Genomic DNA, 57,671 nt, shown 5'->3' with positions numbered 1-57,671 from the left:
CGGTCGGCGTGCTGGCGCAAGCCGCACGTGCGCACGATGCATTGCTCGTTCACTATTCGACCGACTACGTGTTTGACGGCACCTCCGGTGTTCCATATGTCGAAACCGCGCCGACCTCGCCTGTCAATGCATACGGTCGCACGAAGCTCGCCGGCGAGCAGGCGATCGAAGCGGTTGCCGGCGACTGGCTGACGTTGCGCACGACATGGGTTTACGGCGCACGCGGCCGCAATTTTCTGCGCACGATGCTGCGTCTGTCGCACGAGCGCGATACGCTGCGCGTCGTCGCCGATCAGATCGGCGCGCCGACGTCCGCGCGCATGATCGCGGACCTCACGGCGCACGTGGTCGCTCACGCTCAGCGCGAGCGCCGGGCCGGTCAGTTCGAATCCGGCCTCTTTCACATGACCGCAGCCGGCGCGACATCGTGGCACGGGTTTGCATCGGCGATCGTCGACGCCGCACGTGCGGCGCGCGCCGAAACGGTCAAGACGGAAACTGTCGAGCCCATTTCGTCCGACGCCTATCCGACGCCGGCGCGCCGCCCGGCTAATTCGATTCTCGACAACGGAAAATTCGATCGGCGGTTCATGCTCAAGCGACTCGATTGGCGTCAAGCGCTGGCGCTCGTGATCGACGATCTCGGGCTTGAGGATCGCTGACGCGCGGTTTCGCAACAGGATGATGGGTTTATGCAAATGCGCAATTGGCTGCTGAGCCCGCTGCGGCCGCATGCCAGACGAATCGGGCGCAAGCTCTACCAGGCCATCCCGCTCAGTTCGCGCAACAAGGCTCGGTTGACCGACGCCGTGTTCAGGCTGGCAGGATCGTTGTTCGAGGGCACGGTTTATTACGAGACGTGGAAGCGGCAAAATGCGCCGCTTCAACAAGTGCTTGGCCGAGCGCCGCTCGCCGAGGTGCAAGAAATCGACGCGGTGTTGGCGAGCCTTCGATTTGCCGAAATCGACGCACCGAAGGTTTCGATCGTCATTCCCGCCTACGGCAATCTTCCTTATACGCTGTCATGTCTGCGATCGATTGCGGAGCATCTGCCGGCCGTGCCGATCGAAGTGATCGTCGCGGAGGATGCGTCGGGTTGTCAGCAGATCCTGCGCTTGCGAAACGTGCCGGGGCTGCGCTTTGTCGAGAATCCGCAAAATCTCGGCTTCGTGCGCTCGTGCAATCGGGCAGCGACGTTCGCGCGCGGCGAGTACCTGTATTTCCTGAACAACGACACCGAGGTGACCTCCGGCTGGCTCGACTCGATGCTCGCATTGTTCGCCACCCGTGCGGATTGCGGCATGGTGGGCTCGAAGCTGGTCTATCCCGATGGCCGTCTTCAGGAGGCAGGCGGCATCATGTGGAAGGACGGTTCGGCGTGGAATTTCGGTCGGCTCGATGATCCGTCGAAGAGCGCGTACAACTACGTCAAGGAAATCGATTACGCGTCGGGCGCTTCGTTGCTGTTGCCCAAGCAATTGTTCGAGGCGCTCGGCGGGTTCGACGAACGTTACGCACCGGCCTACTGCGAGGATTCCGATCTTGCGTTCAAGGTGCGCGGCGCGGGCAAGAAAGTGTATTACCAGCCCGAATCGATGATCATCCACTACGAAGGCGTGTCGAACGGCACGGACACGAGCACGGGTATCAAGGCATATCAGGTCGAGAACCAGAAGAAATTCCGTGAGCGCTGGCACAACGTACTGAGTAGCGAACATTTCGACAACGGCACGCACGTCAGCGCAGCTCGGGACCGCACACGTCACCGCAAGACACTGCTGATCGTCGATCACTACGTTCCGCAGCCGGATCGGGATGCGGGCTCGAGATCGCTTGTCTGCTTCATTCGCGTGTTTCTCCAGATGGGATTTAACGTGAAATTCTGGCCGAGTAATATTTGGTATGACGAAACATACGTGAAGCCACTGCAGCAACTCGGCATCGAAGTGTTCTACGGTCCGCAGTTCATCGACGGGTTCGACGAGTGGATACGGCATACCGACCAGGCGATCGATTACGTGTTCCTGAACCGGCCGCACGTGTCGAAGGCATTCATCGCGCCGCTGCGCAAGTACGCACCGAAGGCAAAGCTGCTGTACTACGGACACGATCTCCATTTCGCCCGTGCGCTGAAGGAGTTCGAAGTCTCGGGCAACGCGCGCCTGCGCAAGGATGCCGAAGCAATGCGCGCGCTCGAAATGAAGATCTGGCGAAGTGTCGATGTCGTCTATTATCCGTCGGACGACGAAACCGCAGTGGTCAACGAAATGGCGCCAGACGTGAATGCGCGCACGTTGCCGCCTTACTTCTTCCCGCCGAGGGTGGCGTCCGCCGCAAGGCCGCATGCGCGCGAGCGCAACCGCATCATCTTCGTCGCGGGATTCGGGCATCCGCCCAACGTTGACGCGGCGAAGTGGTTCGTGAGCGACATCCTGCCCAGGATCGTTGAAGCGGTGCCGGACGCGGACCTGATGCTGATCGGCTCGAACCCGACGGACGAGGTGAAGGCGCTCGCCGCATCGAATGTCACCGTGACCGGTTATGTGACCGACGAGCGGCTCGCCGAGTTGTACGACGGCGCGCGCGTCGCGGTCGTGCCGCTGCGTTTCGGCGCGGGCGTCAAGAACAAGGTGGTGGAGGCGTTGAATTTCGGCGCGCCGCTCGTGACGACGCCGGTGGGGCTCCAAGGGCTGCCGGGGCTCGATGAGCTGGTGCCTGCGACAGACGATCCGGCCGCATTCGCGCAGCACGTGATCGATTTGATTCGCGACGACGCCCGCTGGCAGGCGCTTTCGGATGCGGGACGCGCGTATGTGGCGAGCCATTTTTCGAGCGCCGCGATGCGCGATGTGTTTGCGCTCGACCTACAAACGAACTAGCGATGACCCCGATGAGCATTGGTCAGAAGAAGGAAGCCGTGCGCGCTCGCGCGCCGCTGCGTCTCGGGCTGGCAGGCGGAGGGACGGATGTTTCTCCGTACTCCGACGATTTCGGCGGGCTGGTGCTGAACGCGACGATCGATCGATATGCATACGCGACGATCACGCCGTACCACGACGGCATGGTGGAACTCGTCGCCGCGGACAACTCCGTGGCGTGGAGTGGCCCGATGGCCGCGCCTTTGAAACTCGTCAAAGGGCTCGAGTTGCATGTTGGCGTCTACAACCGGGTAGTTCGCGATTACAACGGCGGCAAGCCGCTGGCCGTCCAGGTGACGACGCACTCGGAGGCGCCGCCCGGATCAGGGCTGGGCTCGTCGTCGACGATGGTCGTGGCGCTGCTGCATGCGTTCGTCGAATATCTGCAAATTCCGCTCGGCGAGTATGAGATAGCGCACCTCGCATACGACATCGAACGGGTTGACCTGGCGCTCGCCGGCGGCAAGCAGGACCAATATGCGGCGGCATTCGGCGGCTTCAACTTCATGGAGTTCTACAAGGATCGCGTCATCGTCAATCCGCTGCGTGTGAAGCAGTCGGTGCTCGCTGAACTGGAGTCGGCGCTCGTGCTGTTTTATACCGGAGTGTCGCGTGAATCCGCCAAGATCATCCAGGAGCAGACCGAAAGCATGAAGCGCGGCAATGCGGTCTCGGTGGACGCGATGCATCGCGTCAAGCAGGAAGCGGTTCGTATGAAGGAAGCGATTCTCAAGGGCGATTTCGACAGCTTTGCCGAATCGATGCGCCTGTCGTGGGAATCGAAAAAGAAGATGGCGACCAGCATCAGCAATGCGAACATCGATGCGATCTACGACGCCGCGATCGCGGCGGGCGCGAGAGCCGGCAAGGTGTCGGGCGCGGGCGGCGGCGGCTTCATGATGTTCATCGTCGATCCCACGAAGCGTCCGAACGTCATCCGCGCGCTCCAGCCATTCAACGGCCAGGCATTCACCTGCAATTTCACGAAACACGGGGCCTATTCGTGGAGAACATGATGAAGGATGCGATTCGTCGCGAAATCACCAAGGCCGTCGACATCTTCACGGCCATCCGCGCAGACGATGCGTTGCTCGACAAGGTGGCCGGCTTTGCCCGGACGATCGTGCGCGCATTTGAATCGGGCAACAAGGTGTTGATTGCCGGCAACGGCGGCAGCGCGGCGGACGCGCAGCATATCGCCGGCGAGTTCGTGAGCCGCTTCAATTTCGATCGCCCCGGATTGCCAGCTTTTGCGCTGACGACCGATACGTCCGTGATGACGGCGATCGGCAACGATTACGGCTATGAGAAGCTGTTTTCCCGTCAAGTTCAGGCGGTCGGCGTGAAGGGCGACGTGTTCTGGGGCATCTCGACATCGGGCAAATCGCCGAACGTCCTGCGTGCGATGGAGGAGGCGCGCAGCAAGGGGCTCTACGTCGCCGGATTCACTGGCGAGCATGGCAATGCGATGCACGAACTCGCCGACGTGTGTATCGAGGTGCCGTCATGCGAAACACCTAAGATCCAGGAAGCGCATATCCTGCTCGGACACGTCGTGTGCGGGCTCGTCGAATCCGCTGTGTTCGCCCGCTCATGACGCCCGCGATCGTCCTTGCAGGCGGGCTGGGAACGCGGCTGCGCAGCGTCGTGCCCGATCTTCCGAAGCCGATGGCCGATGTCGCCGGCAAGCCGTTCCTCTGGTGGATCCTGCGGCGTCTCGAACGGCAGGGGCTCACCGACGTCTATCTGGCCGTGGGCTACAAGCGCGAAGTCATCGAAAGCTATTTCGGCGAGACGTTCGGCGCGCTCAGGCTGCATTACGTCGTCGAAGATGTGTCGCTCGGCACCGGTGGCGCCATTGCGCAGGCGATGGCCCGCATCGGCGCCGAATCCGCCTATGTGCTGAACGGCGACACGATGGCGATCGTCGAACTGGCCGCGCTGTCGGCGGCCACGGCGGAGTCCGGCGTGGATCTCGCGATGGCGGTTGCCGAATTGCCGGACGTGTCGCGCTATGGCGCGGTGGATTTCGATGCGGCGTCGCATCGGGTGGTCGCGTTTCGCGAGAAAGGGCGGCAAGGTCACGGCTTCATCAACGCCGGCGTCTACCTGCTCAAGCGTGAGCCGTTCCTGCGGAGAGTGCCCGGCGAGCGCTTTTCGTTCGAGCAGGATTATCTTTACGCATGCCTGCCGGAACTGCACGTTGCCGCGGTGCCGAGCGTCAGCGAACTGATCGATATTGGTGTGCCGGAGGATTACGCACTTGCGCAGACGCGCGTGCCGGCAATGGCGGGCGACAATGCCGAGTAATGTGCGGCGGGCGTTGTTCCTGGATCGCGACGGCGTCATCAACGTCGACATCGGTTATCTTCACCGTCCCGAAGATTGCGTGTTCATCGACGGCATATTCGAACTCGTTCGCCGGGCGGGACATGCGGGCTACGATGTATTCATCATCACGAATCAGGCGGGCATCGCGCGCGGATTTTACTCGGAAGCGACGTTCGCCGCCTTCACTACATGGTTGCTGCAGCGATTCGCGGCCGAGCGCGCATCCATTACTCAGGTGTATCACTGTCCTCATCATCCGACGGCCGGGCTTGGCGAGTATCTGACGACATGCATGTGCCGAAAGCCCGCGCCGGGAATGTTGATTGCCGCCCAGCACGAGCATGCGATCGACATGGCGCGATCCGCGATGATCGGCGATTCCGTCACAGACATGGCTGCTGCTGCATCGGCAGGTGTCGGGACACGCTACCTGCTTGGTACCGCGGCGGCGAATGCGGACGAAGGATTCGTGCGAATCGCGAGCTTGTTCGATGCGATCGAGCGATTGGGAATTTGAGCGGGAAAGTCGGGCGGCAGGCCGCGTAGGGCTGCATTCATCCTTTTGCTGGACGTTTTCGACAGAGGCGGCAGCGACTTGCGAAAGCGTTTGCCGAAACCGCCTTCGAATTCACGACGGCAGGGTATCGGCCTGCGCAGGCGCTGCGGAGTCGACGGACAGCGAGATCTGCCGCATCGGCAAGCCGATCAGGCCGGTTGAAGACGACGCGGCTTCCGACTTGAACACGTAAGCGTCGTGTTGGTGCTGCAGCGTTTGATTGCCGGTCGCTCCGGCGTCTGCGACGATGACGTCGATCGCATAATCGCCCGGCGTGAGGATCGGCATTTCGAATGTGAATTCCGCTGCCAGGTGCCCGTGATTGATGAGATCGATCGGATGATGGTACGACGCCCAATACGTATGATCGCCGAACAGCATGCGCCCGAGCTTGTCCTTGACGACGAACGCAACGACCGCCTCCGACACGCGCCGGCGTACCGACGCTTCGATGCGAAGCGTCGCGATTTCTCCGCCGGCCGTCCAGAGCAGCCGGCTGCCGTCTTCCTTCGTCAGCTCGACGGAATGGACGATCGCGTTGTCAACGTGCGACGAATCCGCTGGTGTAGGGTCGAGCGTGAAGCCGCTTGCTGCCGTATCGTGGCACGGGAACTGGCTGCGTTGATCATACCGATCCTCTTGATGCGGGGCGGGTTGGACGGCAAGCGCGGCGGCGGGCGCAGCAATATTGCTTCTGCCTTGCTGTGCTTCGTAGAATGCCTCGAGATAGCGGTTGCTGACGGCTTTCGGATCGCCTTCGTCGATGATCTTGCCGTGATCGATCCAGATCGCCCGCGTGCAAAGGCTGCGGATTGCCGCGGAATCGTGGCTGACGAACAGAACGGTGCCGCTTTGCATAAACTTGCGCAGGAACCGCATGCACTTTTGCGTAAAGAATGCGTCGCCAACGGCCAGCGCTTCGTCGATCACCAGAATATCCGCGTCGACGTGCGCGATCACCGCGAACGCGAGGCGCACGAACATCCCGCTCGAATAGGTCTTGACGGGCTGATCGATGAATTCGCCGATATCGGCAAACGCCTCGATGGCCGTGAAGCGCTCGTCGATCTGCTCCTGCGTCAGGCCGTGCAATTGACCGTTCATGTAGACGTTCTCGCGCCCCGTGTACTCCGGATCGAAGCCGGACCCCAGCTCCAGCAGCGCGGCGATGCGCCCGGTCGTGTGGATCGTGCCCTCCGTCGGCGACAGCGTTCCGCAGATCATTTGCAGCAGCGTGCTCTTGCCCGAGCCGTTGCGGCCGATGATGCCGACCGTTTCACCGCGTTTGACCGAGAAATCGATGTGGCGGAGCGCCCAGAAGGTGCGGCCGGCGTTGTCTGCGCGGCGATGCAGCCACGATTTCAACGACGCAGTCGGGGCCAGGCGCGCGGCGAAATTGAACGCGAGCTGGCGCAGCCTATCCGACGGGCGATCGTAGGTCTTGAAGCCCTTGCTTAGCGATGCGACCTGAATAACGTGCTCAGATGACATCCGCAAACCCTTTTCGCGTCTTCTGGAACCATGCAAAGCCGATCCATGCGACGATCAAACTGACGGCGAGATACGAGCACCACATCGTCCAATCGATCGATTTCCCCCAGATCAGCACGTTGCGGCTTTGTTCGATCGGGAAGGTCAACGGATTCCAGTACACAAGCGCTTGAACGCTCGGTGGCAGCGATGACACCGGAAAGAAGATAGGCGAGAGAAACATCAGCGCCGTCACGAAAATGCCGATCGTCTGTCCGATATCGCGCAGATACACGCCGGTGGCCGACAGAATCCAGGAAATGCCGAGAATCAGCAAGCAGAGCGGTGCAAGAACGATGGGCAACATCAGCGCGGTCACGGGCACGCTGCCTTGTATCAGGAATTCGGCGATCAACAGGATTGTGATGCTGACGAATGCGTGAAAGAGCGCCGACAGCAGGCAGATGCACGGCAGAATCTCGAGCGGGAAGATGATCTTCTTCACGAAGTTCGTGTTGACGAGAACGATCGACGGCGCGCGATTCACGCATTCGGAAAATACATTGAACATGATCATGCCCGCAAACAGCACGACGGCGAATTCGCCGTGCGATCCCGGCGTCGACGCGTTGCCCCAGCGAGATTTGAATACGCCGCTGAACACGAAGGTGTAGACGCTCAACATCAAGAGCGGAGTCAGCATCGACCAGAGGATGCCGAGCGCGGACCCTTTGTAGCGGCCGACTGCGTCCCGCCGTGCGAGGTCGAGCATGAGCCGGCGATTCTTCACGAGCGATGTCAACAGGTACATCGGCGAGGCACTAAAACTTTGCATGGGTGTGCGAGCAAGTACAGCGTGGTACGGGAGATGAGTGGGATTGCGTGCCGGTCGGCCGAGCGCAGCAGCATTTTATCTCATAGAGGTAGGGGCTGTTCGCTGCCGCCCGGCGGTGCGCCGGGGCTGTTGGGTCAGATGTAACAGAATGTTTGCAGTCCTTGTTGAGCGTTGTTCTCGCAGTGCTTCACCATATTCGGTGGCCGTAGCAACCGACGGCGCCACGCGTCGATGCGATCCTGCATGAACGGCCGCGCGCGGTTCCGGCGGCTCGGATTGACGCGTCGCCCGGAGTCGCGCTGGTTCGCATCGCGCATCGACTCGAAACATGACGCGTTGAGAAATTCGACGTGTTCAGCAGTCCGATCAGTTCGGGTTTGTGCGTTGAAAGCAGGTCATCGGCGATGTGTTGCCGTATTCCCGCAGGCCAAACCGGCGGGCGAGTGTGCCGCAGCTTGCAGCGGAGCTGTGCGTCGACACGATGGGCGCCGTTACTTTCGGTAACCAGCGCAGGCGGCGCAGCGGGGGAGCCCAATGCCGCATGAAGTATACTCACCACCGATCCACTGACGGTTTGTTAGAATAATCTGTTACACCTGGCTCAGACGAACCGGGTTCTTTTGTGGTCGCGAGGCGATCGCGTCTTCCAGGAAGTGGCTTTGATGTCTAAGCAGATTGTCATTCGCGCGTCAAGGGTGGCAAAGGGATTCCGTTCGTACGATCTGCCGGCGAATCGGCTCAAGCAAGCCGCATTCGGTGCCGCGAGCCGCGTGCTGCCCGGCGCATCGCGTGAGTACGCGCGGGCCAAGGCGGCGTCGTATGGCAGCGTCTTTTGGGCGCTCAACGATGTCAGCTTCACGGTCGCCAAGGGCGAAACGGTCGGCATCATCGGGAGAAACGGCTCCGGGAAAAGCACGTTGCTGCAGATCGTTTGCCAGACCTTGAATCCGAGCCGCGGTTCGATCGAGACGGTGGGCAGAGTCGCGGCCCTGCTCGAGCTGGGTTCGGGATTCGATCTCGAATACACCGGGCGCGAGAACGTTTATTTGAACGCGCAGTTGCACGGGCTTACCCGCCGCCAAGTCGACGAGCGGCTCGACAAGATCATCGAGTTCGCGGACATCGGCGAGTTTATCGATCAGCCCGTCAAGACCTATTCGAGCGGGATGTTCGTGCGCCTCGCGTTCGCGGTGATCGCGCACGTCGACGCTGACATCCTGGTGGTGGACGAAGCGCTGGCCGTCGGCGATACGTTTTTTAATCAGAAGTGCTTGCGATACATGGATCAGTTCCGGAAAAGGGGAACTATCCTATTCGTCAGTCACGATACGTCGACCGTGAAGAAGTTGTGTTCGCGCGTGATCTGGATCGACAAGGGCGAGGTTCGCCTCGAGGGCGATCCCGATGAGGTCTGCGAAGCCTATCTGGATGCTTACTTCGATACCGCTTCCACGGTGCAGGACGATGGAGCGTGCTCGGCGCCCAAACGCGTGGCGCTTGCCGCGCCGGTCGACGCGGCGCGCGATACGCGCCTGTCGACGATCAATCGGACACCTTATCGTAACGACATCGAGATTCTGCGTTTCGAGCCGCACGCAGCCTCGTTCGGCAGCGGTGCGGCGCGCATCGTCGACGTCCGGTTCGTCGATCGCGAAAATCGGCCGCTTTCATGGGCCGTGGGCGGGGAAGACGTCACGCTTCGCGTGTCCGCATTCGTCAATGAAGACGTGCGCTCGCCCATCATCGGATTTTTCTTCAACGATCACCTCGGGCAGTCGCTTTTCGGCGAGAACACCTATCTGACGTATCGGGACAAGCGCGCGTCGTGCGGCGCGGGCGACACGCTCGTCGCGAGTTTCTCGTTTGCAATGCCGGTATTGCCGGTCGGCGAGTATTCGGTCAACGTCGCTATTGCCGACGGGACGCAGCAGGACCACGTTCAGTTGCACTGGATTCACGACGCGTTGCCGATACGTGTGCATTCGTCGAGCGTCGCGAATTATCTTCTCGCCGTGCCGATGCTGCGCGTCGGCGTGTCGGCCGTAGCGGCCAACGCATAAGCGGCACGATTCATATGTCAAACAATTATTCGAAACATCTGGAGGACACGTTGTCCCCATCCGGCAAGGAGCAAGGAAACATGTCCGAGCACAACGACGATTTGGCTTGGGACGGCGAACGATACATCCCTGGTATGTCGGCGCAGATCGAAGTTGAGCACATGCATCGATATCTGGTCGCGCGCAAGCTCGCTGCCGGCCGGCGCGTGTTGGACATCGCCTGCGGCGAGGGCTATGGCTCGTTTGCGCTGTCGCAAACGGCGGCCTCCGTGGTCGGCGTCGATATCAGCGAGGAGACCGTTCGCCATGCGGCGGCCACTTATGGTCACCGCGCCGGCAACCTCGAGTTCATCGTCGGATCGGCTGCCGACATTCCGCTTGGCGATGCGAGCGTCGATCTCGTCGTGAGCTTCGAGACCATCGAGCACCACGATCAGCACGAGGCGATGATCCGTGAGATCAAGCGCGTGTTGCGCCCGGGTGGACTCCTGATCATTTCGAGTCCCAACAAGCACGAATACTCGGATGTGACGGGCTATGCGAACCCGTGGCATGTGAAGGAGCTCTATCTCGACGAATTCGAATCGCTGTTGCGCACGCGGTTTTCGCAGGTGGCGCTTTATGGTCAGCGGGTCGTGACGGGATCGATGCTCGCCGGACTGGAGCCGCAGGAAACCGCGGTGCGAACGCTGACGCATGAAGGCCCGGACAAGGATTCGGAGCATGTCGGCGTTGCCCGCCCGCTGTACTTCATCGCGCTTGCAGCCGATGTCGCGCTGCCGATGCTCGACGCCACGATGTACGAGGCCGTCGCCGGCGCAAGTGAATCTGCCGAAAGCGCGCGCATCGAATGCAAGATCTATTGGCAGACGGACGCCGACGACAAATGGTCGGAGCGTCACGCCATGGGTTGCTACGTGCTGGCCGACGATACCGAACGCGTCGCGCGTCTCGAGTTGCGCGAGCCGTCCGCCGAGTTGAAGGTCCGCAGGTTGCGGTTCGATCCGAGCGACCGTCCGGGCGTCGTCGAGTTGCATGCGGTCGATTTGCTCGACGCGGGCGGGCGCACCGTGTGGTCCTGGCATGACGACGCGAACGCGGCGCTCGAGATATTCGGCGCGCATCGGCTCGGCAGCGGCTGGCCCATCACGCTTGTCGTGCCCGGTGGCAATCCGTGGTTCGAAATACCCGTGCCGGAACACGTGTTGAGCCGGATCTCGAACAACTGGGCTTTGTCCGTCCGATTTGTCGTGCGCTCGGAAGTCGAGGCGATCGCTGGTCTTGCGATGGCGTCGCAGGCGGAACTGGGCATGTTGAAGGCGCGAATCGGCGAGGCGATGCAACTGCTCGGCGCGCGCAAGGAGTTGCACGACCGTGCCGAGCCTTCCGCGGCCGATACCGATATCGACCATATGCTGCGCAGATTGTCCGAGCTGACGGATCTGTTTGCCGTCACGGAGCGCTCGCTGCGCATGCGCTTCGGAAAGGCGCTCGACGAGAAGAATGCGCAATTGGAGGAAATGAACGCCCAACTCGCCGACAAATCCGAACGGCTGCTCGCGCTCGAGCGAGAGCGCGAGCGTATCGTGAACGAGCATATTCGCGTCATCGCCGAATTAGGCCGCCGCAACGTTCATATCCGCGACGAAGCACGGCTTCGCGAACTCGATGTGCAAATCGGCGAGATTCTTTCGAGTACGTCTTGGCGTTTGACCAAGCCGTTGCGCTTTGCTAAGCGGATAACGCAGGGAGGCGAGGCGCGCTCGGCCGCGGTTCGATCGGCGGGCAAGCTCCTGTATCGCAGACTGCCGATGCCTGCGCCGTTTAAGCGAAAGATCAAAGGCGCTTTCTTCCGATTGCTGCCGGGGCTGTTTTCGCACACGCGCGCCTATCAGGATTGGGCCGCGTTGCGCAGCCGTCTTCGCGAGGAGGCGGCAAACCGGGCGAGCGCCGCTCAGGCTGCTCGCGCGCCCGAGCCTGCGGTGCCGGCAGCCCCGGCGACGCAGACGAAGACGTCCGCACCTAGTGAGTTTCCGGTCACGGCCGTGACGCCGTCGTCCGATTATCAGGCTCATCCGCCAAGCGCGCCGCGACAAGTGCCGGTGCGGGCGATCGCCTACTATTTGCCGCAGTTCCATCCGTTCCCGGAGAACGACGAGTGGTGGGGGCGCGGGTTTGCCGAATGGACGAATGTCACGCGTGCGGTGCCCCAGTTCGTCGGACACTATCAGCCTCACTTGCCCGGAGAGCTCGGATTTTATGACCTGCGCATTCCTGCCGTGCAGCAGCGGCAGGTGGAGCTCGCAAAGGCGGCGGGCCTTGGCGGCTTCTGTTTCTACTTCTATTGGTTTGGCGGCAAGCGCCTGATGGAGGCGCCGATTCGACAATACCTCGATCATCGGGAATTCGATCTGCCGTTCTGTCTGTGCTGGGCGAACGAGAACTGGTCGCGGCGTTGGGACGGCCTCGATCAGGAACTGCTGATCTCGCAGCATCATTCGCCCGAGGACGATATGGCGTTCATCGAGCACATCGCGCAATACATGCGCGATGACCGCTACATCCGCATCAACGGCCGCCCGCTGTTGCTCGTATATCGTCCCAATCTGCTGCCCGATGCGCGCGCGACCGTCAAGCGGTGGCGCGATTGGGCGCGCGCGAATGGCCTGGGAGAGTTGTATCTGGCTTACACCCAGTCGTTCGAGAAAGCAGATCCTTGCGAATATGGGTTCGATGCGGCGATCGAGTTCCCGCCGAACAACAGTCAGCCTCCGTCGAAAGCGGACAGCGTCACGTTGATCAACCCGGAGTATTCCGGCTACATCATGGACTGGACGCATTTCGTCGAGCGCAGCCGCGCCTATCCGGATACGGAATACAGGCTGTTGCGCGGCGTGACGCCTTCGTGGGACAACGAGGCGCGCAAGCCTGGGCGAGGCGCGGTATTCGTCGGCTCGACGCCGAAGCTATACGAGGAGTGGTTGTTCAACGCCGCGACCGATACCGTGCAGCGCATCGACAATCCCGATGAGCGTCTCGTTTTCATCAATGCGTGGAACGAATGGGCGGAAGGCGCACACCTCGAGCCGGATCGCCGATACGGCTATGCGTGGCTGCAAGCGACCCGCAACGCATTGACGCAGGCCAATCGCAGCGCAGCCACGCGTCGCGTGCTGGTGGTTTCGCACGACGCTTACGCGCATGGCGCCCAGTATCTCGCGCTGAATCTCGTCAAGACGCTGACGACGGATTTCGGCATCGAGGTCACGACAGTGCTGCTCGGCGAGGGGCCGCTGAAGCCCGAGTTCGAACGCTGGGGCAGCGTGCATGATTTGTCCGGAGTCGATCCTGAAGGCGATCAGGCGCGCGGGTTGGCCGATAAGCTTGCACAGCAAGGTTTCCGATTCGCGATCTGCAATACGACGGTTTCGGGATTGTTCGTCGGTACGCTGTCTCGCAGCGGCGTGAACTGCATCGCGCTGATTCACGAACTGCAAGGAATGCTGTCGAAGTACAAGCTCGAGCGGCACGCCGCCGAGATCGCGGAGCACGCGCAGGCTGTCGTGTTTCCCGCGGAGATGGTGCACCAGTCGTTTGGCCGATTTACCCGGCTGAACGATCGCAACGTGCGCGTGCGGCCGCAGGGGCTCTATAAGCGAAACCGTCTGCGCCACGATATCGAGCGTGCGCGCTCGATGCTGCGCGAGCGGCTGCGTTTGCCGGGCGACGCAAAAATCATGCTGGGCGTTGGCTATGCCGATCTACGCAAAGGTGTCGACTTATTTGCGCAGGCCGCTGCCGCATTCGCGGACCGGAACGACGTCTACTTTGTTTGGGTCGGACACTGGGACAGCGACGCGAAGGCCAAGGTCGACGCGCTGATTGCAAAGCACGGGTTGACGGACAAATTCGTCGTGACCGGGCTCGAATCCGATACGGACTTCTATTACGCGGGGGCGGACGTTCTCGTCCTGACGTCGCGCGAGGATCCGTTCCCGTCCGTCGTGCTCGAAGCGCTCGAGGTCGGCGTGCCGGTTGTCGGCTTCGAAGGTGCGAGCGGCAGTTGCGATCTGTTGAAACAGGGCTGTGGCGTCGTCGTGCCGTTCGAGGACGTGGACGCGCTTGCCCGCGCGCTGCGCGAATTGATCGAGCGGCCCGAGCAGGCACGGGAACTCGGCGCGAAAGGGGCGGCGATCGTTACCGAAGCGTTTTCGTTCCGATCATACGTATTCGATCTGCTCGACATGCTTGGCTGCGGATTCAAGCGCGTGTCGGTGGTCGTGCCGAACTACAACTACGAGCGCTATATCGGAGAACGTCTGAATTCGGTATTCGAGCAGACCTATCCGGTCTACGAACTGATCGTGCTCGACGACAATTCGTCCGATGGCAGCGTGCGCGCGATCCGCGAGCAACTGGCGAACCGGAGCGTCGACAATCGCCTGATCGCCAACAGCGTCAATTCCGGCTCGGTGTTCGCGCAATGGAAGCGCGGCGTCGAACTCGCGCGCGGCGACTATGTGTGGATTGCCGAAGCGGACGATCTGGCGCAACCCGCATTTCTCGAGACGGTGATGGCGGGATTCCAGGACGAGCGTACCGTGTTGAGCTACTGCGAATCGAAGCAGATGACGGAGTCGGGTGAGGTTGTCTGCGAGCACTATCGCGACTATGTGGCCGACATCTCCAGCGTCAAATGGAACGAGTCCTACCACGGCGCCGGCGCGGACGAAATCGCCGGCGCGCTGGCGGTGAAAAACACCATCCCGAATGTCAGCGCGGTCGTGTTCAAGCGGTCCACGCTCGACGAAGTTTTGCAGCGTCACTTCGACGAGATCCGCCAGTTCCGGGTCGCCGGCGACTGGATGGTGTATCTGCGGGTCGTCAGCCAGGGCATGATCGCATTCTCGTCGAGTGCGCTGAATCTGCATCGCCGGCACGGCAGTAGCGTGACGATCGGTGGGAATGCCGAAGCGTTGCTCAAGGAGATCCGGAGTATTCAGCTCTGGGTGCGGCAGCATCACGCGATCGACGCGTCGGTCGCCGAGCTGGCGGATCGGTATATGCAGCAGCTTTGCGAGCAATTCAACGTCGACGCGCGCGTGCGCGACGAGCTGGTTCACTGACGCGTGAGCGAGGGGCGTGCGGGAGATCCGCCGCCCCTGATTGGCCGTACCGGTTTTCAGGCCGTGAGGCTGCCGGTCCTGCGCCGACGAATGGCGCGAATCACAGCCTTGCCGAGGTTGTTGCCCGGCGTCTCGACGAACGTGTAGGTGAGCCACGACAGCGCGGTGATGACTGCCACGCCGGCCGTCACCGACAGAGCGTAGGCGAGCGTCACGTAGGCGATGCGCGCATAGATCGCCGCGAACAGCTTGGACATCAGGAACAGCGTCGTCGCATGGCTCAGGTAGACGGAGTAGCTGATCTTTCCGTAGAAACGCGTCAGCGGGTTGACCAGCGCGGCCGGCGCCTTGATCGCCAAGCCGACCAACAGCATGCCGTAAATGACGGTTTCGATCGTCAGCCCTTCGAGTTCGCCGATTTGGACGAAACCGTATGCGAGGGCAAGCAGCAGCGCGACGGCGGCGGCGACCAACAATTCACCGATTCCATATCGCCGCGCGCGTTCGATATCGAGCAAGCCATACGCGCGATAGACGACGATGCCGAATGCGAATGTCGGCAAGTGGCGCAGCAGGCTGAAATTGTAGTACGTGGCGGCAACGGCCGGGTCGGATATCAGATGCGGCACGAGCGCATGCCAAAAGGAGCGCACGAGCAGCGCGGCGAAGAAGAACGCCAACGCTCGGCCGATGTTGCTCGCATAGCGGAACACCGCCGGGAAGAATACGTAGAAGAGCATTTCGACGCCGAGCGTCCAGCTTGCCCAGACGAAGCCTTGCTCGTGGCCGGGGCTCAGGTTGAATACGAAGAACAGGCTGCGCAGGATCTCCGCCGGCGAATGGACAGCGTCGAACACGGCTTTGTCGCGGATGCAGTACAAGGCCATCCAGACATAAAAAAGCGGAGCAATGCGAAAGAAACGGCGCAGATAGTAGTTCAGAAGCGGTGTCGATTCGTCCTGCTTGCGCATGTCCATCGACAGGCAGAGCGTAAACGCGCTGACGACGAAGAAAAGCGTGACGCCGGAGCCGCCGAGCCCTGTAAATGGCGCGAGCCATTGAGGCGCCGCCGCCGGCGGCGTCGTGATGGGCGTGAAGTGGTACAGCAGAACATACAACGCGGCAAGGCCGCGCAACGAGTCGATAAAGCCGAGCTTCGGGGGGGTCATCGTCCAATCCGACATAGGTGCATCGGGTATCATAGCATCGCGATTCGGCGGTGCCGGCGCGGCGGGCGCGAGGGGCCGCAGTGGTAGAATGCGGCGCGGTCTCGCGGTGCGGGGGCGGACGGCGACAGTGCGGGCGGTGGTTGCGCCGCCAGCTCGCCGCGGTGCCGCCGCAGCAAAGGTGGCATGCACGGCCACATGGTTTCGACCTCCGAAGCATATCGACCGATACGCAAGCAGCGCGGGATAGGCCAATCGCTTTGGCAAGCGCACGGTAATCGCCGCGAGCCCCAATGCAATGGAGCGCCGCTGCGGGTGTGCGCAATTGGCCAATGATCCCCGCCCTTATTGAAGGTATTGAAGGTTCCGTCAGCACGTGGCATCCCATTTTGTCGAATCTCCGTCTCGCCGTTCTCCACCGTCCAGCGACGAAGGATTATCGATTTCGGTCGTGACGTATTACCCTGACCGCGCGCAGATCGTGCAAACCCTGACCAGCCTGATCTCGGCGTGCGAGCGCTTGCAAGCAGCCCGCCCCGGCATTGCGCTCGACATCTATCTCATCGACAACGGCGGCTTGCCCGATCTGTCCGAGTGTCTCGAAGCGCTCGCCCGTGCGGGCATCGGCTGCTCGCTGATCGCCGGGCACGGCAACGTCGGATACGCACGCGGCCATAACCTCGGCATCGAGCGCGCGCGAAGCCGCTATCATCTGGTTTTGAATCCCGATATCGATCTCGAGCCCGATGCGCTCGTGCAGGCGCTCGATTTTCTCGACGCGTATCCCGAAGCCGGACTGTTGACGCCTCGCATCTATGACGGCGAGCGCCATCTCCAGTATTTGTGCCGCCGCTATCCGGCGCTGCTGGACCTGTTCGTGCGGGGGTTTCTGCCGGCGTCGCTGCGCCGGCCGTTCGCGCGCCGGTTGTCCCGATACGAGATGCGCGAGCGCATTGGCGAAACGCAGATCGTATGGGATCCGCCGATCGTCAGCGGCTGTTTCATGTTGTTTCGCACCGAGCTGCTCAAGCGGCTGCGAGGCTTTGATGCGCGCTACTTCCTGTACTTCGAGGACTACGATCTGAGTTTGCGCGCCGCAGAACTCTCGCGTATCGCCTATGTGCCCGCAGTATGCATTCTCCATCACGGTGGAGGGGCGGCGCGCAAGGGATTCGCGCACATTCGCATGTTCGTTGCGTCGGCATTCAAGTTCTATAACCGATTCGGCTGGAAATGGCTATGAGCCGGGTCGTCGTGACCGGGGCGAACGGATTCGTCGGCCGCGCCCTGTGCCGTGCGTTGCTGACCGACGGACATATCGTGACGGGGCTCGTCCGGCGGGCGGGCGAATGCGTCGAAGGCGTGCGGGAGTGGGTGCACGACGGCCGCGATTTCGCCGGGCTCGCCGATGCGCAATGGCCGGATTTCGATTGCGTCGTCCATCTGGCTGCGCGGGTGCACGTGATGGACGACACGGCGGCCGATCCCGAAGCAGCTTTCCGCGCGACGAACGTCGAAGGCTCGTTGCGCGTGGCCGAAGCCGCGCGGCGCCACGGCGCGCGTCGCTTCGTGTTCGTGAGCAGCATCAAGGCGGTTGCCGAAACCGATGGCGGCCGGCCGTTGCGTGAGGACGATCCGGCATTGCCGGATGATCCATATGGCCGATCGAAGCGCGATGCGGAGGCGGCGCTGCGGCAGTTCGGGCAAGCTTGCGGCCTCGATGTCGTGATCGTGCGCCCGCCGCTCGTCTACGGCCCCGGCGTGCGCGCAAACTTCCTGCGGATGATGGATGCCGTGGCTCGGGGCATGCCCCTGCCGCTCGGTGCGATCGCCGCGCGGCGCAGCATAGTCTACGTCGACAACCTCGCCGATGCGCTCGCCCGATGTGCGATCGATCCGCACGCGGCACGAGGCTGTTTTCATGTCGCGGACGACGATGCGCCGTCGGTTGCCGCGTTGTTGCGTATGACGGGCGAGGCGATCGGCCGTCCGGCGAGACTGCTCCCGGTGCCCGCCGGCGTGTTGCGCGTGGCCGGCAGGCTGACGGGGCGTACCGCGCAGATCGATCGTCTGACGGGAAGTTTGCAGCTCGATACCGGCCGGATCAAGCGGGTGCTCGACTGGCGGCCGCCGTTCACGACCCGGCAGGGACTGGCGGCGACGGCGGCTTGGTACCGGGCGCGCAATATCGAGAGTTAGGGGGCATGCATTTCACCATGGCAACATCGCTGGAAACCATGGCGGTGGCAGGCATTGCCGCCATTTCGTCGACGCTCGTCTTGCGCACGCTGCTTGCCACTGGGTTGGCGTGGCGGCTTGCGACCGACATACCCAACCACCGCTCGCTGCATTCGCGGCCGACGCCCCGAGTCGGCGGATGGGGCATCGTCCCGGTGTGCGTAGCGGCAATCCTGTTGCTTGCACCGCGGCTGTGGCTGATCGCGGTCGCGGCAGCGGCGCTCGCCGTGTTATCACAGTTCGACGACAGGCGCGGCTTATCCGCCCGCGTGCGCTTTGCCGCGCACCTGGCTGCCGTCGCCGCGCTGCTGTTCGCGTATCCGGCCGCCGCGCCATGGTGGCTGCTCGGAGGCATCGGCTTCGTGATGGTCTGGCTGATCAATCTGTATAACTTCATGGACGGAGCGGATGGCCTGGCGGGCGGCATGGCGCTGTTCGGTTTCGGTGCTTACGCGGTGGCGGCGCAGACCGGGCCCTCCGGCTCCGCGGATCTGGCTGTGGCCGGTGCGGCGGTTGCCGGTGCGGCATTCGGCTTTCTCCTGCTGAACTTTCATCCAGCGAAGCTGTTTCTTGGCGATGCCGGTTCGATTCCGCTCGGTTTTCTAGCCGGAGCGCTGGGTTTTTGGGGATGGCGGACGGCGGTTTGGCCGATATGGTTTCCCGCGATGGTATTTGCGCCTTTCATCGCCGATGCATCTGTAACACTCCTGAGACGTTTGTTACGAGGCGAACGGTTTTGGCAGGCGCACCGCGAGCATTATTATCAGAGGATGGTGCGTTCCGGGATCGGTCATGGGCGCACCGCCGTATATTGGTACCTCGTCATGCTCACAGGCATAATACTTGCCTTGTGGGCGCTGAATTGCGATGCGCTGCTTCAATGGCTTCTATTTATCGCGTGGTACGGCATTCTCGCGTGTATCGGCGTTGCGATCGATAGACGCTGGCGCGAGGCTCGAGCCGACGCTGAAAACAACTCATGAGGTTTCCTGCCGATGTTGCGACGCAAAGCATCATGGCTTTCGCTCAGTGCTTTTCTGTTCGACTTGGTGGCCGTCGTCGCCACTTGGTTGTTTGCCTATCTGGTCCGATTCAACGGTAGCGTCCCGCCGGAGTTTCTGCACGGCGCGCTGACCGCGCTGTCGTGGGTGCTGCCCGTCTACGCGTTGATGTTCCACGTGTTCGGGCTGTATCGGGGCCTGTGGGTGTTCGCCAGTCTGCCCGATCTGATGCGGATTTCGAAGGCGCTCGCGGGCGGCGGCATCATCGTGATGATCGGCGCCGTGATGTTCCAGCCCACGCCGATCATTCCGCGTTCGGTTCTGCTGCTTTCGCCGTTGCTGCTGTTTCTGATCATGGGCGGCGCGCGCGCGCTCTACCGTGCCACCAAGGAGTTCTACCTGTACGGCGGCCTCGTCGGACAAGGCAAGCCGGTGCTCGTGCTCGGCGCCGGCACGGCCGGCGCGAACCTGGCGCGCGAGCTGTCGCGCTCCGGCGAGTGGCGTCTTGTCGGCCTGCTCGACGACGATGCGACAAAGCAGGGCCGTGAAGTCTACGGCTACAAGGTGCTCGGCCCGATCGGCGATCTCGCGCACTGGACCGAGACGACCAAGGTCGAATACGCGATCATCGCGATGCCGTCCGCGTCGGTCGAAGTGCAGCGCCGCGTCGCGACACTGTGCGTGCGCGCAGGCGTGAAGGCGCTGGTGCTGCCGTCGCTGAAGGCGCTGATGCCGGGCCAGGGCATTCTGTCTCAAATTCGCCAGATCGACCTCGAAGACCTGCTCGGCCGCGATGCCGTGACGATCGACACGCCGCACGTCGAAGCGTTGCTGCGCGGCCGCGTCGTGATGGTCACGGGCGCCGGCGGCTCGATCGGCTCGGAACTTTGCCGCCAGATCCTGAAGTTCCAGCCTGCGCAACTGATCGCGTTCGATCTGTCCGAATACGCGATGTACCGGCTCACGGAAGAGCTGCGTGAGCGCTTTCCCGATCAGCCCGTCGTGCCGATCATCGGCGATGCGAAGGATTCGCTGCTGCTCGATCAGGTAATGTCGCGTTATGCGCCGCATATCGTGTTCCACGCGGCCGCGTACAAGCACGTGCCGCTGATGGAGGAACTCAACGCGTGGCAGGCGCTGCGCAACAACGTGCTCGGCACCTATCGGGTCGCGCGCGCGGCGATTCGTCAGGACGTCAGGCATTTCGTGCTGATTTCGACCGACAAGGCCGTCAATCCGACGAACGTGATGGGCGCGAGCAAGCGCCTGGCCGAGATGGCGTGTCAGGCATTGCAGCAGACGAGCACGCGCACGCAATTCGAGACGGTGCGCTTTGGCAACGTGCTCGGCAGTGCGGGCAGCGTGATCCCGAAATTCCAGCAGCAGATCGCGAAGGGCGGCCCGGTGACGGTCACGCATCCGGAGATCACGCGCTTTTTCATGACGATTCCGGAAGCGTCGCAATTGGTGCTGCAGGCGTCGAGCATGGGGCAGGGCGGCGAGATCTTCATCCTCGACATGGGCGAGCCGGTGAAGATCGTCGATCTTGCGCGCGATCTGATTCGCCTGTATGGCTTCACCGAGGACCAGATCCGCATCGAGTTCAGCGGCCTGCGTCCGGGCGAGAAGCTCTACGAGGAGCTGCTCGCCGACGACGAAACGACTACCCGCACGCCGCATCCGAAGCTGCGCACCGCGAAGGCGCGTGAAGTGCCAGACCATCTGCTTGACGAATTGCTGCCGTGGCTGATGCAGCACCGGGTGCTGAGCGATGACGAGGTGCGGCGCGACCTGCGGCGCTGGGTGCCGGAATATCAGCCGGCGGTGGGCCCGACGCTGCAGAGCGTGCCGCCCGCCTCGGGCCGCGCCGGCAGCCGTGGCCGGGACGCGTGAGCGGGCCGTTGCCGTTCAAGCTGCGACGGGCAGGATCGGCGCAGGCGGCAACGGGCCACGGGGCGCGGCCGGTGTTGCGGCAAAGCAATCGCTGAGTTGGTTGGCCCGGTTATTCGCGGGCGAGTGAATCATCGACATAAAAAAGCACGGGCAGGATTTCCTGCCCGTGCTTTTTTTGTCACTGCTTCGGCAGATGCTGCTTGCGCACGACCATCCAGCGCGGCGACTTGAAGCGCACGATGCTCATGTACAGCCATACGTAGGTCACGGCGAACACGATCACGAATGCGAACAGATGGATCGTGTGCTGCCAGAAGAGCGTCGCGGGAATGACCGCGATCAGGCACAGCAGCCACAGGTACGGCGACGTCAGCGAGTTCCGGCGCGTGAGTTCGTGCGCGGCGCGCGTGCCGACCGCCCAGCGCATCAGCCGCTTGTAGATCAGCATGTGCAGATGCACGCCGTCCGGGATGCCGGGCGACATGCCGCGCACGAATTTCTTCCGGTAGATCGAGAAGCAGGTCTCGAAGATCGGATACATGAAGAGCAGCACCGGATACCACGCGGACACTTCACGGTGCCGCATCACGAGCGAGATCGAAAGCTCGGCGAGCATGAAGCCGATGAAGTATGCGCCGCCGTCGCCGAGGAAGATCAGGCCGGCCGGGAAATTCCAGATGAAAAAGCCCATGATCGCGCCCATCATCACGAACGACGCGGACATCACGACCGGATCGCCGACCTGGAACGCGACGTATGCGAGCGATGCGAACATCATGAACGTGACCATCGACGCGAGGCCGTTGAAGCCGTCGATGATGTTGACCGCGTTGGCGAGCGCGGCGACCGCGAGCACCGTGATCGCGGCCGAGATTGCGGCGTAGCCTAGCAGGAAATCCAGCGGCGGCACGCTGATGCGCGTGATCGCGACGTCCATCAGCACGAACGCGAGCGCCGCGGCCGCCATCGTGCACACGAGGCGCGCGGCGGGCGTGACCTTTTTCGTCAGGTCCTCGATCAGTCCCGAAGCGAAAGCGGGCAATCCGCACGCGGCGAGCCCGAGGATGCTGCTGGCGATTGCCGGATACTTGCGCGACAACAGCGCGGTGCCAACCGTCAACCCGAGCAGAATGCCGATGCCGCCGACGCGCGGCACCGGTCGCGCGTGGAATTTCTGCACGCCGGCGAGATCGTTGTCGATCGAGAATTTCTCGTGCAGATGCGCATAGCGGACGATGAGCAGCGTGACGAGAAGCGAGACGATGAAACCGGCGGCGAAACTGAGCATGAGCGTGCCCGCGAATTGGACAGCGGATTATACAAAACCCTTGGGGTTATTTTCCTGCCATCGCCAGTGGTCGGCGCACATGCGCGCGAGATCGTACTCGGCTTGCCAGCCGATGATCTGCTTGGCGGCGGCCGGGTTCGCGTAGCACTCGGCTACGTCGCCCGGGCGGCGCGCAACGAGTTCATACGGCACCGGTTTGCCCGAGGCCGCCTCGAACGCGCGCACCACTTCGAGCACGCTGTAGCCGCGGCCCGTGCCGAGATTGACGGTCAGACTCGCATCGCGCTTGTCGAGCGCGTCGAGCGCGGCGATGTGGCCGCGTGCGAGATCGACGACGTGGATATAGTCGCGCACGCCGGTGCCGTCGGGCGTCGGGTAGTCGCTGCCGAACACGCGCAGCTTCTCGAGCTTGCCGACCGCGACCTGCGCGACATAAGGCATCAGATTGTTCGGAATGCCGGCCGGGTCCTCGCCGATGAGGCCGCTCGCATGCGCGCCGACCGGATTGAAATAGCGCAGCGTCGCGACGCGCCATTGCGGATCGGCGATTTCGACGTCGCGCAGGATCTGCTCGGCCATCAGCTTGGTCTGGCCGTATGGGTTGGTCGCCGACAGCGGGAACGATTCGTCGATCGGCGAGCGCTCGGGCACGCCGTAGACGGTGGCCGACGAGCTGAACACGATGCGCTTTGCATTGCGCTCGCGCATCACGCGCAGCAGCGCGAGCAGGCTGTCGAGGTTGTTCCGGTAGTACTCGACGGGCTTCGCGACCGATTCGCCGACCGCCTTCAGCGCGGCAAAATGAATCGCCGCCGTGATCGGGTGCGCATCGAACACGCGCTCGAGCGCCGTTTCGTCGCGCACGTCGATTTCATGGAACGCGGGGGTCTTGCCGGTGATCTGCGCGATCCTTGCGATCGCTTCGCGCTTGCTGTTGACGAGGTTGTCGGCGATCACGACGTCGTAGCCGTAATCGAGCAGTTCGACGGCGGTATGGGATCCGATGTAGCCCGCACCGCCCGTGACGAGGATCGTGCCCTTCGTGCTCATGCTGGTTGCTCCGTCAAAGTGTGACGCCCGTCAGGGCGGAAATGGTTCGATGATAACGCTCGACGACTTTCGCCTCGTCGAACTCATGAGCGACCTTTTGCCGGCCGCGCTCGCCCATCGCGCGGCGCTCGGCCGCGCTCATATCGAGCATGCGCGCGAGCGCGGCGGCAAGGCTCGCGCTGTCGCGCGCCGCGCACAACAAGCCCGTGACGCCGTCGTCGACGACATCGCGGCAGCCCGGCACGTCGGTTGCGACGATCGGCCGACCCATCGCCGACGCTTCCATCAGCGTGCGCGGCACGCCTTCGCGGTATGACGGCAGCACCACGCAGTCGGCGCGCGCGATGTACGGGCGCACGTCGTGCGTCTCGCCGAGATAGTCGATCATGCCGTCGCGTGTCCATGCATCGACGTCGGCCTGCGAGATCGCGCTCGGATTGTCCACGCCGACGGGGCCGAGCAGCGCGAAGCGCGCATGCGCATAGCGCGTGCGCAGCGCGCGCGCCGCATCGACGTATTCGCGCACGCCCTTGTCCCACAGCAGGCGTCCGATCAGTACGAACGTGAATGTGTCGCGCGCGGGCAGCGGCGTGAGCGCGAACTGATCGAGATCGACGCCTTCGCCGTGCAGCAGCCGCGCGCGCTCGGGATGCGCGAGCAGGCGCTCGCGCTCGAACGTGTCGAGATCGTCGCGGTTCAGGAACCAGACCTCGCGCGGGAAACGGAACGCGAAGCGGTAAAGGCGCTTGGCGATTTGCGCGGCGCGGCTGGGCTGAATGAACACGTAACCGAGGCCCGTCGTCACCGCGACCGACGGCACGCGTGCGAGCCGCGCCGCGATCGAGCCGTAGATGTTGGGCTTGATCGTGTAATGGAACACGAGATCGGGACGGATGTCGCGATATGCGCGGTACAGCGCGCCGAGCGTGCGCAGATCCTCGCGCGGGCTCGTGCCTTTCGATGCAATGGGCAGCTCGACGTAGCGGCAGCCCATCTGCACCAGCAGCTCGACGGTGCGATCGCGCGGCGCGAGCACCGTGACTTGCACGCCGCGCGCGATGAGCATCCGGATCAGGCCGTGCCGGTAGGTGTAGATCGCCCATGCGGTATTGCAGACGAGGACGATGCGCAATGCGGCGGGGGCGTTCATGAGCGTGGCGTGGCGTCGGAACGGCGCACGCGCGCCGATACCGCGCGCGCGGGCAGCGGGCGAGGCGCGCGGCCCGGGCTGCCTGAGGGCGGGCGCGTTGAGCTGCCGCAGGGCAGCGGCCGAAGGCTGTTTGTGTTGGGCAAAGGCGAGGCGAGTGTCATGTCGGGCAAAAATACGTGGCGGCGTGTCACGCTGGCGCACGCCGCGTGAACAACCTGCGCTTGATACGCTGCAACAGCGTATACGGCGTCACGAAATGCAGCAGGTTCTTCGCGAGGCCGAGCCAGTCGCACGGGTTGAGCGCGTCGAAGTGGCGCACGACGAGGGCGAGCGTCGACACAATCTGCCGGCGTCGCTTGGTCGCGCTGATGCCGCTCTCGTTCAATTCGTAATACAAACCGAGTTCGGGTAAATTCGCGCAATCGTAGCGTCCCATCAGCCGCAAGAAAATATCGAGATCCTCCGCGGCGCGATATTTAACGCGATAGTTGCCTACCGCACGCACCGCGTCGATATCGAGCATCACCGAAGGGTGCACGAGCGGCGAGCGCAAAAAGCGCGTGCGACGCAGCGCGGCGGGCTCGGCGGGCGGGGTCAGCATGAAAAGCGCGCGGCCGTCGCGTGAGACCACCTGCGTCCACATGCCGACGCAGGCCACGCGCGGATGCGCGGCGAGATACGCGCGCTGCTTCGCGAGCCGGTGCGGCACGGCGAGATCGCCTGCGTCGATGCGTGCCGCATAACGGAAACCGCGCGCGGCGAGCGCGTCGATGCCGGCTGCGAGCGCGCGCTCGATGCCGCCGTTTTGCGGCATCCGCAGCACGTCGATCGACAGGCCCGGCAGATGCGGCGCGACGATCGGCGGCGTGCTGCCGTCGTCGACGACGAGCACGCGCACGCTCGCGTCCTCGCGAAACGACGCGAGCGTGCGTATGAGATCGTCCTGCGCGTTGTACGCAGGAATTAGCACCGCGACGTCGTCGAGCGAGCGGGCGGCGCCATGCGTATCGGGCGTATCGGGCAACTCGGGTGCGGGCGTCATGGGCGCAGCTTCAGGCGGATATAGTAGAAATTGACGGCCGCCGCGGCGAGATAGCCGGCCGCGAGGCCGGCGAGCGCGCCGTGCAGCCCGGCGGACGGAATCGCGATCAGATTGACGAGCGCCGCGAGCGCAAGGGCGATCACCCATTTCGCGAGCAACACGAATTTCGCCTGATATTTGAGCACGACGAGATTGCCGATCGCCTCGATGCCCGCCGGCACCGACAGCCACACCGCCCAGCGGAAGATTTCGACCGCGCTGTCAAAGCCGGGCCCGAACACCTTGCGGATGATGAAACCCGCGAGCAGGTCGAGCACGAGCGCGCCCGAGATCATCAGCGCGGCGGTCATGCCGATGAGCCGCCAGATGTTGCGGGCGAGCTGCGCGGCGTCGTGCACGCGATAGACGAACGCGGGCGCGATCGTCTGCGCGAGCATCAGCGCGAGCGTGATCCAGTTCTCGTTCAACTGCTGCGCGGCCGCATAGCGGCCGAGTTCGGCGAACGTCACGTAGCGCTCGAGCATGAGCCGGTCGAGCTTCAGGAACAGGTACATGCAGACGAGGCCGAGCCAGAACACGGTGCCCGTCGTCGCGAACTCGCGCATGAGCGGCCGCTCGATGCGCCAGCCGAGCGCGCCGCCATGCTTGGCGCGGTAGTACGCGATCAGCGCGCCCGCGATCAGCGCGGCTTCGAGCGCCCACAGCCAGCCGAAGCGCGCGGGCGCGACGCTCGCGCGCACCAGCAGCCAGACGAGCGCCATTTTCAGGAGCGCGGCCGCGATGCTCGCGACGAGCTGCGGCTTGCTGTAGGTCATGCTCTGAAGCCACGCGTTGACGACGCCGACGAACGGCTCGCGCAGCGCGAGCGTGAGCGCGAGCCCGGCGAGCATCGCGCCGACGAGCGGATCGAGCGCGCCCGCGGCGATCGCCACCCACGTGAGCGCGAGCGCCGCGACCGACACCGCGAAGCGCAGCGCGAACGCGCTGCCGAGCACGGCGCCCAACTCCGCGCCGCCGCGCTGGACGATCGTGGGCACCAGGATTTCGGCGCCGCATACCCACGTGAGCGGGGCGAGCACGAGCAGCAGCGTGTTCGCGTACTGCCATTTGCCGAATGCGTCCGGGCCGAAATAGCGCGCGAGCAGCCCGCTCACGACGATCGCGACGCCGATTTGCGTGACGCGCTCGATGCCGAGCCAAACCAGGTTGGCGACAGCTCGCCCGACGTCGGGATTGGCGATCCGCTTCACCATAAAAGAATTGAAAAGGAAACTGTATCCAAGATCACCGAACGCGCTGTATTAATGAACGGTTTTGCTGCAATGAAGCAACTAGGCATTAGAATGAGATGATCCGTTAGTGTGATCGGCGTATCGGAAACCTGCGATTATAAATTGTCCGGGGTTCACGGCAGCCGGCGCCAGATGTTCCGTCCGGGGCGGCAAATTTTTCCAATGCAAGACTGAGAGTGAATCGATGATTTCCCAATCCATTTTCAAGGCATACGATATTCGGGGCGTGATCGGTAAGACGCTCGATGCCGACGTCGCTCGCGCGATCGGCCGTGCGTTCGGCAGCGAAGTGCGCGCAGCCGGCGGCGACGCCGTGGTGATCGCGCGCGACGGCCGCCTGTCCGGGCCGCAACTGTCGGCCGCGCTTGCCGACGGGCTGCGCGCCGCGGGCGTCGACGTGGTCGACGTTGGTATGGTGCCGACGCCTGTCGGCTACTTTGCGGCAAGCGTGCCGCTCGCGCTCGCGGCGGGCGAGCGCCGGGTCGATTCGTGCATCGTCGTCACCGGCAGCCACAATCCGCCCGACTATAACGGCTTCAAGATGGTGTTGCGCGGCGCGGCGATCTACGGCGAGCAGATCCAGGCGCTCTACAAGCGGATCGTCGACGCGCGCTTCGAAAGCGGCAGCGGCGCTTACGAGCAATACGACGTCGCCGATCAGTATGTCGAGCGGATCACGAGCGACATCAAGCTCGCGCGGCCGCTGAAGCTCGTGGTCGACGCGGGCAACGGCGTGGCCGGCCCGCTCGCGACACGCCTGTTCAAGGCGCTCGGCTGCGAGCTGGTCGAGCTTTATACGGATATCGACGGCAATTTCCCGAACCACCATCCGGACCCGGCGCACCCGGAGAACCTCGAGGACGTGATCGGCAAGCTCAAGCAAACCGATGCGCAGATCGGCTTCGCGTTCGACGGCGACGGCGATCGCCTGGGCGTCGTCACCAAGGACGGTCAGATCATCTATCCGGACCGTCAGCTGATGCTGTTCGCGCAGGAAGTGCTGTCGCGCAATCCGGGCGCGCAAATCATCTACGACGTCAAATGCACGCGCAATCTCGCGCACTGGGTGCGCGAGAAGGGCGGCGAGCCGCTGATGTGGAAGACGGGCCACTCGCTCGTGAAGGCCAAGCTGCGCGAGACCGGTGCGCCGCTGGCAGGCGAGATGAGCGGCCACGTGTTCTTCAAGGACCGCTGGTACGGCTTCGACGACGGCCTCTACACCGGCGCGCGGCTGCTCGAGATTCTCGCGCGCGTCGCGGACCCGAGCGCGCTGCTCAACGGCCTGCCGAACGCGGTGTCGACGCCCGAGCTGAACCTGAAGCTCGAAGAAGGCGAGAACGTGAAGCTGATCGACGCGCTGCGCGCGAACGCGAAGTTCGACGGCGCGGACGAAATCGTGACGATTGACGGGCTGCGCGTCGAGTATCCGGACGGCTTCGGCCTTGCGCGCTCGTCGAACACGACGCCCGTTATCGTGCTGCGCTTCGAGGCGACCACCGCCGAAGGGCTCGCGCGCATTCAGGGCGATTTCCGCCGTGCGCTGAAGGCGGCCAAGCCGGACGCGGACCTGCCGTTCTGAGCGACAGCGCGGCGCGCAACCGCGGTTGCGCGCCGCGCTTGCGTTTTCGCAAGCTTTGCCGACAAAAGCGGCGACGCCAGCGGGCGTTCGCCGCTTTTTGTCTATGTCGGCCGCCGGGCGCGATAAAATCCGTCCTTTCGGCCTCGAGCCGGCCTTCGCCGGCTTTGTTTTCAGCGTGCAAAAAATTCTGATCGTGCGCGTGTCGTCGTTGGGCGACGTCGTGCATAACATGCCGGTGATCGCCGACATCCGCCGGCATCATCCCGATGCGCGGATCGATTGGCTCGTCGAGGAAGGATTCGCCGATCTCGTCGGGCTCGTCGACGGCGTGCGCAACGTGCTGCCATTCTCGCTGCGGCGCTGGCGCAAGCGGCTCGGCTGCGTCGCGACATGGCGTGAGATCGGCGCATTCAGGCGCCGGCTTGCCGAGGAGCGCTACGACCTCGTGATCGACTGCCAGGGGCTCATCAAGACCGCGTGGGTCGCGAGCTGGGCGCGTGGTTCGCTCGTCGGCCTTGGCAACCGCACCGACGGCGCCGGCTACGAGTGGCCGGTGCGGTTCTTCTATCGCCGGCGTGTGCCGATCGCGCCGCGCACGCACGTCGTCGAACGCTCGCGGCAGCTCGTCGCGGCGGCGCTGGGCGATCCGGCGCCCGCGCCCGGCGATCCGGTCGATTTCGGACTGAACACGGCGGCCGCGTCGCGCGCGCTCGCCACGCTCGATCTGAACCTGCCCGTGCCGTATGTGGTGTTCGTGCACGCGACGTCGCGCACCGACAAGCAATGGCCCGACGACGCATGGCTGGCGCTGGGCGAGGCGCTCGTGCGGCGCGGCATGTCGCTCGTGCTGCCGTGGGGCAGCGACGCCGAGCGCGCGACGAGCGAGCGGCTCGCCAAGACGTTCGGCGCGGCGGCCGTCGTGCCGCCGAAGCTGTCGCTGCCCGCCGTGGTCGGCCTGATCGACGGCGCGGCCGCGACGGTCGGCGTCGATACGGGCCTCGTCCACATCGCGGCGGCGCTCAAGCGCCCGACCGTCGAACTGTACAATTTCGCGACGGCTTGGCGCACGGGCGGCTACTGGTCGCCCAACGTCGTCAACCTCGGCACGGCGGGCGCGCCGCCGTCCCTTTCGCAGGTGAAGGACGCGCTCGCGTCGTTCGGCTTGCTGTAATTCTTGACACGATCTCATGAGCGAATCCCAGATCATCCATATCGACTCCGCCGACTGGAGCGGTCAGCGCTTGTCCGTGCCGCGAGAGCAATTGCTTGCCGCGCTCGAGGACGGCAAGGTGCTGTTCTTCCCGCATTTGCGCTTTCCGATCGACGGCGGCGAGGAAGCGCTGCTCGATCCGGCGCTTGCCGATCCGAAGCGCAAGAACATCAGCCTCGCGCCGATGGGCGGCGCGCTTGCCGGCGTGATCGGCGATGCGGTCACGCAATCGGCGGTGCGTGCGCTCGTCGCGCGGTTCGCGCAGCATGCATGCACGCTCGTCGACGGGCTGTTGCCCGAATACCGAGGCAAGCTGCGCGTCGCGCCGACGAGCCTGCGCCTGATGCAGGTCGAGACGCGGCAGACGTCGTGGCGCAAGGACGACAGCCGCTTGCATGTCGACGCGTTTCCGTCGCGGCCCAATTACGGCGAGCGCATCCTGCGCGTGTTCACCAACGTGAATCCGGCAGGCGTGCCGCGCGTGTGGCGCGTCGGCGAGCCGTTCGAGGACGTCGCAAAGCGCTTCTTGCCGCGCATCAGGCCGCAACTGCCGGGCTCGGCGTTCCTGCTCGCGCTGCTGCGCGTGACGAAGACCAAGCGCAGCGCGTATGACCATCTGATGCTGAACCTGCACGACTGCATGAAGGCCGATCTCGACTATCAGAGGACGAGCCCGCAGCAAACCATGCCGTTCCCGCCCGGCAGCGTATGGGTGTGCTTTTCCGATCAAACGTCGCACGCGGTGATGTCCGGCCAGTTCATGCTCGAGCAGACGTTCTTTCTGCCGGTGGGCTCGATGGTGCGTCCCGAACGCGCGCCGCTCGGCATTCTCGAACGCCTGACGGGCAGGACGCTCGTTTGAGCGCGCGCGACGTTTTGGCGGGAGCGCCCGGGCGATGTTGAGAGCGATCTATCGTGCGCTGTGGTGGCTGATCGCGCCGGTCGCGGTGTTGCGCCTGCTGTGGCGCTCGCGGCGCGAGCGCGGCTATCGCGAACATATCGGTGAGCGCTTCGGCTATGGGCCGGGGCGCGTGGGCGCGCGCGGCATCGACGAACGCACGCCGATCGTGTGGGTGCACGCGGTATCGGTCGGCGAGACGCGCGCCGCGCAACCGCTGATCGATGCGCTGCTGCGCGCGCGCCCGGATGTGCGCATCCTGCTCACGCATATGACGCCGGGCGGCCGCGCGACGGGCGAGCAGCTATTCGGCTCGCGCGTGCTGCGCTGTTATCTGCCTTATGACCTGCCGCATGCGGTGCGGCGTTTTCTGCACGCATGGCAGCCGTCGCTAGGCCTCGTGATGGAGACCGAGGTGTGGCCGACGCTGATCGACGAATGCCGCCGCGCCGACGTGCCGCTCGTGCTGACGAACGCGCGGATGTCGGCGCGCTCGTTCAAGCGCGCGGCGAAGTTCGGCGCGGCCGTGCGCGACGTGTTCGGCGGCTTCTCGCGCGTGCTCGCGCAGAGCCCGGCCGACGCCGAGCGGCTGAACGCGCTCGGCGCGCGCAACGTCGCAGTGCTCGGTAATTTGAAGTTCGATATAGCGCCGCCGCCCGAGCTTGCCGCACGCGGGCGCGCGTGGCGCGCGGCGATCGGCAACCGGCCGGTGTGGATTGCGGCGAGCACGCGCGATGGCGAGGAAGCGCTCGTGCTCGATGCGTTCGCCGCGATGAAGACATCCGGCGCGCTGCTGGTGCTCGTGCCGCGTCATCCCCAGCGTTTTGCCGAAGTCGCGGCGCTCGTCGAGCGTCGCGGGCTGCGCTGCGCGAGGCGCACCGAATGGGCGGCCGACGGCGCTGCCGCGGCGGCCGGCCGGCCGGCCGCCGCGACGCTGCCGGCGGATGTCGCGGTGCTGCTCGGCGATTCGATGGGCGAACTGGTTGCGTATTACGCAGCCGCGGACCTCGCGTTCATCGGCGGCAGCCTGCTGCCGCTCGGCGGGCAGAATCTGATCGAAGCATGCGCGGTGGGCGTGCCGGTGCTGATCGGGCCGCACGTGTTCAATTTCACGCAGGCGACGGCCGACGCGGTCGCGGCGGGCGCTTGCGTGCAGGTGCAGGATACGGCCGAGCTTGCGCGCACGGCCGATGCGCTGTTCGCCGATCATCCGCGCCGCATGGCGATGGGCGCGGCCGGCGCGGCATTCGCCGCGCGGCACCGCGGTGCGACCGCGCGCACGATCGACGTGCTGAGCGCGCTGCTGCCGCCGCCGCGCGTCGCAAGCGCGGCCGGCGGCGATGGCAACGATGTGGCCGGTATCGACGAAGAGGCGGGTGGGCTCGGCGCCTGAGTGCCGGATCGCGGCCGGCTATCGCGCGGATGCGCGGTGGCCGGCCGCCCGGCTCCAGCCCTTGCGGCCGTTGCAGCGGCAGCGGCGCACGCCAATGCGCGCGCCGCTGCCGGACATCAGACGCTCAGCAAGCCTTTCTTCTCGATGAACGCGATCACGTCGGCGACACCGTCGAGCGCCTTCAGATTGCACATCACATACGGGCGCTCGCCGCGCATTTTCTTCGTGTCGGTGGCCATCACGTCGAGATTTGCGCCGACGAGCGGCGCGAGGTCTGTTTTGTTGATCACGAGCAAATCCGACTTCGTGATACCGGGCCCGCCCTTGCGCGGAATCTTTTCGCCGCCCGCGACATCGATCACGTAGATCGTCAGATCGGATAACTCCGGGCTGAACGTCGCGGCGAGGTTGTCGCCGCCGGATTCGATGAACACGATGTCCGCCTCCGGAAAACGCGCGAGCATGCGCTCGACGGCTTCGAGATTGATCGATGCGTCTTCGCGAATCGCCGTATGTGGGCAGCCCCCCGTCTCGACGCCCATGATCCGCTCTTCCGGCAGCGCGCCCGCGATGGTCAGCAGGCGTTGATCCTCTTTCGTATAGATATCGTTCGTGATCGCGACGAGATCATAGCGATCGCGCATGCCCTTGCAGAGCATTTCGAGCAGCGTCGTCTTGCCGGAGCCGACCGGGCCGCCGATGCCCACCCGCAACGGCGGAAGTTTTTTCGTGCGGCGGGGCGCCGTGGAGGCGGGAACGTTTAAGGCAGGTGTGTTCATGATGATTGGGATGCTTGGGCGATTCATGCGAACCGCGGCTTAGGAGCGGAACAGGCGCGAGTATTGCGATTCGTGGTGCGCGGACAGAATGCCGAGCTGCGGCGCGAACGTGTTGATCGCGGCGGGCGGCGTCGCGAGCGCGCGGCGCACGGCGTCGCGAATCGGCTCGCGCAGCGCGGTGATGATCTTCTGGCCGGCGAGTTGGCCGAGCGGCACCGCTTTGATCGCGGCGGCCGTCTGGTTCTCGATCCAACCGAATGCGTAGGCGGCGAGCGTCGCGTCGGGGCTCGCGCCGTGCGCGGCGGCGGCGAACGCGAACGCGCTCGGCAGCGCGATGGGCGAGAGGCGCGCGAGCGTCGCACGACGTGCGGCGTCGCCCCATTCGAGCGACACGCAAAGCTGGGCGAGCGACCAACCCATCTGCTCGGTTTCGCGGCGCAGTTCCGCCGATTCGCGGCTCGCGACGAACTCGTCGTTCGCGGCGGCGAGCGCATCGGCATCGTGCGTGAGCCAGCGTTCGAGCTGATGCGCGAGCAACGGCAGTTCACCATGCGCGAGCACGTCGGCGAGGCCGCTTGCGATCCAGTCGCGCACGCCGTCGGCATCGCGGATCAGCGCCGTATCGAGTGCGGCCTCGAGCCCTTGTGAATAGCTGTACGCGCCGATCGGCAGCGCCGGCGAGGCCAGATGCAGCAGCGCGACAAGTTCAGTCGTGTCGATGGCCATGAGCGTGCGAGCAGGACGGACCATGCTGGTGACCGTGACCGTGACCGTGACCGTGACCGTGACCGTGACCGTGACCGTGACCGTGATCGTGATCGTGATCGTGATCGTGCGAGTGCGAGTGCGAGTGCGAGTGCGAGTGCCCGTGGTGCTCGCCGTACACCTGCTGCGCGAGCGCGTAATCTTCGGCAAACGTCGCATCGTGGCCGTGCCGGTGCCCGCCGCCATAAGCGCCGGCTTCCGGCTGGAACGGCGCGTGCGTGCGTTCGACCGTGGTTCCGAGGCGCGTCAGCATGTCGGCGAGCACAGGATCGTATTCGAGCTTCAGATAATCGGCGCCCACTTCGATAGGCGTATGCCGGTTGCCGAGGTGATAGGCGGCGCGCGTGAGCGTCAGGGCATCGGCGGCGCGCACGACGAGCACGGCTTGTGCCGCCGCTGTCACGCGCACCAGCGCGCCGTCGTCGGCGACAAGCACGTCGCCGTCGGCAAGCACCGTGCCGCGCGGTAGCACGAGCGCGATTTCCTCGCCGTTGTCGAGCGTTGCGGCGAGCCGGCTCTTGCAGCGCGCATCATAAGTGAGCGTGAGGGTTGGCGCGCGCGCGATGAGCGACGCAGCAAGTTTTACGTGCGGGGCGATGCGTTTGTCGATCGTGCGCATGGTCGGTTATTCAGGACTCAAAACAGGAAATAGCGCTGCGCCATCGGCAGCACGTGAGCCGGCTCGCAGGTCAGCAGCGTGCCATCCGCGACGACGTCGTAGGTTTCGGGGTCGACGCTGATCGCCGGCTGCCATGCGTTGTGGATCATGTCGCGCTTGCTCACCGTGCGGCAGCCGCGCACCGGCACGAGCCGTTTCGCGAGCCCGTAGCGCTCGGCGATGCCCGCATCGAGCGATAGCTGCGACACGAACGTGAGCGACGTGCGCGCGAGTGCGCCGCCGCGCGTGGCGAACATGTCGCGGTAGTGGACGGGCTGCGGCGTCGGGATCGACGCGTTCGGGTCGCCCATCTGCGCGAGTGCGATCATGCCGCCCTTGATGATCATCGCGGGCTTCACGCCGAAGAACGCGGGCTCCCAGAGCACCAAATCGGCCCACTTGCCGGGTTCGATCGAGCCGACTTCGTGCGCGATGCCGTGCGTGAGCGCCGGGTTGATCGTGTATTTCGCGACATAGCGCTTCGCGCGGAAGTTGTCGTGGCGCGGGCTGTCCTCGGGCAGCGCGCCGCGTTGCGTCTTCATCTTGTGAGCGGTTTGCCAGGTGCGCACGATCACTTCGCCAACGCGCCCCATCGCCTGCGAATCGGACGACAGCATCGACAGCGCGCCGAGATCATGCAGGATATCTTCGGCCGCGATCGTCTCGCGGCGGATTCGCGATTCGGCGAATGCGAGATCCTCGGCGATCGACGGATCGAGGTGATGGCAGACCATCAGCATGTCGAGGTGCTCGTCGAGCGTGTTGATCGTGTACGGGCGCGTCGGATTCGTTGACGACGGCAGCACGTTCGGCTCGCCGCACGCCTTGAGGATATCGGGCGCGTGGCCGCCGCCCGCGCCTTCAGTGTGGTATGTATGGATCGTGCGGCCCTTGAACGCGGCGAGCGTTGCCTCGACGAAGCCGGCTTCGTTCAGCGTGTCGGTATGAATCGCGACTTGCGTGTCGGTGTCGTCGGCAACCGTGAGGCAGTTGTCGATTGCCGCGGGCGTCGAGCCCCAGTCTTCGTGCAGCTTCAGGCCAATCGCGCCGGCTTCGATCTGCTCGATGAGCGGCTGCGGCAGGCTCACGTTGCCCTTGCCGAGAAAGCCGAGGTTGACCGGCCAGCCGTCGGCCGCCTGCAGCATGCGTTCGAGATGCCACGGGCCGGGCGTGCAGGTGGTCGCGTTGGTGCCCGTTGCCGGGCCCGTGCCGCCGCCGATCAGCGTCGTCACGCCCGAGGCGAGCGCTTCGTCGATTTGCTGAGGGCTGATGAAGTGGATGTGCGTGTCGATGCCGCCCGCGGTCACAATCAATCCTTCGCCCGCGATGATCTCGGTGGCTGCGCCGATCGCGATCGTCACGCCGGGCTGGATGTCCGGATTGCCGGCCTTGCCGATCGCGGCGATGCGGCCGTGCTTGATCGCGATATCGGCTTTCACGATGCCCCAGTGATCGACGATCACCGCGTTCGTGATCACGGTGTCGGCAACGTCGGCCGCCACGAGCTGCGATTGGCCCATCCCGTCGCGGATCACCTTGCCGCCGCCGAACTTCACTTCGTCGCCGTAGACCGTGTAGTCGCGCTCGATTTCGATCAGCAGATCGGTATCGGCGAGGCGGATGCGGTCGCCCGTGGTCGGCCCGTACATTTCCGCATACGCGCGGCGGCTCAAGCGTAATGTCATGTGGCGAATCCTTGTGTTGCTTGAATGTTCCGGAAAGAAAGGGCGGCGTGCCGCAGGCGGCGCGGCCACGGCGTTCAGAGCGGCCCCATCACCTTGCCCTGGAAGCCGTAGACCGCGCGCGCGCCCGCGAGCGCGACGAGTTCGACCGTGCGCGCTTGGCCCGGCTCGAAGCGCACCGCGGTGCCGGCGGCGATGTTCAGCCGGAAGCCGCGTGCGGCCTCGCGATCGAACGACAGCGCGTCGTTGGCTTCGTGGAAGTGATAATGCGAGCCGACCTGCACGGGACGGTCGCCCGTGTTCGCCACGACCAGCGTGATCGTTTGACGGCCCGCATTCAGTTCGTGCTCGCCGTCGTCGGTGAGGATTTCGCCGGGGATCATCGCAGGCTCACGCAATCGGGTGGTGGACGGTGACGAGCTTCGTGCCGTCGGGAAAGGTCGCCTCGACCTGGATATCGGGAATCATTTCCGGCACGCCTTCCATCACGTCGTCGCGCGTGAGCAGCGTGGTGCCGTAGTGCATTACCTCGGCGACGGTCTTGCCGTCGCGCGCCGCTTCCATCAGCGCGGCCGTGATGAACGCAACCGTCTCGGGATAGTTGAGCTTGAGACCGCGCGCGCGGCGACGTTCGGCGACGAGCGCTGCCGTGAAAATCAGCAGCTTGTCTTTCTCTCGGGGAGTCAGTTTCATGAAAGAAACATTTTGGAAAACGTAATATCTGGATGGTGAATTTGGTGCTCACCGCGCGGTTATCGTAGCACCGCAACTGGGCAACCACACGAGCAGGTGCGCAGATAAGCCAGCAAGGCGTGTGCCATGTGATTTTCGGGCGGTGCGATGCCGCAAACCGGTGCGCTGCGCACCGTCATGGGGTATTTCGCCGAAAGGCGTGTGTCAGAATCGTGCGGCGTGCATCAGGTTTGCCAAAGCCGCAACGGCATCGCGTCGACGCCGTGCACGAGCGGCCGCAGCACGAGCCATTGTTCGATGAACAGGCGCTGCAGCGCCTCCATCGAATGCGCGAGCGCGCGGATCAGCATCGTGCCGGGCGCCACACAGGTGACGCCCGCGCGCAATGCGGCGTCGAACGGCAGCGTGGGGGCGATCGTCTCGGCGAGCGCGTCGGTGCAGGCCGCGCCCAGCGCCCATAGCGTGCCGTAGACGCAGAAGCCGCCGAGCCCTTGTGGCGCGGTGCGCAGCGCATCGGCCGCGTCGAGGCGCGCGCGCTCGATCCATTGCGGCTTCCCGGATGGCCCGATGAGCGTCGACATCGATGCAATGCGGCCTGCCGCCCAAGTTTCCCCCGCCGCCTGACGGCCGAGCTGCGTCACATCCCAGCCGAGCGCACTCGCGCCGGCGCCGAGCGTCAGCGCGAAATCGAGCGACGCGTGCGCGGCGTCGAAGAACAGGTTGTTTTGCGGCAGCCAATCGAGCTTGGCGTGCGCGCCAACCTCGATTGCGATCCGCTGCCGCGCATCGAGGCCGTTCGACTTGTACCACTTGGTCGCACCGGGCGTGGTTAGCACCGCATGCGTGCCGGGCGCGAGCCGAACGTCGATGTCGAGCGTATCGCCGCCTGCAATGCCGCCGGGTGGATGGACAATTACCGCATGACAGATCGCGTCGCCTTCCGGGTAGAGCGCGCGCTGAACGCGCAGCGGGCCCGCATGCCGGCGATGGACGAGCGCCGTGCGCGCGCCATGCAGTTCGAAGCCGAGTTCGAGGCGGGCGTGCCACGCCTTGGCGGCGGGGCGGGCGAGCGTGGTATGAGGTTCGTGGGCGGACATCGTCAGGCGCGGAAAAGGCAGGCGCACTCATGCTACAGGATATCGGCCGCACAGCGCGAGCGTACCGGCGAGCGCGTTCGGCCGCACTGTCCGGTCGTGCGGGGGCGGCCCGGCCCGGTTGCTTTGCAGCACGCCGGAAAACCGCTCGAACAATCGGCTCAAACCGCGATCATCTCTCGCACGCGATGCGCGTCCATCTCGCTGCCCGCGCCGCCCGCGACGATTTCGCCGCGGCTCATCACCCAGTAGCGATCGGCAATCGAGCGCGCGAAATCGTAGTACTGCTCGACGAGCAACACCGTCATCCGCGTTTCGTCGACGAGCTGCCTGAGTGTGCGGCCGATGTCCTGAATGATCGACGGCTGGATGCCTTCGGTCGGCTCGTCGAGGATCAGCAGTTGCGGCTCGCTCATCAGCGCGCGGCCGATCGCAAGCTGCTGCTGCTGACCGCCGGACAGATCGCCGCCGCGCCGCGCACGCATATCCTTCAGGACCGGAAACAAATCGTAGATTCGATCCGGCACCTTGGACGGCGCTTTGCGGCTTGCCGCGCCGACGAGCAGATTTTCCTCGACCGTCAGCCGCGCAAAGATGTCGCGGCCTTGCGGCACATACGCCAAGCCCGCGGCAACGCGCGCATACGGCGGCAGCGGGCCGAGCGGTTTGCCGCCCCATGCAATGGCGCCGCTTTTCGCGGCGACGACGCCCATCACACAGCGCAACAGCGTTGTTTTGCCGACGCCGTTGCGCCCGAGCAGCACGGTCAGCTTGCCGTCGTCGGCGGTGAGGCTCACGTTGCGCAGGATATGGCTGCCGCCGTAGTACTGATTCAGTGATTCGATCGTCAGCATCGCATCATCGTCCGAGATAAGACTCGATCACCGCTTCGTCGCGCTTGACTTGATCGAGCGTGCCTTGCGCGAGCACCGCGCCTTCGGCCATTACCGTCACGCGGCCGGCATCGCCGGCGAGCGCCGCGACGAACTCCATGTCGTGCTCGACGACCATCATCGAGCAACTGCCGCGCAGCGTGTTCAACAGCTCGGCGAGCATCATTGTCTCGTGGTCGGTCATGCCGGCCGCCGGTTCGTCGAGCAGCAGCAGCGCCGGGCGCTGCATCAGCAGCATGCCGATTTCGAGCCGCTGCTTCTGCCCGTGCGACAGCTCGCCCGCGAGCCGGTACGCGCTGTCCTCGAGCTGGATCAGCGCGAGCGTTTCCTCGATGCGCGCTTGTGCCGCGCGCTCGAGCCGCGCGCGCAGCGACGCGAACCAGCGCTTGTCGGCCTGCATCGCGAGTTCGAGGTTCTCCCATACCGGATGCTGCTCGAAGACGGTCGGTTTCTGGAATTTCCGGCCGATACCCGCGCGCGCGATCTGCGGCTCGTTCATCCGGGTCAGGTCGAGTGTCTGGCCGAGGAATGCGCTGCCCGAGTCGGGGCGCGTCTTGCCGGTGATCACGTCCATCATCGTCGTCTTGCCTGCGCCGTTCGGGCCGATCACGCAGCGCAGCTCGCCCGCGTCGATCGCAAGCGACAGCTTCTTCAACGCGCGAAAGCCGTCGAAGCTGACTTCGATGTCTTCGAGATAAAGGATCGTGCCGTGCGACGTATCGATCGCGCCCGGCTCGACGACATGCGACAGCGCCGCGGTGCCGCTGACGGCTCTCGGGCCGGTGTCGCCCGTCTGCTCGACATGGCGCGGCTGGATCATGCGCGGGCTCATCGGCTCGCCCCCTTGCGCGCGAGCGCCGCGCCCGCGCCCATGATCCCGCGCGGCAGCACGAGCGGCACGAGCACGAAAATAAGGCCAAGGAAGAACAGCCAATATTCGGCGAAGTAAGCGGTAAACAGGCTCTTTGCGCCGTTGACCGCGAATGCGCCGATGATCGGACCGATCAGCGTGCCGCGCCCGCCGACGGCCACCCAGATTGCCATCTCGATCGAATTGCCGGGCGACATCTCGCTCGGATTGATGATGCCGACCTGCGGCACGTAGAGCGCGCCCGCGATCGCGCACAGCACGGCCGATACGGTCCACACGAACAGCTTGTACGCAAGCGGGCTGTAGCCGACGAACATCAGCCGCGTCTCGCCGTCGCGGATCGCGGTGACGACGCGCCCGAGCTTGCTCACGACGATCGCGCGCGCGGCGATGAACGACGCGGCGAGCGCCGCGAACGTGAGCAGGAACAGCGCGGTGCGTGTGCCGGGCGACGTGATCGCGAAGCCGGCGATCCGCTTGAAGTCGGTGAAGCCGTTGTTGCCGCCGAAGCCGGTTTCGTTGCGATAGAACAGCAGCATCGCAGCGAATGTCAGCGCTTGCGTGATGATCGACAGATACACACCCTTGACGCGTGAGCGGAACGTGAAGAAGCCGAACACCCAAGCGAGGGCGGCGGGCACCAGCACGACGAGCGCGAGCGCATACGCGAGGTGCTCGGTGCCTTGCCAGTACCACGGCAGCGCATGCCAGTCGAGAAACACCATGAAATCGGGCAGATCGCTGCCGTATTTGCCGTCGCGACCGATTTCGCGCATCAGGTACATGCCGATCGCATAGCCGCCAAGCGCGAAGAACAGGCCGTGCCCAAGGCTCAGGATGCCGCAGTAACCCCAGACGAGATCGAGCGCGAGCGCCGCGATCGCGTAGCACATCAGCTTGCCGCCGAGCGTCATTGCGTAGGATGACAGATGAAATGCGCTCGATTCCGGCACGACGAGCGCGGCGAGCGGCACGCCGATGCCGACCGCCACGCACAGCGCGACAAGCGCGAGCCACGCGCGTCGCGGCATCAGAGCGGCGCGCGGCGGCAGATCGAGTGCGAAGCGTGGCGCGCCCGGCGGCGTGATCGGCCCGGCGGCCGGTTCGGCGTTGGTTTGCACACCCGATCGCGGCGCGCTTGCCGCCGCCGTGGAAAACGATTGAGTCGTCGAATTCATGTCGTCACGCCTCCGCGCTTCGGCCTTTCGGCGCAAACATGCCCTGCGGGCGTTTCTGGATGAACAGCACGATCATTGCGAGCACCGCGATCTTCGCGAGCACCGCGCCCCAGAACGGCTCGATGGCCTTGCCGACGAGCCCGAGGCCGAAGCCGCCAAGCACGGTGCCCGCGATCTGGCCGACGCCGCCGAGCACGACCGCCATGAACGAATCGATGATGTAGCTTTGGCCAAGATCCGGGCCGACATTGCCGATCTGCGACAGTGCGCAGCCGCCCAAGCCCGCGATGCCTGCGCCGAACGCGAATGCTTGGGAATCGACGCGCGCGGTTTTCACGCCGACGCATGCGGCCATCTGGCGGTTTTGCGTGACCGCGCGCATGAACAGCCCGAGCCGTGTCTTCGTCAGCACGGCCCATGCGATGCCGACGACGATCAGCGAGAACGCGAGAATTGCGAGCCGGTTGTAAGGCAGGATCAGGTTCTGCATGACCGCGACGCCGCCGCTCATCCATGCCGGATTGGTCACCTGTACGTTTTGCGCGCCGAAGATCGTCCGCGTCGCCTGGATCAAGATGAGGCTCACGCCGAACGTCGCGAGCAGCGTTTCGAGCGGGCGGCCATACAGGTGCCGCAGCACGAGCCGCTCGAGCACGATGCCGACTGCGGCAGCCGCGACGAACGACGCGGGAATCGCAATCAGCGGATACCAGTCGAACGCACCCGGCAAATAGTGCTGCACGAGTGTTTGCACGACGTAGGTCGCATATGCGCCGATCATCAGGAATTCGCCATGCGCCATGTTGATCACGCCGATCAGGCCGTAGGTGATCGCGAGTCCGAGCGCCGCGAGCAGCAGCACGCTGCCGAGCGAAAGCCCCGCGAACAGCGTGCCCGCGATCTCGCTGCGGCGCTGGATCGCATATAGCGCGTCGAGGCCCTGCTGCGCGGCGGCGCGCACCTGTGCGTCGGGCTCCGCATCGCCTGCGTCGGCGCGCTTGGCGACGAGCGGGCGCAATTGCTCGATCATGTCGAGATCGTTGCGCGCGGCGACGAGCCGCACCGCTTCGAGGCGCCGCGCCGGGTCCGCGTCGTGCAGCGCGGCGATCGCCCACAATGTGTCGAGGCGGCGCTTGAGCGCCGGATCGGTTTCCTTCGCGCGCGCCGCGTCGATCATCGGCTTGACCGACGCGTCGGGATTCTTCAACAGTGCATCGATCGCGTTGCGCCGCGTGGCGGCATTGGGCGATGCCAGGTCGATGCCCGACAGCGCATTCGCGATCTTCGTGCGCAGCAGATTGTTGAGCATCACGGGTTGCGCGTCGCCTGCGGGCGTGCTCGCTTGCGTGAGCACGTCGCGGGCGCTGCCGTCGCCGGCCTGAATCAGCAGGCGGCCCGAGTCGGTTGCCAGCGCATTGCCGTCGGCGAGCGCGTGCAGCAGCGTGACGGCGGCGGGACCGCCATCGGCGGCGAGATGATCGATCGCGGCGAGCTTCGCGTCGAAGTCGTCGCCAGCGAGCGCGGTGACGTCGGCATTCGCGAGCGCGAACGCCGCGCAAGGCGCGGCAAGCACGAGCGCGCCGCAGACGGCGAACGCCGCGGCGGTGCGCACGGCAAAGGTGCGCGCCGCGCGGCTCAAGGGCGTGAGCATCAGCCTGTCCTCATGAATGAAAAGAAAATCCGACGCGCGGCCGCGCGCACCAAGCGCGCGCATGCAGCCACGGGCGCGCCGCGCGCGACGCGCGTCATGCGCACGTCGCGCGCGAACCGGGCCACCGGGCGCCGCCCGCAAAGCGCATCACGCGAGCGCCGCTGCGCGCCGCCGCAGAAATGCCGGAATCGAGCCGACTACATCGGGCTTGCCCTGATTGCCGGCGATGTACGGGCTCCAAGGCTGCGCGCGGATCGCCGTCTTGGTCTTCCAGACGACGTTGAATTGACCGTCGCCGCGAATCTCGCCGATCATCACCGGCTTGTGCAGATGATGGTTGCCGTCCATCGTCAGCGTGAAGCCCGACGGCGCGGCGACCGACTGCCCGATCATCGCGGCGCGCACCTTGTCGACATCGGCGCTCTTGGCTTTCTCGACTGCCTGCTTCCACATGTGAATGCCGACGAAGGTCGCCTCCATCGGATCGTTGGTCACACGCTTCGCGCCTCCAGGCAGGTTCTGCGATTTTGCCCACGCGGCGAACTGATCCTTGAACTTCGCGTTCGCCGGCCCCTTGACCGACATGAAGTAATTCCACGCGGCGAGATGGCCGACGAGCGGTTTCGTATCGATCCCGCGCAGTTCCTCTTCTCCGACCGAAAACGCGACGACGGGTACCTCCGCCGCCTTGATCCCCTGATTGCCGAGTTCCTTGTAGAACGGCACGTTCGAATCGCCGTTGATCGTCGAGATCACGGTGGTCTTGCCGCCTTGCGCGAAGGTCTTGATGTTCGCGACGATCGTTTGATAATCGCTGTGGCCGAACGGTGTGTAGACTTCCTGAATATCGGCATCCTTCACGCCCTTCGATTTCAGGAAGGCGCGCAGGATCTTGTTGGTCGTGCGCGGGTAGACGTAATCGGTGCCGAGCAGGAAGAAACGTTTCGCACTGCCGCCTTCGGCGCTCATCATGTATTCGACGGCGGGAATCGCCTGCTGATTCGGCGCGGCGCCGGTATAGAACACGTTGCGCGACATTTCCTCGCCTTCATACTGCACCGGGTAGTAGAGCAGGCCGTTCAGCTCCTCGAACACCGGCAGTACCGATTTGCGCGACACCGACGTCCAGCAGCCGAACACGCACGCGACTTTGTCCTGCGTGAGCAACTGCCGCGCCTTTTCGGCGAACAGCGGCCAGTTCGACGCGGGGTCGACGACGACCGGCTGGAGCGGCCGCCCGAGCACGCCGCCGTTTTTATTGATGTCGGCGATCGTCATCAGCGCGGTGTCTTTCAGCGAAGTCTCGGAAATTGCCATCGTGCCTGACAGCGAATGCAGGATACCCACCTTGATCGGGCCTTTGCCCGTGTCCGCCGCGCGCGCGAACGGGCTTTGACCCGTGAGGGCGAGCGCGCCTGCCATCGATCCGAACTTCAAAAGACTGCGACGTTTCATCGAGTTCCCCTTGCCGGTTGGAGTGTGGACGCACGCTCGCGAGCGTGCGGCGCGTCCGATTACGCAAGGCATGTGCCAGATCGGCTCGGCATCCGTGCGTGCCCGCTGGCGGGGCTTGGCCGCACGCGGCGGTGCGTGCGCGCACGCACGCGGGCGTGACATGGTCCGAAGCGGTGCAGCGATGCGCGCGCGCGTGCTGCATGGTTGTGCACCGGACGGGGCGTGCTTACACTCTGGACGTGCCTGCCCAATCGTTTTTGCCGTGCGAGGCTGCGGCTGGTTTGCCGAGCGCGTGATCCGCTCGCGCGGCGCGGCCGCGGCCCATCATTCGAACGATTCTCCAAGGAGCCTTTGATGAGCGAGCCTGTTTCGCAGCCCCCCGATCTTTCCGCATTCTGGATGCCGTTCACCGCGAACCGGCAGTTCAAGGCGGCACCGCGTCTTTTGGTCTCGGCCAAGGGGATGTATTACACGTCGCACGACGGCCGCCGGATTCTCGACGGCACCGCCGGCCTCTGGTGCGTGAACGCGGGCCACGGCCGCGACGAGATCGTCGCCGCGGTGCAGGCGCAGGCCGCTCAGATGGATTTCGCGCCAACGTTCCAGATGGGCCATCCGAAGGCGTTCGAGGCCGCCGCGCGGATCGCGCGCCACACGCCGGGCGACCTGAAGCACATTTTCTTCACCAACTCGGGCTCGGAAGCGGTGGATACCGCGCTCAAGATCGCGCTTGCGTATCACCGCGCGCGCGGCGAAGCCCAACGCACGCGTTTCATCGGCCGCGAACGCGGCTATCACGGCGTCGGCTTCGGCGGAATCTCGGTCGGCGGGATCGCGCCGAATCGCAAAGCCTATAGCGGCGCGCTGCTGCCGTCGGTCGATCATCTGCCGCATACGCTGAATCTGAACGAGGCTGCGTTCTCGAAAGGGCAGCCCGCCTGGGGCGCGCATCTTGCCGACGAGCTCGAGCGGCTCGTCACGCTGCACGACGCGTCGACGATCGCCGCGGTGATCGTCGAGCCGGTTGCGGGCTCGACAGGCGTGCTGATTCCGCCGCAAGGCTATCTGGAACGGTTGCGCGCGCTGTGCGACAAGCACGGCATCCTGTTGATCTTCGACGAGGTGATCACCGGCTGGGGGCGGCTCGGCGCGCCGTTCGCGTCGCAGTATTTCGGCGTCACGCCCGATCTGCTGACGATGGCCAAGGGCACCAACAACGCGGCGGTGCCGATGGGGGCGGTCGCCGCGAGCGGCGCTATCCACGACGCGATCGTGGATGGCGCGCCCGCCGGGATCGAGTTGTTTCACGGCTACACGTATTCGGGGCATCCACTCGCGGCCTCGGCCGCCGTCGCGACGATCGACCTGTACGAGCGCGAGGGGCTGCTCACGCGCGCCGCGCAGATCGCACCGGTGTTCGAGCGCGAGATCCACAAGCTGAAGGACGCGCGCCATGTGATCGACGTGCGCAATCTCGGCCTCGTCGGCGGCGTCGAACTCAAGCCGCGCGACGGCGCGCCCGGCGCACGCGCTTACGAGGTCTTCGTCAAATGCTTCCAGAAGGGCGCGATGGTGCGCTACACGGGCGACATCCTCGCGTTCTCGCCGCCGCTGATCGTCGACGAAGCGCAGCTCGTCGAACTGTTCGCGATCGTCGCCGAAGCATTGAAGGAAACGGAGTAGCGCAGCGGGCACGGCGAGCGGCGCATATCGGATGCGGTGCCCGCCGCGCTTGGATTGCTCGCGTGGCCCGGGCGCGCGCCGCTTCGGCTATTGCCGCGTGCCGCTTCGGCTCAGCCGTTCAGTAGCGCGGCACCGACGGATCGACCTCGCGCGACCACGCGTCGATGCCGCCTTGCAAGTTGTAGAGTTTCGTGAACCCGCGCGATTCGAGAAACATCGCGACCTGCGCGCTGCGCATGCCGTGATGGCAGACGCAGACGATCTCGGCATCGTCGTCGAGTTCTTCGCTGCGCGCGGGGATCTGCTGCATCGGAATCGGCACGCTGCCGTCGATCTTCGCTGTTGCGATTTCCCACGGCTCGCGCACGTCGAGCACAACGGGCGCCGCGCGCGACGTGTCGCGCAGCCATTCGGCGAGCGCGGAGGCGGTGAGGATCTGCATCGTCAGCCGCCGGCTCAGAATTTGAAGCGCGACGGCTCGACCGCGTTGACCAGGTGATCGACGTAGGTTTCGAACACGTCGGCGACGCGGTACTGCTTATCGTCGATTCGCGTGACGATTTGCGCCTTCATCACCGGCCGGCCGCCGACGAAGGCGGCCAGACGGCCGCCGACCTTCAGTTGCTCGAGCAATTCCTGCGCAATCGCGGGCAGCCCGCCCGACACGCAGATCACGTCATACGGCGCCTTCGCGGGCCAGCCGCACGAGCCGTCGCCCGTTGCGACCTCGGCATTCGTCACGCCGTTGTTCTTCAGATTGTCCTCGGCGAACTTGGCGAGCGCCGGGTCGATCTCGACCGTCGTCACGAATTGGCCGCGCGCGGCGAGCAGCGCCGCCATGTAGCCGGAGCCCGCGCCGATTTCGAGCACGTTTTCGTGCTTCTTCACCGCAAGCTCTTGCAGGATGCGCGCCTCGACGCGCGGAAATAGCATCTTCTGGCCGCCGGGCAGCGGCAGCTCGACGTCGGCGAACGCCAGGTCGCGGTACGCGGCCTGCACGAAGTTCTCACGCTTGACGATCGTCAACAGGCTCAAGACGTCCTGGTCCAGCACATCCCAGGGGCGGATCTGCTGTTCGATCATGTTGAAACGTGCTTTTTCGATATTCATCATGGAGTGATGCAGCCTGAACGGCCGTGGGCGGGGGACGAAAAACGGTGGAATTGTACCAAACGGGGGCGAGATCCTGCCGCGAACTGGTTGCAGCCCTAGCGTTTGCTGTTCTTGATCTGCGCCTCGAATGCAAGATCGAGCTTGCTGGCCTTGCGCGGCTTTTTCGGGCCGAACTCGTCGACGAATGCGACGAATGCGTCGAGCGGCAACGGCGCGCAGAGCTTCTCGGCCGCGCCGCCCGAGCGGTCGACCAGATAAAAGAGGCCCCCAGGCATGCCGACTGCCGCATACTGCGGGTTGCCGCTGCGGGTTTTCAGGCGTTCGACCGCGCGGGTCGCTTGCGTCGTGCGCATCGTGCGTCGGAAACTGAAAGTGTGGGAAAACCGTCACTTTATCAATAACGGCGGCCGAATGCGCGCGGTGCGCAGCATACTGCGCTTTCGCGGCCAGCAGCGTGTCGCGCGCGGCGCCGTTGCCGTTATTCGGTCATATTGGGTCAGACGGTTTTCGAATAGCGCGCGTCGTGCGCGCCGGCCAGGTACGCGTCGAACGCCATCACGACGTTGCGTACATACAGCCGTCCCGCCGGATGAATCGTCAGACGATCGCTTTCGATCGACAGCAGGCCGTCGCGCTCGAAGCCGCGCAGTGCGTCGAGTTCGCGCGCGAACTTGTGTGCAAAGCGGATGCCGTATGCGGCGTCGAACGGCGCGTATGGCAGCACCAGATTGCACATCAGATGCGTGATCACGTCGCGCCGCAGCCGGTCCTCGGCCGTGAGCCGGATGCCGCGGGCGATCGGCACGCGCCGTTGCGCGAGCGCCGCGCCGTAGCCCGGCAGATCCTTCGCGTTCTGCGCATAGACGTCGCCGACTTTGCCGATCGACGACATGCCGACGCCGATCAGATCCGTATCCGCGCGCGTGCTGTAGCCCTGGAAGTTGCGCTGCAGCGTGCCGTCGCGCTGCGCGCGCACCAGTTCGTCGTCCGGGCGCGCGAAGTGGTCCATGCCGATGTAGGCGTAGCCGGCCTGCGTCAGCCGCTCGATGGCAGTGCCGAGGAGCGCGAGCCGCGTTTCCGGCGGCGGCAGCGCGGCGGCGTCGATCTGGCGCTGCATCTTGAACAGGTGCGGCAGATGCGCGTAGCCGAACACCGACAGCCGGTCGGGCGCAAGTTCGACGATCGCATCGAGCGTGCGCGCGAAGCCCGATACGCTTTGATGCGGCAGCCCGTAGATCAGATCGACGCTGACCGACTGATACGCCATCGCACGGGCCGCGGGGATCAACTCGGCCGTCATCTCGAGCGGCTGCACGCGATTGATCGCGCGCTGCACGGCGGGGTCGATGTCCTGCACGCCGAGACTCACGCGATTGAAGCCGAGCGTGCGCAGATGCGCGAGTGTCGCGCTCGATGCGGTGCGCGGGTCGATCTCGATCGAGAATTCGCCCGCGTGATCCGGCGCGAGCGTGAAGCGTTCGCGAATCGCCGCCATCAGTTCGGCTGTTTCGTCGTCCGACAGGAAGGTCGGCGTGCCGCCGCCCCAGTGCAACTGCGTGACGGTGCGCGCGGGATCGAAGAGCGCCGCTTGCAGCGCGATCTCCTGCTTCAATTGATCGAGATATGGCCGCGCGCGCTTGCGGTTGCCGGTCGCGATCTTGTTGCAGCCGCAGTAGAAGCACGCGGTCGCGCAAAACGGGATATGGAAATAAAGCGACAGATCGCTCGCCGACGCGCCAGGATCCGCGGCCGCGCGCACGTAGTCGGCGGGATCGAAATCGTCTCGAAATTGCGGCGCGGTGGGGTAGGACGTATAGCGAGGGCCGTTCGCCGAATATTTGGCGAGCAGGTCGGCGCGCAATAGCGCTTCGGTCGGGTTCGGCAGCGTCATGGGAAAGGCTCGGCTCGTGCTCTCTGACGTCAGCCAGTATATAAAGCGGCGATTTCATCGAATTGTGTAATAACGTCGCAGCCGCCGGTGGCACAATACCGCTTTGCGTGAGCGCGCCTGTAACCGGCGCGCTCGATTGTCGTCGATGTTTTTCGGATACCTGATGCGATGACGGACGAAGTTGCCGAGCGTTCGGACCAGATAACCGCGCATGCGTGCCGGCAGGGATGCGGCGCGTGCTGTATCGCGCCGTCGATTTCGAGCCCGATTCCCGGCATGCCTGCCGGCAAGCCGGCCGGCGTGCGCTGCGCGCAATTGCTCGACGGCGAGCGCTGCGCGATCTTCGGCCGTCCGGAGCGGCCCGCGTGCTGCTCGGGCTTGCAACCGAGCGACGAGATGTGCGGCGCATCGCGCGCCGACGCGCTCGCGTGGCTCACCCGGCTCGAAGCGGCAACTCAGCCTGCCGCGCCGCCGCCGGGCCGTTTGCGTCAGCAGGAGAGCCAAGCATGACCCATACGAGCGCGCCGGGCCGGCGCAGCTTTCTGATCGCCGCGGGTGCAGCCGTGTCGCTGGCCGCGTGCGCGTCGACGTTTCCGTTTGTTCCGGATCACTACACGTTTTCGCAAAGCGACGTGCAAAGAGCGGTCGCCCGCAAGTTTCCGTATCAGAAGACGGTTGCGCAGGTGGTCGACGTCGCGCTGGCGAATCCGGTCGTCGGGTTGCAGCCCGAGCGGAACCGGGTCGCGGTCAAGCTCGATGCGCGTTTCGCGAGCCCGTTCCTGCGCGAGCCGGTCAACGGCACGTTCACGGTATCCGGCCAGCTCGCATATGACCCGCCGAGCCGTTCGGTCGTGCTGAAGGCGCCCGCCGTCGACAACGTGAACGTCGACGGCGATGCGCAGGCCTATGCGCAGCAGATCAGCGCGGCGGCAGGGCTGCTCGCCACCCGTGCGCTGACCGATTATCCGATCTATACGTTCAAGCCGGAGCAATTGCAATTTGCTGGTGTCAACTACGAACCCGGTACAATCACGATCCTTACAAACGGCATACGTGTGGCGATCGTCGAAAAGTGACATCGCGCCGCGCGCGACCGGCGGGGCGGCGGTGCAGGGGCCCCGTCCCGCACACTACGAGAGAGGTCACGAATGGATTGGGTACTGATTGTCAAGGCGCTGGCGCTGGGCATCGTCGAAGGGTTGACGGAGTTTTTGCCGGTATCGAGCACGGGACATTTGATCGTCGCGGGCAGCTTTCTGCATTTTCATGCCGGGTATGCAAAAACGTTCGACGTCGTGATCCAGTTCGGCGCGATTCTCGCCGTTTGCTGGGAATACCGGCGCAGGATCGCGAGCGTCGTGACCGGATTGCCGACTCAGCCTTTGGCGCGGCGTTTCGCGCTGAATGTCGTGATTGCGACCGTGCCCGCGGTTGCGCTCGCGCTGCTGTTCGAGAAGACCATCAAATCGGTATTGTTCGCGCCGGTGCCGGTCGCGGTTGCGCTGATCGCGGGCGGCGCGGTGATCCTCTGGGTCGAGGGACGGCGCGATCGCGCGGCGCCCGCACGCGTGCAATCGATCGATGCGCTGACGCCGCTCGACGCGCTCAAGGTTGGCCTCGCGCAATGTTTCGCGCTGATACCGGGCATGTCGCGTTCCGGATCGACGATCATCGGCGGCATGCTGTTTGGGCTCGAGCGGCGCGTTGCGACCGAATTCTCGTTCTTTCTCGCGATTCCGGTGATCTGCGGCGCGACGCTTTACGAAACCGCCAAGGATTGGCGCGCGTTCGATGCCGATTTGCTCGGCCTGTTCGGGGTTGGCCTCATTGCGGCGTTCGTCAGCGCGTTCGCGTGCGTGCGCTGGCTGCTGCGCTACGTTGCGTCGCACGATTTCACGCCGTTCGCGTGGTATCGAATCGTGTTCGGGCTGTTCGTGCTGCTCGTCGGGTACAGCGGCTGGATCGACTGGGCGTGAGCGCTCAGCGCCCGCGCTTTTTGAACACCAGATCCCATACGCCATGCCCGAGCCGCAGGCCGCGGCGCTCGAACTTCGTCACCGGACGATAGTCGGGGCGCGGCGCGTAGCCGTCGGCGGTGTTTTCGAGCGAGGGGTCGGCGCTCAGCACGTCGAGCATCTGTTCCGCATAGTTTTGCCAATCGGTCGCGCAATGCAGGTACGCGCCCGGCTTGAGGCGCGTCGCGAGCCGCGCGACGAACGGCGGCTGGATCAGTCGGCGTTTGTGATGGCGCGCCTTGTGCCACGGGTCCGGGAAGAAGATGTGAGCGCCGTCGAGGCTCTCGGGCGCGATCATCTGCTCCAGCACTTCAACCGCATCGTGCTGGACGATGCGGATGTTCGCGAGCTGCTGCTCGCCGATCAGCTTCAGCAGCGCGCCGATGCCGGGCTCGTGCACTTCGACGCCGATGAAATCCTCGTCCGCGCGCAGCGCGGCGATTTCCGCCGTCGACGCGCCCATGCCGAAGCCGATTTCGAGCACACGCGGCGCGCGGCGGCCGAAGATCGCGTCCCAGTCCGGCTGCGCATTCGCATACGGGACGACGAAGCGCGGACCCAGCTCGTCGAGCGCGCGGCGCTGGCCGGTCGACACGCGGCCGGCGCGCGTGACGAAGCTGCGGATGCGGCGCAGACGCAGCGGGTTGTCGGTATCGGCGGCGGGCGCGGCCGATGCGGAGTCGATGTCGTTGGCGTTGCCGTGCGGCGTGCCGGGAGAGGTCGGGTCGTCGTGAATCATCGTAGCTGTGAAAGCGAGGCGGGCAGCCGGGGGCCGATCTGCGCCGGAAATCCGGAAATACAAAAAAGCCGCCTTCGATGAGGCGGCTTCGCGATGCCACGGCTGCGAACGGATTGCGCTCAGGGCCGGAAAAGTGGAGCGGGCGATGGGAGTCGAACCCAACCACCAACCCTTTGATTTGAAACCGTTCTTTAGAGACAAGCCCATCAGTATGGACTGCATTCTGGACTGAATTATCGCACATGTACAAACAGCGGTGTCAGCGATGCTTCAATCTGCGTCCAGCGCATGCGCGTGGCCAGCACCGCGAGCGGGGAGCGCAGATCGATCATCGCGTCCAGGCGGCTTCGGAAAAAATCGTCGGTCATCGCAGCGTTCTCGAACTCCCAGGATCTAAATCAGATCGATATTATTTCCGGGAGTTCGGCGACTACCCAGTGTCCCGCAAACCCTTGGCGCATTAGGTGCCGACTTGTTCTGCAGGTCCGACGAAGTATTGTCGTAGAAGGCCGTTCGTGTTTTCGTTCGTACCACGCTGCCATGGGCAGTGCGGGTCAGCAAAGAAGACCTTCACGCCGGACTCGATTGTGAAGCGGGCGCGATCGGACAGCTCCTTGCCGCGATCCCAAGTCAATAATCGACACAACTGGGCAGGCAGGTCCGCCACGGTCTTCTTGAGCTCGTTGGCGATCGTGACAGCTCCGTAGCCGGCCAGCGGGGGACCATTTTTCGTGCGTGGAATCAGTCCGTAGCCTTTCTCCCGAGGCAGGTGCACGAGCATGGTAAAACGGCTCGATCTCTCCACGAGTGTCCCGATCGTGGACCGGTTCAGGCCGATGAGCAGGTCTCCCTCCCAATGGCTTGGCACATGCACTTCTGCTGGGCGACTGGAAATCATCACGTCCTCGCTCATGTGCGCTCGCGCCTTGGCTTGCGCCCGGGCTCTGGGAACGCGCAACGCGCGCCCGGTGCGCAAGCAGCCCACCAGCTCACGCTTAAGCGCACCGTGTCCTTGAATGTAGAGGGCCTGGTAAATGGCTTCGTGAGAGATGCGCATGGAGTCATCATCCGGGAAATCGACCTTCAGCCGATTGGCAATCTGTTCAGGTGCCCACGCCATGCGCTCGTTTACCGGTTGCAGGAATCGTCATTCGCGGTCGTCGTCGGCCACGCTTTTCAGGTGGTTTGGCGGGCTTGTCGTATGCGTCAGCGTCGTCGCATTAGCGGGCTGCGGAGCGGAGGAAAACGGCGGCGATCAAGCCCTCGTTGGCGCGCATGAGCTATATGCGAGTCCGTCCGGATCCGGTTCGGCCTGTTCGTCGAACGCGCCCTGCAATCTAAACGGCGCACAGCAAAAGGTCCGGCAGTTGCGGGCAGCCGGCGCTGTCGAGGTCCGGGTCCACCTCGCCGACGGCACCTGTCGGCTGCCGGGCACGTGGACATTCGGCCCCGCCGATTCGGGGGCGGCAGGTCACCCGGTCGTATGGACGGCCATCAGCGGTGCGCATCCGGTAATCTCCGGCGCCACTCAGATCAAAGGATGGTCGCAATCCGGGACAAGCGGCCTATGGCCCGCTCCAGTGCCCGCAGGCAGCCGTTCTCGGCAGTTGTACATCAACGGAGTGGCTGTGCCGGTCGCCCAGCAGAACCGGTCCAGCTTGGCTTCAAGGGAGGGTGGACGGGTACCGTCGCAGCCAAATCAGCACCAGCCAGGTCAAGCTTACTCTGATGGAGCGGAGTGGCGAGGTCATGATAGCCACGTGTTGAAGTTCGTAGATTCTGCTACTGGTGCCCATTCGAGCGCTAATCGTGTCCGTTCATTCTGCGCCGATAGTTCCTGAGCACGCTTGTCTCTCGATAGCGGCTAACTGCCCGACGTGTCTCGCGCCAAGCAACGAATATCAGATGCCAATAACGAACATGGAATAGCGTTAGTCCATCAGACTGGATCTTTCTTTGCGCGACAGGCAAAAACCGAATCAAAAACCTTAGCTCACCATCCGTGGACGGTAGCAGTTGCCGAGAATCGCGGCTACACGCGAGCATTCGCCACGTGTCGGCCGGCACGCGGTTATATTGTGTCATCGAAGCGGTATCGCAGTGAATACATGATCAAGTCGTTCGATTTGGGATCACATAGCGACGTTGCGCGAGTGCATACGATCCACGAAATCTTAGGAACTCCAGTTAAAACGCTGTTATTCCATCCCCCAGTCTCGCAGGCTACGACTATTGACTAATTCGTTGAGGTAGTTGGCCCTTACATCTAAGGGTACGATGTGAAGCGGATAAAATTTCGCCCGGCTCGCTGAAATGTCACAAGAGTCTTGCAACGCTTCTCGGGGTAAATTTAGTTGTGCGCCAACACATCGCGTTCTTTCCTTTTTCCTACTCAAGAGCATCACCGATCTCTTTTAAATTGGAACCGATGAGTACGGTTTGTGTGCGTGCCCATTCACTTTAATTGAAATGATTATCAAAAAATCCCAAGTACTACTCGGGTGGCGCAAAGAAGCGCCACCCTTTCCAAACCATCCGACAAGGATGATTTTATTTAATGCTTAAACATATAAGCAACAGTGCCAAGAAGGGCTCCCGGAATTTGGAGAATCGATTTACCAATTCCAACCAACCCGGTATCGATAGCTTCGCCGGCATTGTAAAGGCCATCCGTAGCTAGACCAAACATGCTTGCAGCAGTGGCAACAAGGCCCTTCGCACTATCTTGAAGCGCCTTTCCTGCATATTGGACGATATTCCCGGCGAGATCGAAAATCGTGCCATCAGTGTAGTTACCACCAGACACAAGGTCAATTTCATTTTGACTGAGTTCTTGCATTTTAGTCTCCAAAAATAACCAGATAACCCATCTGGCAGGGATTTGATTCACACCTAATTTTTGGTGCAATCAATATTTAGCGGCAATATATAAACATTGCCCTATATTTTTTTCGGTAATCTTTATTATTTGGCCCGAATTCATCTTGGGAAATTATCGTCCACCAATCTTAATTAAATGTAACTGCATGAAATGTTCGGTATCACACAATACGTGTGTCTCCATTCAAGAACTTTCGCATCAGAAGTGGAGTGGTGTTTGTTTCGTGTGTTTAGAAAACAAACAAAACAAATTACATTAATATTTCGAAGTATTTACATATACCTTTGGATTTTTGGCCTACCCTGCACCCGGCAAACAGGGGTGACTTCAGAATCTATGGTCACCCCCATTTTTACGAGACCGATTGGCGTGTAAGCCGGAATCGGGTCTATCGGCTCTACGCCGAAGAACAGCTTCAGTTGCGCTCGAATCCATATCTGCGCAAGCTGTTGATCCACGGTGCCCGAGCGTGCGTCCTGCATCTCGATCGGACCAAGGACCACCTCGGGCTCTGGATTTCGCAGATGGAGGCGAAGGGCATACACCGAAACAAGGTCATCGTCGCACTGGCCAACAAGCTCGCGCGTATCGCGTGGACCATCCTCACGCGACGAGGAACGTTTTATCTTCGGCAGCCGCAAGCACAGTAGGCTGCCGATCACCCGTCAAGGTTTGCAGACGTGCAATTGATGACGAAACAGTGCACCGGCATTCGATAAGCCCGGGACAAAAAAACGGCCTTTGAGGTCAGTCCACTTATTGGGAACCGAGCGCGCATATCCCATCATGGCCGTGCCGCCAAAAGCGGCTGACTCGCGAGAGGCCGGATACATTTACGCAAACTGTCTCGTCGGAGAACGCCCGCTTGCAAAGCCGGGGCGGACCATACATTTTTGCGTTGATCTCTTTCATCACGTCCAACTCGAGATCGCGCTCGGCAAGCATCTTCTTCAGCCGGGCATTCTCTTGCTCGAGTTGCTTGAGCCGCTTCACGTCGGTAGCTTCCAGCCCGCCGAAATGCTGGCGCCAGTTGTAGATCGTCTGCTCGCTGATCCCGTGCTTCTTCGCGACCTCAGCCACCGGCGCCTTGTCCGCCTCGCGCAGGATGGTGACCATCTCCTCATAAGATTGCTCCCTTAGACCGCAAGGGATAGCGAGAACGTAGATTCCCACTACAAGCGATACGCGAAATTCTTTTGTTCCTGAACATGTCTCAAGGATGAAATCCACGACAATATCGAAGCGCCGCCAAATCTTCATTTTTACTTATACGGTCCGAATCTCGAATGCTTGATCTAACGATGTCATCACATGCATCTTCCACTAGCGAACGCCTTCAATCGCGATTCTAATCAGTTGCACTTCGAGATTTCTATGCGTTTTTCCCAAAAGCAACAGTCACCGCAGGCTTTTCTCTACTCTCCCCCAAATTAACGATGAAATGAACAATGCCAGACCCAGCGGCAGGGCCTCCATGCATCAGTCCGATAACGAACGGATGGCCACAAGGAGAATCGACTACGGCTACTGTTTCTTTTTTATGCAACCTGCATCCTAGCAGTCACCATAGCACCGGAGTCGAGGTAGGTGGATAAGTGCTTGGGTTCCACTTCGATTCCTCAAAGCACCGCGCAATCAGCAGAATCGATGATGCCTGACTATCGAATACCAGCCAAATATCTCGAGACAATCATTTGAACTCTTGATCGAAACTCCTGCATCAATCAAACCAAATATTTTCTTAGCCAAACAAGCGAAAATGTAAACTCAAAAATCGGCAAAGTTATTCCCGGCTGATCCCCTGTGCTTTCAGATACCCACGCCGCCATTCACTCGGCGAAGTATCGAACCATCGGTGAAACGCACGGGAAAATGCACTGATTTCAGAATACCCAAGTAGCAATGCAAGTTCTGATATTTGGACGTCCGGGTTGCACAAATAGTCGGGCGCCACCTCACGTCGCACCACGAGCAGAATCTCCTGGTACGTATAGGCACCCAACGTTCTCGTCGCGACACCACCATCTTGCGGCGCTTAGGCAGCTTGCCTCGCTTGGTGATCCCGAGCAAGTGTTGCTTGCCGCCGGTGGAGAACTCGCCGGGAACAAGGCCTAGCCAGGCAGCAAAATGACGGCCGGATTTGAACTGCATACCGGTACCTGCAAAGGCAGTAATCGCGGTTGCGGTCAGATGCGCGATACCTGGTACCGAGATCAATCGGGTAGCGACGTCATCGGCCCCAGCGATTGCTTCGATCTGGCGGCGTAACTGCAAAAGGCGTGCCTCGATGGAGCGGTATTCCTGCCACTGCTCCTGCAACAGATCGCGCATCGCAGGCGTTAGAGCGTTGCCGTCGTCGGTGAGGATGCTTGGCATATCGCGAACGAAGTAGGCGGGGCCTGCTCCGATAGTCAGGCCGTACTCAAGCAAAAATGCACGAGCCTGATTAACGATGGCTGTCTTGCTGGAAACCAATCTTTGCCGAACTCGATGTAGTGCCTGCAGATCGAGTTGTGCTTCTGTTTTCGGCTGCGTGAAGCGCATAGTGGGACAAGAAATCGCCTCAGCGATCGCCTCTGCGTCGACGATATCGGTCTTGTTCGACTTAACAAACGGTTTGACGAACTGTGCAGGCACGATACGGACCTGATGTCCCTGACCAATCGCTTTACGAGCGAGCCAGTTGCTACCAGGGCACGCCTCCATCCCAATGATGGTTGGTGATGCACGCGCCAAGAACTCGAGCAGTCGTTCACGCGTAAATCGGTTCCTGAACACCGGTTTGCCCTTGGCGTCGAGTCCGACGACGTGGAACACGGACTTCCCGATATCGATGCCCATGCGGGCGATCGCAGTAGAGCATTGCTGGCTCATGGCACACCTCCGAGGACGGAAACAGGCGTCGGCCCAGATTACGCGATTACGGGAGGGACGGACCATCCTATTAGTGGTGAGCGCGCCCGCCCGACGCCAGCAGGTCATCCGACCACATTCGAGTCTGGCCTATCTGACGCCCAACGAGTTCAAGCAGCGGTATTGTTCAACTGAAGCAACCGATGATCGGCCCCCAGCAAACAGTGCCATGATGTAGTCGAGTTTTCGGCGGACTTTTTCAGTATGAAAGGAGCCGTACG

48 protein-coding genes and 4 pseudogenes (1 of these 52 running past the window's edge) are annotated in these 57,671 nt (G+C 63.6%); 21 read left to right on the top strand and 31 right to left on the bottom strand.

Annotated features, from left to right (window positions below):
- The 6 genes in view from rfbD to WS68_RS13505 are tightly spaced (at most 30 nt apart) and all read left to right on the top strand, a layout consistent with a single transcriptional unit that may run on beyond the window.
- A protein-coding gene (gene rfbD, locus WS68_RS13530; protein WP_059571303.1) for a dTDP-4-dehydrorhamnose reductase crosses the window boundary here: on the top strand, positions 1-662 show its 3' portion. The gene continues 238 nt to the left of window position 1, outside the view; only the last 662 of its 900 coding nucleotides appear in the window; its start codon lies beyond the left edge, outside the window; the stop codon is at positions 660-662.
- Between the two features lie 30 nt (positions 663-692).
- On the top strand, positions 693-2,879 hold the full coding sequence (locus WS68_RS13525) for a glycosyltransferase (protein ID WP_059571302.1): 2,187 nt from the start codon (positions 693-695) through the stop codon (positions 2,877-2,879).
- 2 nt (positions 2,880-2,881) lie between these two features.
- A complete protein-coding gene (locus WS68_RS13520; protein WP_059571301.1) occupies positions 2,882-3,934 on the top strand; it encodes a GHMP family kinase ATP-binding protein in 1,053 nt (350 codons plus the stop codon).
- On the top strand, positions 3,934-4,515 hold the full coding sequence (locus tag WS68_RS13515) for a D-sedoheptulose-7-phosphate isomerase (protein ID WP_059571300.1): 582 nt from the start codon (positions 3,934-3,936) through the stop codon (positions 4,513-4,515). Before WS68_RS13520 ends, WS68_RS13515 begins: the two co-directional genes overlap by 1 nt.
- Positions 4,512-5,228, top strand: a complete 717-nt coding sequence (locus WS68_RS13510) for a nucleotidyltransferase family protein (protein ID WP_059571299.1) — start codon at positions 4,512-4,514, stop codon at positions 5,226-5,228. Before WS68_RS13515 ends, WS68_RS13510 begins: the two co-directional genes overlap by 4 nt.
- Positions 5,218-5,766 carry a D-glycero-alpha-D-manno-heptose-1,7-bisphosphate 7-phosphatase gene (locus WS68_RS13505; RefSeq protein ID WP_059571298.1) on the top strand — a complete coding sequence of 183 codons (549 nt, stop codon included), beginning with the start codon at positions 5,218-5,220 and terminating at the stop codon, positions 5,764-5,766. Before WS68_RS13510 ends, WS68_RS13505 begins: the two co-directional genes overlap by 11 nt.
- Positions 5,767-5,877: 111 nt before the next feature.
- Here the strand turns inward: WS68_RS13505 and WS68_RS13500 are convergent, their stop codons facing one another.
- Positions 5,878-7,296, bottom strand: coding sequence for an ABC transporter ATP-binding protein (locus tag WS68_RS13500; RefSeq protein WP_059571297.1), 1,419 nt, complete (start codon positions 7,294-7,296; stop codon positions 5,878-5,880).
- A complete protein-coding gene (locus WS68_RS13495) occupies positions 7,286-8,110 on the bottom strand; it encodes an ABC transporter permease (protein ID WP_059571296.1) in 825 nt (274 codons plus the stop codon). Before WS68_RS13495 ends, WS68_RS13500 begins: the two co-directional genes overlap by 11 nt.
- A gap of 662 nt (positions 8,111-8,772) precedes the next feature.
- Between WS68_RS13495 and WS68_RS13485 the strand changes: the two genes are divergently transcribed.
- Positions 8,773-10,170: an ABC transporter ATP-binding protein gene (locus WS68_RS13485; RefSeq protein WP_059571294.1), complete on the top strand. Its 1,398-nt coding sequence runs from the start codon at positions 8,773-8,775 to the stop codon at positions 10,168-10,170.
- Between the two features lie 80 nt (positions 10,171-10,250).
- Positions 10,251-15,296, top strand: coding sequence for a glycoside hydrolase family 99-like domain-containing protein (locus WS68_RS13480; protein ID WP_059571378.1), 5,046 nt, complete (start codon positions 10,251-10,253; stop codon positions 15,294-15,296).
- A gap of 56 nt (positions 15,297-15,352) precedes the next feature.
- On the opposite strand, the gene WS68_RS13475 is transcribed toward WS68_RS13480, so the two are convergent.
- Positions 15,353-16,465: an acyltransferase family protein gene (locus WS68_RS13475; protein WP_059571377.1), complete on the bottom strand. Its 1,113-nt coding sequence runs from the start codon at positions 16,463-16,465 to the stop codon at positions 15,353-15,355.
- Positions 16,466-16,913: 448 nt separating this feature from the next.
- Between WS68_RS13475 and WS68_RS13470 the strand changes: the two genes are divergently transcribed.
- From WS68_RS13470 to WS68_RS13455, 4 genes are read left to right on the top strand one after another with little or no spacing between them, the layout of a single operon-like run.
- Positions 16,914-17,705 (top strand): glycosyltransferase family 2 protein, encoded by a 792-nt coding sequence (locus WS68_RS13470; protein WP_082710024.1) that lies wholly within the window; start codon positions 16,914-16,916, stop codon positions 17,703-17,705.
- Positions 17,702-18,661, top strand: a complete 960-nt coding sequence (locus tag WS68_RS13465) for a UDP-glucose 4-epimerase family protein (RefSeq protein ID WP_059571292.1) — start codon at positions 17,702-17,704, stop codon at positions 18,659-18,661. Before WS68_RS13470 ends, WS68_RS13465 begins: the two co-directional genes overlap by 4 nt.
- Before the next feature lie 5 nt (positions 18,662-18,666).
- Entirely contained in the window at positions 18,667-19,683 is a 1,017-nt protein-coding gene (locus tag WS68_RS13460) for a glycosyl transferase (RefSeq protein WP_059571291.1), read from the top strand.
- Positions 19,684-19,695: 12 nt separating this feature from the next.
- Positions 19,696-21,594, top strand: coding sequence for a polysaccharide biosynthesis protein (locus WS68_RS13455; RefSeq protein ID WP_059571290.1), 1,899 nt, complete (start codon positions 19,696-19,698; stop codon positions 21,592-21,594).
- Between the two features lie 178 nt (positions 21,595-21,772).
- On the opposite strand, the gene WS68_RS13450 is transcribed toward WS68_RS13455, so the two are convergent.
- The 5 genes from WS68_RS13450 to WS68_RS13425 form a co-directional block, all read right to left on the bottom strand.
- The gene (locus tag WS68_RS13450) at positions 21,773-22,882 is read right to left on the bottom strand and encodes an MraY family glycosyltransferase (protein WP_059571289.1); all 1,110 of its coding nucleotides are present in this window, start codon (positions 22,880-22,882) and stop codon (positions 21,773-21,775) included.
- Between the two features lie 27 nt (positions 22,883-22,909).
- On the bottom strand, positions 22,910-23,932 hold the full coding sequence (gene galE, locus WS68_RS13445) for a UDP-glucose 4-epimerase GalE (RefSeq protein ID WP_059571288.1): 1,023 nt from the start codon (positions 23,930-23,932) through the stop codon (positions 22,910-22,912).
- 13 nt (positions 23,933-23,945) lie between these two features.
- The gene (locus WS68_RS13440; RefSeq protein ID WP_059571287.1) at positions 23,946-25,082 is read right to left on the bottom strand and encodes a glycosyltransferase family 4 protein; all 1,137 of its coding nucleotides are present in this window, start codon (positions 25,080-25,082) and stop codon (positions 23,946-23,948) included.
- 187 nt (positions 25,083-25,269) lie between these two features.
- Entirely contained in the window at positions 25,270-26,124 is an 855-nt protein-coding gene (locus WS68_RS13430) for a glycosyltransferase (RefSeq protein WP_059571285.1), read from the bottom strand.
- Complete coding sequence (locus WS68_RS13425) at positions 26,121-27,377, bottom strand: oligosaccharide flippase family protein (protein WP_059571284.1); 1,257 nt, start codon at positions 27,375-27,377, stop codon at positions 26,121-26,123. Before WS68_RS13425 ends, WS68_RS13430 begins: the two co-directional genes overlap by 4 nt.
- 223 nt (positions 27,378-27,600) lie before the next feature.
- Between WS68_RS13425 and WS68_RS13420 the strand changes: the two genes are divergently transcribed.
- The 4 genes from WS68_RS13420 (at position 27,601) to waaA (ending at position 32,496) form a co-directional block, all read left to right on the top strand.
- Positions 27,601-28,995, top strand: a complete 1,395-nt coding sequence (locus tag WS68_RS13420; protein ID WP_059571283.1) for a phosphomannomutase/phosphoglucomutase — start codon at positions 27,601-27,603, stop codon at positions 28,993-28,995.
- 103 nt (positions 28,996-29,098) lie between these two features.
- Positions 29,099-30,166 carry a lipopolysaccharide heptosyltransferase I gene (gene waaC / locus WS68_RS13415; RefSeq protein WP_059571282.1) on the top strand — a complete coding sequence of 356 codons (1,068 nt, stop codon included), beginning with the start codon at positions 29,099-29,101 and terminating at the stop codon, positions 30,164-30,166.
- Positions 30,167-30,182: 16 nt separating this feature from the next.
- Complete coding sequence (locus WS68_RS13410) at positions 30,183-31,067, top strand: Kdo hydroxylase family protein (protein ID WP_059571281.1); 885 nt, start codon at positions 30,183-30,185, stop codon at positions 31,065-31,067.
- Between the two features lie 34 nt (positions 31,068-31,101).
- Entirely contained in the window at positions 31,102-32,496 is a 1,395-nt protein-coding gene (gene waaA, locus WS68_RS13405; protein WP_059571280.1) for a lipid IV(A) 3-deoxy-D-manno-octulosonic acid transferase, read from the top strand.
- A 116-nt stretch (positions 32,497-32,612) separates the two neighbouring features.
- Here the strand turns inward: waaA and ureG are convergent, their stop codons facing one another.
- The 12 genes from ureG to urtA form a co-directional block, all read right to left on the bottom strand.
- Positions 32,613-33,275: an urease accessory protein UreG gene (gene ureG, locus WS68_RS13400; RefSeq protein ID WP_059571279.1), complete on the bottom strand. Its 663-nt coding sequence runs from the start codon at positions 33,273-33,275 to the stop codon at positions 32,613-32,615.
- Positions 33,276-33,314: 39 nt separating this feature from the next.
- Positions 33,315-33,995: an urease accessory protein UreF gene (locus WS68_RS13395; RefSeq protein WP_059571376.1), complete on the bottom strand. Its 681-nt coding sequence runs from the start codon at positions 33,993-33,995 to the stop codon at positions 33,315-33,317.
- On the bottom strand, positions 33,982-34,659 hold the full coding sequence (ureE, locus tag WS68_RS13390; RefSeq protein ID WP_059571278.1) for an urease accessory protein UreE: 678 nt from the start codon (positions 34,657-34,659) through the stop codon (positions 33,982-33,984). The genes WS68_RS13395 and ureE overlap by 14 nt, the downstream gene beginning before the upstream one ends.
- A gap of 17 nt (positions 34,660-34,676) precedes the next feature.
- Positions 34,677-36,383 carry an urease subunit alpha gene (gene ureC / locus WS68_RS13385; RefSeq protein ID WP_059571277.1) on the bottom strand — a complete coding sequence of 569 codons (1,707 nt, stop codon included), beginning with the start codon at positions 36,381-36,383 and terminating at the stop codon, positions 34,677-34,679.
- A 74-nt stretch (positions 36,384-36,457) separates the two neighbouring features.
- Positions 36,458-36,763 (bottom strand): urease subunit beta, encoded by a 306-nt coding sequence (locus WS68_RS13380; RefSeq protein WP_059571276.1) that lies wholly within the window; start codon positions 36,761-36,763, stop codon positions 36,458-36,460.
- A 7-nt stretch (positions 36,764-36,770) separates the two neighbouring features.
- Positions 36,771-37,073, bottom strand: coding sequence for an urease subunit gamma (gene ureA, locus WS68_RS13375; RefSeq protein ID WP_059519965.1), 303 nt, complete (start codon positions 37,071-37,073; stop codon positions 36,771-36,773).
- A gap of 224 nt (positions 37,074-37,297) precedes the next feature.
- Positions 37,298-38,170, bottom strand: a complete 873-nt coding sequence (locus tag WS68_RS13370) for an urease accessory protein UreD (RefSeq protein ID WP_059571375.1) — start codon at positions 38,168-38,170, stop codon at positions 37,298-37,300.
- 158 nt (positions 38,171-38,328) lie between these two features.
- Positions 38,329-39,021: an urea ABC transporter ATP-binding subunit UrtE gene (urtE, locus tag WS68_RS13365; RefSeq protein ID WP_059571275.1), complete on the bottom strand. Its 693-nt coding sequence runs from the start codon at positions 39,019-39,021 to the stop codon at positions 38,329-38,331.
- 4 nt (positions 39,022-39,025) lie between these two features.
- Positions 39,026-39,880 carry an urea ABC transporter ATP-binding protein UrtD gene (gene urtD, locus WS68_RS13360; RefSeq protein ID WP_059571374.1) on the bottom strand — a complete coding sequence of 285 codons (855 nt, stop codon included), beginning with the start codon at positions 39,878-39,880 and terminating at the stop codon, positions 39,026-39,028.
- 8 nt (positions 39,881-39,888) lie between these two features.
- Positions 39,889-41,109, bottom strand: a complete 1,221-nt coding sequence (urtC, locus tag WS68_RS13355) for an urea ABC transporter permease subunit UrtC (RefSeq protein ID WP_059571274.1) — start codon at positions 41,107-41,109, stop codon at positions 39,889-39,891.
- A 4-nt stretch (positions 41,110-41,113) separates the two neighbouring features.
- On the bottom strand, positions 41,114-42,760 hold the full coding sequence (gene urtB, locus WS68_RS13350) for an urea ABC transporter permease subunit UrtB (protein ID WP_082710023.1): 1,647 nt from the start codon (positions 42,758-42,760) through the stop codon (positions 41,114-41,116).
- Between the two features lie 147 nt (positions 42,761-42,907).
- Positions 42,908-44,215 carry an urea ABC transporter substrate-binding protein gene (gene urtA, locus WS68_RS13345; protein ID WP_059571273.1) on the bottom strand — a complete coding sequence of 436 codons (1,308 nt, stop codon included), beginning with the start codon at positions 44,213-44,215 and terminating at the stop codon, positions 42,908-42,910.
- Between the two features lie 354 nt (positions 44,216-44,569).
- On the opposite strand from urtA, the gene WS68_RS13340 reads away from it, so the two are divergent.
- The gene (locus tag WS68_RS13340; RefSeq protein WP_059571272.1) at positions 44,570-45,898 is read left to right on the top strand and encodes an aspartate aminotransferase family protein; all 1,329 of its coding nucleotides are present in this window, start codon (positions 44,570-44,572) and stop codon (positions 45,896-45,898) included.
- A gap of 118 nt (positions 45,899-46,016) precedes the next feature.
- Here WS68_RS13340 and WS68_RS13335 read toward each other — a convergent pair whose 3' ends face one another.
- From WS68_RS13335 to hemN, 4 genes are all read right to left on the bottom strand, one after another.
- Positions 46,017-46,340, bottom strand: a complete 324-nt coding sequence (locus WS68_RS13335) for a rhodanese-like domain-containing protein (protein ID WP_059571271.1) — start codon at positions 46,338-46,340, stop codon at positions 46,017-46,019.
- A 14-nt stretch (positions 46,341-46,354) separates the two neighbouring features.
- The gene (locus WS68_RS13330; protein WP_059571372.1) at positions 46,355-47,008 is read right to left on the bottom strand and encodes a protein-L-isoaspartate O-methyltransferase family protein; all 654 of its coding nucleotides are present in this window, start codon (positions 47,006-47,008) and stop codon (positions 46,355-46,357) included.
- Between the two features lie 98 nt (positions 47,009-47,106).
- Entirely contained in the window at positions 47,107-47,364 is a 258-nt protein-coding gene (locus WS68_RS13325) for a hypothetical protein (RefSeq protein WP_059519958.1), read from the bottom strand.
- A 143-nt stretch (positions 47,365-47,507) separates the two neighbouring features.
- Entirely contained in the window at positions 47,508-48,902 is a 1,395-nt protein-coding gene (gene hemN / locus WS68_RS13320; protein WP_059571270.1) for an oxygen-independent coproporphyrinogen III oxidase, read from the bottom strand.
- 168 nt (positions 48,903-49,070) lie between these two features.
- Between hemN and WS68_RS13315 the strand changes: the two genes are divergently transcribed.
- From WS68_RS13315 to WS68_RS13305, 3 genes are all read left to right on the top strand, one after another.
- A complete protein-coding gene (locus WS68_RS13315; RefSeq protein ID WP_059571269.1) occupies positions 49,071-49,412 on the top strand; it encodes a YkgJ family cysteine cluster protein in 342 nt (113 codons plus the stop codon).
- Complete coding sequence (locus WS68_RS13310) at positions 49,409-49,978, top strand: DUF1439 domain-containing protein (protein ID WP_059571268.1); 570 nt, start codon at positions 49,409-49,411, stop codon at positions 49,976-49,978. Before WS68_RS13315 ends, WS68_RS13310 begins: the two co-directional genes overlap by 4 nt.
- 72 nt (positions 49,979-50,050) lie before the next feature.
- The gene (locus WS68_RS13305) at positions 50,051-50,878 is read left to right on the top strand and encodes an undecaprenyl-diphosphate phosphatase (RefSeq protein ID WP_059571267.1); all 828 of its coding nucleotides are present in this window, start codon (positions 50,051-50,053) and stop codon (positions 50,876-50,878) included.
- Positions 50,879-50,882: 4 nt separating this feature from the next.
- Here WS68_RS13305 and trmB read toward each other — a convergent pair whose 3' ends face one another.
- From trmB to WS68_RS13290, 4 genes and pseudogenes are all read right to left on the bottom strand, one after another.
- Positions 50,883-51,656: a tRNA (guanosine(46)-N7)-methyltransferase TrmB gene (gene trmB, locus WS68_RS13300; protein WP_059571266.1), complete on the bottom strand. Its 774-nt coding sequence runs from the start codon at positions 51,654-51,656 to the stop codon at positions 50,883-50,885.
- Between the two features lie 233 nt (positions 51,657-51,889).
- Entirely contained in the window at positions 51,890-52,024 is a 135-nt protein-coding gene (locus WS68_RS29270) for a hypothetical protein (RefSeq protein ID WP_269434546.1), read from the bottom strand.
- 122 nt (positions 52,025-52,146) lie between these two features.
- A pseudogene (locus tag WS68_RS13295) lies at positions 52,147-52,773 on the bottom strand (transposase); the annotation flags it as partial.
- A gap of 1,437 nt (positions 52,774-54,210) precedes the next feature.
- Positions 54,211-54,495, bottom strand: a complete 285-nt coding sequence (locus WS68_RS13290) for a hypothetical protein (protein ID WP_156429497.1) — start codon at positions 54,493-54,495, stop codon at positions 54,211-54,213.
- A gap of 407 nt (positions 54,496-54,902) precedes the next feature.
- Between WS68_RS13290 and WS68_RS29615 the strand changes: the two are divergent.
- Positions 54,903-55,013: pseudogene (locus tag WS68_RS29615) on the top strand (IS3-like element ISBcen22 family transposase); the annotation flags it as partial.
- Positions 55,014-55,428: 415 nt separating this feature from the next.
- On the opposite strand, the pseudogene WS68_RS13280 reads toward WS68_RS29615, so the two are convergent.
- The 3 genes and pseudogenes from WS68_RS13280 to WS68_RS13275 form a co-directional block, all read right to left on the bottom strand.
- A pseudogene (locus tag WS68_RS13280) lies at positions 55,429-55,653 on the bottom strand (transposase); the annotation flags it as partial.
- Positions 55,654-56,320: 667 nt separating this feature from the next.
- On the bottom strand, positions 56,321-56,491 hold the full coding sequence (locus tag WS68_RS29610) for a helix-turn-helix domain-containing protein (protein ID WP_197419602.1): 171 nt from the start codon (positions 56,489-56,491) through the stop codon (positions 56,321-56,323).
- A gap of 71 nt (positions 56,492-56,562) precedes the next feature.
- Positions 56,563-57,378 (bottom strand): annotated as a pseudogene (locus WS68_RS13275) (IS110 family transposase); the annotation flags it as partial.
- Positions 57,379-57,671: the final 293 nt, after the last annotated feature.

The sequence above is a fragment of the Burkholderia sp. TSV86 genome, assembly GCF_001522865.1.
Taxonomy (GTDB): Bacteria; Pseudomonadota; Gammaproteobacteria; order Burkholderiales; family Burkholderiaceae; genus Burkholderia.
This window is presented reverse-complemented; position numbering and strand designations above follow the sequence as displayed.

Excerpts from the sequence above, each read along its gene's own strand:
- waaA (WP_059571280.1), top strand. The coding sequence starts at position 31,102 with ATGTTGAGAGCGATCTATCGTGCGCTGTGGTGGCTGATCGCGCCGGTC.
- trmB (WP_059571266.1), bottom strand. The coding sequence starts at position 51,656 with ATGATTCACGACGACCCGACCTCTCCCGGCACGCCGCACGGCAACGCC.
- waaC (WP_059571282.1), top strand. The coding sequence starts at position 29,099 with ATGTCGGCCGCCGGGCGCGATAAAATCCGTCCTTTCGGCCTCGAGCCG.
- WS68_RS13315 (WP_059571269.1), top strand. The coding sequence starts at position 49,071 with ATGACGGACGAAGTTGCCGAGCGTTCGGACCAGATAACCGCGCATGCG.
- WS68_RS13340 (WP_059571272.1), top strand. The coding sequence starts at position 44,570 with ATGAGCGAGCCTGTTTCGCAGCCCCCCGATCTTTCCGCATTCTGGATG.
- WS68_RS13430 (WP_059571285.1), bottom strand. The coding sequence starts at position 26,124 with ATGACGCCCGCACCCGAGTTGCCCGATACGCCCGATACGCATGGCGCC.
- WS68_RS13460 (WP_059571291.1), top strand. The coding sequence starts at position 18,667 with ATGCATTTCACCATGGCAACATCGCTGGAAACCATGGCGGTGGCAGGC.
- urtA (WP_059571273.1), bottom strand. The coding sequence starts at position 44,215 with ATGAAACGTCGCAGTCTTTTGAAGTTCGGATCGATGGCAGGCGCGCTC.
- WS68_RS13310 (WP_059571268.1), top strand. The coding sequence starts at position 49,409 with ATGACCCATACGAGCGCGCCGGGCCGGCGCAGCTTTCTGATCGCCGCG.
- WS68_RS13485 (WP_059571294.1), top strand. The coding sequence starts at position 8,773 with ATGTCTAAGCAGATTGTCATTCGCGCGTCAAGGGTGGCAAAGGGATTC.
- WS68_RS13420 (WP_059571283.1), top strand. The coding sequence starts at position 27,601 with ATGATTTCCCAATCCATTTTCAAGGCATACGATATTCGGGGCGTGATC.
- WS68_RS13455 (WP_059571290.1), top strand. The coding sequence starts at position 19,696 with ATGTTGCGACGCAAAGCATCATGGCTTTCGCTCAGTGCTTTTCTGTTC.
- WS68_RS13520 (WP_059571301.1), top strand. The coding sequence starts at position 2,882 with ATGACCCCGATGAGCATTGGTCAGAAGAAGGAAGCCGTGCGCGCTCGC.
- ureC (WP_059571277.1), bottom strand. The coding sequence starts at position 36,383 with ATGACATTACGCTTGAGCCGCCGCGCGTATGCGGAAATGTACGGGCCG.
- WS68_RS13425 (WP_059571284.1), bottom strand. The coding sequence starts at position 27,377 with ATGGTGAAGCGGATCGCCAATCCCGACGTCGGGCGAGCTGTCGCCAAC.
- WS68_RS13505 (WP_059571298.1), top strand. The coding sequence starts at position 5,218 with ATGCCGAGTAATGTGCGGCGGGCGTTGTTCCTGGATCGCGACGGCGTC.
- WS68_RS29270 (WP_269434546.1), bottom strand. The coding sequence starts at position 52,024 with ATGACCGACGATTTTTTCCGAAGCCGCCTGGACGCGATGATCGATCTG.
- urtB (WP_082710023.1), bottom strand. The coding sequence starts at position 42,760 with ATGCTCACGCCCTTGAGCCGCGCGGCGCGCACCTTTGCCGTGCGCACC.
- WS68_RS13440 (WP_059571287.1), bottom strand. The coding sequence starts at position 25,082 with ATGAACGCCCCCGCCGCATTGCGCATCGTCCTCGTCTGCAATACCGCA.
- urtC (WP_059571274.1), bottom strand. The coding sequence starts at position 41,109 with ATGAATTCGACGACTCAATCGTTTTCCACGGCGGCGGCAAGCGCGCCG.
- WS68_RS13450 (WP_059571289.1), bottom strand. The coding sequence starts at position 22,882 with ATGCTCAGTTTCGCCGCCGGTTTCATCGTCTCGCTTCTCGTCACGCTG.
- ureA (WP_059519965.1), bottom strand. The coding sequence starts at position 37,073 with ATGAAACTGACTCCCCGAGAGAAAGACAAGCTGCTGATTTTCACGGCA.
- WS68_RS13325 (WP_059519958.1), bottom strand. The coding sequence starts at position 47,364 with ATGCGCACGACGCAAGCGACCCGCGCGGTCGAACGCCTGAAAACCCGC.
- WS68_RS13410 (WP_059571281.1), top strand. The coding sequence starts at position 30,183 with ATGAGCGAATCCCAGATCATCCATATCGACTCCGCCGACTGGAGCGGT.
- WS68_RS13510 (WP_059571299.1), top strand. The coding sequence starts at position 4,512 with ATGACGCCCGCGATCGTCCTTGCAGGCGGGCTGGGAACGCGGCTGCGC.
- WS68_RS13330 (WP_059571372.1), bottom strand. The coding sequence starts at position 47,008 with ATGAATATCGAAAAAGCACGTTTCAACATGATCGAACAGCAGATCCGC.
- WS68_RS13495 (WP_059571296.1), bottom strand. The coding sequence starts at position 8,110 with ATGCAAAGTTTTAGTGCCTCGCCGATGTACCTGTTGACATCGCTCGTG.
- WS68_RS13465 (WP_059571292.1), top strand. The coding sequence starts at position 17,702 with ATGAGCCGGGTCGTCGTGACCGGGGCGAACGGATTCGTCGGCCGCGCC.
- WS68_RS13290 (WP_156429497.1), bottom strand. The coding sequence starts at position 54,495 with ATGCAAGAACTCAGTCAAAATGAAATTGACCTTGTGTCTGGTGGTAAC.
- ureE (WP_059571278.1), bottom strand. The coding sequence starts at position 34,659 with ATGCGCACGATCGACAAACGCATCGCCCCGCACGTAAAACTTGCTGCG.
- WS68_RS13480 (WP_059571378.1), top strand. The coding sequence starts at position 10,251 with ATGTCCGAGCACAACGACGATTTGGCTTGGGACGGCGAACGATACATC.
- galE (WP_059571288.1), bottom strand. The coding sequence starts at position 23,932 with ATGAGCACGAAGGGCACGATCCTCGTCACGGGCGGTGCGGGCTACATC.
- hemN (WP_059571270.1), bottom strand. The coding sequence starts at position 48,902 with ATGACGCTGCCGAACCCGACCGAAGCGCTATTGCGCGCCGACCTGCTC.
- WS68_RS13370 (WP_059571375.1), bottom strand. The coding sequence starts at position 38,170 with ATGTCCGCCCACGAACCTCATACCACGCTCGCCCGCCCCGCCGCCAAG.
- WS68_RS13335 (WP_059571271.1), bottom strand. The coding sequence starts at position 46,340 with ATGCAGATCCTCACCGCCTCCGCGCTCGCCGAATGGCTGCGCGACACG.
- WS68_RS13475 (WP_059571377.1), bottom strand. The coding sequence starts at position 16,465 with ATGACCCCCCCGAAGCTCGGCTTTATCGACTCGTTGCGCGGCCTTGCC.
- WS68_RS13305 (WP_059571267.1), top strand. The coding sequence starts at position 50,051 with ATGGATTGGGTACTGATTGTCAAGGCGCTGGCGCTGGGCATCGTCGAA.
- urtE (WP_059571275.1), bottom strand. The coding sequence starts at position 39,021 with ATGCTGACGATCGAATCACTGAATCAGTACTACGGCGGCAGCCATATC.
- WS68_RS13525 (WP_059571302.1), top strand. The coding sequence starts at position 693 with ATGCAAATGCGCAATTGGCTGCTGAGCCCGCTGCGGCCGCATGCCAGA.
- WS68_RS13380 (WP_059571276.1), bottom strand. The coding sequence starts at position 36,763 with ATGATCCCCGGCGAAATCCTCACCGACGACGGCGAGCACGAACTGAAT.
- WS68_RS13500 (WP_059571297.1), bottom strand. The coding sequence starts at position 7,296 with ATGTCATCTGAGCACGTTATTCAGGTCGCATCGCTAAGCAAGGGCTTC.
- urtD (WP_059571374.1), bottom strand. The coding sequence starts at position 39,880 with ATGATCCAGCCGCGCCATGTCGAGCAGACGGGCGACACCGGCCCGAGA.
- ureG (WP_059571279.1), bottom strand. The coding sequence starts at position 33,275 with ATGAACACACCTGCCTTAAACGTTCCCGCCTCCACGGCGCCCCGCCGC.
- WS68_RS13515 (WP_059571300.1), top strand. The coding sequence starts at position 3,934 with ATGAAGGATGCGATTCGTCGCGAAATCACCAAGGCCGTCGACATCTTC.